Source organism: Thalassospira sp. MBR-102 (genome assembly GCF_040549275.1).
Classification (GTDB): Bacteria; Pseudomonadota; Alphaproteobacteria; order Rhodospirillales; family Thalassospiraceae; genus Thalassospira; species Thalassospira xiamenensis.
On the sequence record NZ_JBEPTC010000003.1, the window covers coordinates 402,188 to 459,858 of the forward strand.

General features: G+C 56.3%; 54 protein-coding genes (2 of these 54 running past the window's edge). 23 read left to right on the plus strand and 31 right to left on the minus strand.

The window, feature by feature from the left end:
- The 4 genes from ABIE64_RS08450 to ABIE64_RS08465 all read left to right on the plus strand — a co-directional run.
- Positions 1-191: the final stretch of an autotransporter domain-containing protein gene (locus ABIE64_RS08450; protein ID WP_354377123.1), read on the plus strand. Its footprint begins 1,678 nt before the window's first position; only the last 191 of its 1,869 coding nucleotides appear in the window; its start codon lies off the left edge, out of view; its stop codon occupies positions 189-191.
- 400 nt (positions 192-591) lie between these two features.
- Positions 592-2,226, plus strand: a complete 1,635-nt coding sequence (locus ABIE64_RS08455) for an autotransporter domain-containing protein (RefSeq protein ID WP_354377124.1) — start codon at positions 592-594, stop codon at positions 2,224-2,226.
- 183 nt (positions 2,227-2,409) lie between these two features.
- Positions 2,410-2,622: a DUF3185 family protein gene (locus tag ABIE64_RS08460; protein ID WP_063093359.1), complete on the plus strand. Its 213-nt coding sequence runs from the start codon at positions 2,410-2,412 to the stop codon at positions 2,620-2,622.
- A gap of 149 nt (positions 2,623-2,771) precedes the next feature.
- Complete coding sequence (locus ABIE64_RS08465) at positions 2,772-3,605, plus strand: DODA-type extradiol aromatic ring-opening family dioxygenase (RefSeq protein ID WP_354377125.1); 834 nt, start codon at positions 2,772-2,774, stop codon at positions 3,603-3,605.
- A 58-nt stretch (positions 3,606-3,663) separates the two neighbouring features.
- Here the strand turns inward: ABIE64_RS08465 and ABIE64_RS08470 are convergent, their stop codons facing one another.
- From ABIE64_RS08470 to ABIE64_RS08485, 4 genes are all read right to left on the minus strand, one after another.
- The gene (locus ABIE64_RS08470) at positions 3,664-4,389 is read right to left on the minus strand and encodes a copper resistance protein B (protein WP_354377126.1); all 726 of its coding nucleotides are present in this window, start codon (positions 4,387-4,389) and stop codon (positions 3,664-3,666) included.
- Between the two features lie 6 nt (positions 4,390-4,395).
- The gene (locus ABIE64_RS08475) at positions 4,396-6,102 is read right to left on the minus strand and encodes a copper resistance system multicopper oxidase (RefSeq protein WP_354377127.1); all 1,707 of its coding nucleotides are present in this window, start codon (positions 6,100-6,102) and stop codon (positions 4,396-4,398) included.
- Positions 6,103-6,191: 89 nt separating this feature from the next.
- On the minus strand, positions 6,192-6,758 hold the full coding sequence (locus ABIE64_RS08480) for a cupredoxin domain-containing protein (protein WP_354377128.1): 567 nt from the start codon (positions 6,756-6,758) through the stop codon (positions 6,192-6,194).
- A gap of 123 nt (positions 6,759-6,881) precedes the next feature.
- The gene (locus ABIE64_RS08485; protein ID WP_037987818.1) at positions 6,882-7,214 is read right to left on the minus strand and encodes a hypothetical protein; all 333 of its coding nucleotides are present in this window, start codon (positions 7,212-7,214) and stop codon (positions 6,882-6,884) included.
- A 177-nt stretch (positions 7,215-7,391) separates the two neighbouring features.
- On the opposite strand from ABIE64_RS08485, the gene ABIE64_RS08490 reads away from it, so the two are divergent.
- A complete protein-coding gene (locus tag ABIE64_RS08490) occupies positions 7,392-7,814 on the plus strand; it encodes a secondary thiamine-phosphate synthase enzyme YjbQ (RefSeq protein WP_354377129.1) in 423 nt (140 codons plus the stop codon).
- A 15-nt stretch (positions 7,815-7,829) separates the two neighbouring features.
- Here ABIE64_RS08490 and ABIE64_RS08495 read toward each other — a convergent pair whose 3' ends face one another.
- From ABIE64_RS08495 to ABIE64_RS08505, 3 genes are all read right to left on the minus strand, one after another.
- Positions 7,830-8,462, minus strand: a complete 633-nt coding sequence (locus tag ABIE64_RS08495; RefSeq protein ID WP_354377130.1) for a TetR/AcrR family transcriptional regulator — start codon at positions 8,460-8,462, stop codon at positions 7,830-7,832.
- A 67-nt stretch (positions 8,463-8,529) separates the two neighbouring features.
- Positions 8,530-10,248 (minus strand): phosphoethanolamine transferase, encoded by a 1,719-nt coding sequence (locus ABIE64_RS08500; RefSeq protein WP_354377131.1) that lies wholly within the window; start codon positions 10,246-10,248, stop codon positions 8,530-8,532.
- 195 nt (positions 10,249-10,443) lie between these two features.
- Positions 10,444-11,349, minus strand: a complete 906-nt coding sequence (locus ABIE64_RS08505) for a DMT family transporter (RefSeq protein ID WP_354377132.1) — start codon at positions 11,347-11,349, stop codon at positions 10,444-10,446.
- 227 nt (positions 11,350-11,576) lie between these two features.
- Here ABIE64_RS08505 and ABIE64_RS08510 point away from each other — a divergent pair, with 227 nt between their 5' ends.
- A complete protein-coding gene (locus ABIE64_RS08510) occupies positions 11,577-12,041 on the plus strand; it encodes a RidA family protein (RefSeq protein WP_341363778.1) in 465 nt (154 codons plus the stop codon).
- 131 nt (positions 12,042-12,172) lie between these two features.
- Positions 12,173-13,132, plus strand: a complete 960-nt coding sequence (locus ABIE64_RS08515; RefSeq protein ID WP_354377133.1) for an NAD-dependent epimerase/dehydratase family protein — start codon at positions 12,173-12,175, stop codon at positions 13,130-13,132.
- A gap of 3 nt (positions 13,133-13,135) precedes the next feature.
- Here ABIE64_RS08515 and ABIE64_RS08520 read toward each other — a convergent pair whose 3' ends face one another.
- From ABIE64_RS08520 to ABIE64_RS08535, 4 genes are all read right to left on the minus strand, one after another.
- Positions 13,136-13,303: a DUF3309 family protein gene (locus ABIE64_RS08520; protein WP_071239857.1), complete on the minus strand. Its 168-nt coding sequence runs from the start codon at positions 13,301-13,303 to the stop codon at positions 13,136-13,138.
- 63 nt (positions 13,304-13,366) lie between these two features.
- On the minus strand, positions 13,367-13,723 hold the full coding sequence (locus tag ABIE64_RS08525; protein WP_037987943.1) for a hypothetical protein: 357 nt from the start codon (positions 13,721-13,723) through the stop codon (positions 13,367-13,369).
- A gap of 68 nt (positions 13,724-13,791) precedes the next feature.
- Positions 13,792-14,229, minus strand: coding sequence for a hypothetical protein (locus ABIE64_RS08530; protein WP_354377134.1), 438 nt, complete (start codon positions 14,227-14,229; stop codon positions 13,792-13,794).
- Positions 14,230-14,399: 170 nt separating this feature from the next.
- The gene (locus ABIE64_RS08535; RefSeq protein WP_354377135.1) at positions 14,400-14,756 is read right to left on the minus strand and encodes a DMT family transporter; all 357 of its coding nucleotides are present in this window, start codon (positions 14,754-14,756) and stop codon (positions 14,400-14,402) included.
- Between the two features lie 161 nt (positions 14,757-14,917).
- Here ABIE64_RS08535 and ABIE64_RS08540 point away from each other — a divergent pair, with 161 nt between their 5' ends.
- Positions 14,918-19,858 carry a G8 domain-containing protein gene (locus ABIE64_RS08540; RefSeq protein WP_354377136.1) on the plus strand — a complete coding sequence of 1,647 codons (4,941 nt, stop codon included), beginning with the start codon at positions 14,918-14,920 and terminating at the stop codon, positions 19,856-19,858.
- Positions 19,859-20,046: 188 nt separating this feature from the next.
- Positions 20,047-21,237, plus strand: coding sequence for an FAD-dependent oxidoreductase (locus ABIE64_RS08545; RefSeq protein ID WP_354377137.1), 1,191 nt, complete (start codon positions 20,047-20,049; stop codon positions 21,235-21,237).
- A gap of 29 nt (positions 21,238-21,266) precedes the next feature.
- Here ABIE64_RS08545 and ABIE64_RS08550 read toward each other — a convergent pair whose 3' ends face one another.
- The 7 genes from ABIE64_RS08550 to ABIE64_RS08580 all read right to left on the minus strand — a co-directional run bounded on the left by ABIE64_RS08550 (position 21,267) and on the right by ABIE64_RS08580 (position 27,292).
- Positions 21,267-22,097: a phosphodiesterase gene (locus ABIE64_RS08550; RefSeq protein ID WP_354377138.1), complete on the minus strand. Its 831-nt coding sequence runs from the start codon at positions 22,095-22,097 to the stop codon at positions 21,267-21,269.
- 24 nt (positions 22,098-22,121) lie between these two features.
- The gene (locus tag ABIE64_RS08555) at positions 22,122-23,198 is read right to left on the minus strand and encodes an ABC transporter ATP-binding protein (protein ID WP_354377139.1); all 1,077 of its coding nucleotides are present in this window, start codon (positions 23,196-23,198) and stop codon (positions 22,122-22,124) included.
- Positions 23,195-24,013 carry an ABC transporter permease gene (locus ABIE64_RS08560; protein WP_354377140.1) on the minus strand — a complete coding sequence of 273 codons (819 nt, stop codon included), beginning with the start codon at positions 24,011-24,013 and terminating at the stop codon, positions 23,195-23,197. The genes ABIE64_RS08555 and ABIE64_RS08560 overlap by 4 nt, the downstream gene beginning before the upstream one ends.
- Before the next feature lie 2 nt (positions 24,014-24,015).
- Positions 24,016-24,936, minus strand: coding sequence for an ABC transporter permease (locus ABIE64_RS08565; RefSeq protein WP_354377141.1), 921 nt, complete (start codon positions 24,934-24,936; stop codon positions 24,016-24,018).
- Complete coding sequence (locus ABIE64_RS08570) at positions 24,937-25,941, minus strand: ABC transporter substrate-binding protein (protein WP_114095266.1); 1,005 nt, start codon at positions 25,939-25,941, stop codon at positions 24,937-24,939. It abuts the gene before it with no gap.
- 11 nt (positions 25,942-25,952) lie between these two features.
- Complete coding sequence (locus tag ABIE64_RS08575) at positions 25,953-26,993, minus strand: LacI family DNA-binding transcriptional regulator (protein ID WP_354377142.1); 1,041 nt, start codon at positions 26,991-26,993, stop codon at positions 25,953-25,955.
- A gap of 113 nt (positions 26,994-27,106) precedes the next feature.
- On the minus strand, positions 27,107-27,292 hold the full coding sequence (locus ABIE64_RS08580) for a hypothetical protein (RefSeq protein ID WP_354377143.1): 186 nt from the start codon (positions 27,290-27,292) through the stop codon (positions 27,107-27,109).
- Between the two features lie 422 nt (positions 27,293-27,714).
- Here ABIE64_RS08580 and ABIE64_RS08585 point away from each other — a divergent pair, with 422 nt between their 5' ends.
- Positions 27,715-28,287, plus strand: coding sequence for a hypothetical protein (locus tag ABIE64_RS08585; protein ID WP_354377144.1), 573 nt, complete (start codon positions 27,715-27,717; stop codon positions 28,285-28,287).
- A 93-nt stretch (positions 28,288-28,380) separates the two neighbouring features.
- Complete coding sequence (locus ABIE64_RS08590; RefSeq protein ID WP_354377145.1) at positions 28,381-29,265, plus strand: DUF3800 domain-containing protein; 885 nt, start codon at positions 28,381-28,383, stop codon at positions 29,263-29,265.
- Between the two features lie 142 nt (positions 29,266-29,407).
- Here ABIE64_RS08590 and ABIE64_RS08595 read toward each other — a convergent pair whose 3' ends face one another.
- Positions 29,408-30,808, minus strand: a complete 1,401-nt coding sequence (locus ABIE64_RS08595) for an ATP-binding protein (RefSeq protein WP_354377146.1) — start codon at positions 30,806-30,808, stop codon at positions 29,408-29,410.
- Between the two features lie 9 nt (positions 30,809-30,817).
- Entirely contained in the window at positions 30,818-31,642 is an 825-nt protein-coding gene (locus ABIE64_RS08600) for a response regulator (protein WP_503012845.1), read from the minus strand.
- A gap of 34 nt (positions 31,643-31,676) precedes the next feature.
- On the opposite strand from ABIE64_RS08600, the gene ABIE64_RS08605 reads away from it, so the two are divergent.
- Both ABIE64_RS08605 and ABIE64_RS08610 read left to right on the plus strand, forming a co-directional pair.
- Positions 31,677-31,982, plus strand: a complete 306-nt coding sequence (locus tag ABIE64_RS08605; protein WP_354377147.1) for a PepSY domain-containing protein — start codon at positions 31,677-31,679, stop codon at positions 31,980-31,982.
- Between the two features lie 127 nt (positions 31,983-32,109).
- Positions 32,110-32,643: a cytochrome b/b6 domain-containing protein gene (locus ABIE64_RS08610; protein WP_037987842.1), complete on the plus strand. Its 534-nt coding sequence runs from the start codon at positions 32,110-32,112 to the stop codon at positions 32,641-32,643.
- A gap of 134 nt (positions 32,644-32,777) precedes the next feature.
- On the opposite strand, the gene ABIE64_RS08615 is transcribed toward ABIE64_RS08610, so the two are convergent.
- The 5 genes from ABIE64_RS08615 to ABIE64_RS08635 form a co-directional block, all read right to left on the minus strand.
- Complete coding sequence (locus ABIE64_RS08615; RefSeq protein WP_354377148.1) at positions 32,778-33,314, minus strand: sugar O-acetyltransferase; 537 nt, start codon at positions 33,312-33,314, stop codon at positions 32,778-32,780.
- 202 nt (positions 33,315-33,516) lie between these two features.
- On the minus strand, positions 33,517-33,987 hold the full coding sequence (locus ABIE64_RS08620) for a hypothetical protein (protein ID WP_354377149.1): 471 nt from the start codon (positions 33,985-33,987) through the stop codon (positions 33,517-33,519).
- Positions 33,988-34,273: 286 nt separating this feature from the next.
- A complete protein-coding gene (locus ABIE64_RS08625; protein ID WP_354377150.1) occupies positions 34,274-35,383 on the minus strand; it encodes a patatin-like phospholipase family protein in 1,110 nt (369 codons plus the stop codon).
- A 375-nt stretch (positions 35,384-35,758) separates the two neighbouring features.
- Positions 35,759-36,709 carry a hypothetical protein gene (locus tag ABIE64_RS08630; RefSeq protein WP_354377151.1) on the minus strand — a complete coding sequence of 317 codons (951 nt, stop codon included), beginning with the start codon at positions 36,707-36,709 and terminating at the stop codon, positions 35,759-35,761.
- 53 nt (positions 36,710-36,762) lie between these two features.
- On the minus strand, positions 36,763-37,965 hold the full coding sequence (locus ABIE64_RS08635) for a LysR family transcriptional regulator (RefSeq protein ID WP_354377152.1): 1,203 nt from the start codon (positions 37,963-37,965) through the stop codon (positions 36,763-36,765).
- 297 nt (positions 37,966-38,262) lie between these two features.
- Between ABIE64_RS08635 and ABIE64_RS08640 the strand changes: the two genes are divergently transcribed.
- A complete protein-coding gene (locus tag ABIE64_RS08640) occupies positions 38,263-39,711 on the plus strand; it encodes a pentapeptide repeat-containing protein (protein WP_354377153.1) in 1,449 nt (482 codons plus the stop codon).
- Positions 39,712-39,919: 208 nt separating this feature from the next.
- Here the strand turns inward: ABIE64_RS08640 and ABIE64_RS08645 are convergent, their stop codons facing one another.
- A complete protein-coding gene (locus ABIE64_RS08645) occupies positions 39,920-40,858 on the minus strand; it encodes a LysR family transcriptional regulator (protein ID WP_085646234.1) in 939 nt (312 codons plus the stop codon).
- Positions 40,859-40,957: 99 nt separating this feature from the next.
- Between ABIE64_RS08645 and speB the strand changes: the two genes are divergently transcribed.
- The 5 genes from speB (at position 40,958) to ABIE64_RS08670 (ending at position 48,749) form a co-directional block, all read left to right on the plus strand.
- On the plus strand, positions 40,958-41,980 hold the full coding sequence (gene speB, locus ABIE64_RS08650; protein WP_354377154.1) for an agmatinase: 1,023 nt from the start codon (positions 40,958-40,960) through the stop codon (positions 41,978-41,980).
- A gap of 83 nt (positions 41,981-42,063) precedes the next feature.
- Positions 42,064-43,044, plus strand: coding sequence for an ABC transporter substrate-binding protein (locus tag ABIE64_RS08655; protein ID WP_354377155.1), 981 nt, complete (start codon positions 42,064-42,066; stop codon positions 43,042-43,044).
- Between the two features lie 58 nt (positions 43,045-43,102).
- Positions 43,103-43,897, plus strand: a complete 795-nt coding sequence (locus tag ABIE64_RS08660; RefSeq protein ID WP_354377156.1) for an ABC transporter permease — start codon at positions 43,103-43,105, stop codon at positions 43,895-43,897.
- Between the two features lie 590 nt (positions 43,898-44,487).
- Complete coding sequence (locus ABIE64_RS08665; protein WP_354377157.1) at positions 44,488-45,282, plus strand: ABC transporter ATP-binding protein; 795 nt, start codon at positions 44,488-44,490, stop codon at positions 45,280-45,282.
- 392 nt (positions 45,283-45,674) lie between these two features.
- Entirely contained in the window at positions 45,675-48,749 is a 3,075-nt protein-coding gene (locus ABIE64_RS08670) for an FAD-binding and (Fe-S)-binding domain-containing protein (RefSeq protein ID WP_354377158.1), read from the plus strand.
- A gap of 22 nt (positions 48,750-48,771) precedes the next feature.
- On the opposite strand, the gene ABIE64_RS08675 is transcribed toward ABIE64_RS08670, so the two are convergent.
- From ABIE64_RS08675 to ABIE64_RS08685, 3 genes are all read right to left on the minus strand, one after another.
- Complete coding sequence (locus ABIE64_RS08675; RefSeq protein WP_071239747.1) at positions 48,772-49,236, minus strand: RES family NAD+ phosphorylase; 465 nt, start codon at positions 49,234-49,236, stop codon at positions 48,772-48,774.
- The gene (locus ABIE64_RS08680) at positions 49,233-49,682 is read right to left on the minus strand and encodes an Xre family toxin-antitoxin system antitoxin (protein WP_354377159.1); all 450 of its coding nucleotides are present in this window, start codon (positions 49,680-49,682) and stop codon (positions 49,233-49,235) included. Before ABIE64_RS08680 ends, ABIE64_RS08675 begins: the two co-directional genes overlap by 4 nt.
- A 95-nt stretch (positions 49,683-49,777) precedes the next feature.
- A complete protein-coding gene (locus ABIE64_RS08685) occupies positions 49,778-50,638 on the minus strand; it encodes a LysR family transcriptional regulator (RefSeq protein ID WP_354377160.1) in 861 nt (286 codons plus the stop codon).
- Positions 50,639-50,762: 124 nt separating this feature from the next.
- Between ABIE64_RS08685 and ABIE64_RS08690 the strand changes: the two genes are divergently transcribed.
- Positions 50,763-52,082: an aspartate aminotransferase family protein gene (locus ABIE64_RS08690; RefSeq protein WP_354377161.1), complete on the plus strand. Its 1,320-nt coding sequence runs from the start codon at positions 50,763-50,765 to the stop codon at positions 52,080-52,082.
- A gap of 87 nt (positions 52,083-52,169) precedes the next feature.
- On the opposite strand, the gene ABIE64_RS08695 is transcribed toward ABIE64_RS08690, so the two are convergent.
- Positions 52,170-53,657, minus strand: coding sequence for a methyl-accepting chemotaxis protein (locus ABIE64_RS08695; RefSeq protein WP_354377162.1), 1,488 nt, complete (start codon positions 53,655-53,657; stop codon positions 52,170-52,172).
- Between the two features lie 266 nt (positions 53,658-53,923).
- Between ABIE64_RS08695 and ABIE64_RS08700 the strand changes: the two genes are divergently transcribed.
- A complete protein-coding gene (locus ABIE64_RS08700; RefSeq protein ID WP_354377163.1) occupies positions 53,924-54,232 on the plus strand; it encodes a Dabb family protein in 309 nt (102 codons plus the stop codon).
- A 35-nt stretch (positions 54,233-54,267) separates the two neighbouring features.
- Here ABIE64_RS08700 and ABIE64_RS08705 read toward each other — a convergent pair whose 3' ends face one another.
- Complete coding sequence (locus ABIE64_RS08705; protein ID WP_341363750.1) at positions 54,268-55,437, minus strand: EAL domain-containing response regulator; 1,170 nt, start codon at positions 55,435-55,437, stop codon at positions 54,268-54,270.
- 248 nt (positions 55,438-55,685) lie between these two features.
- Here ABIE64_RS08705 and ABIE64_RS08710 point away from each other — a divergent pair, with 248 nt between their 5' ends.
- Positions 55,686-56,828 carry an endonuclease/exonuclease/phosphatase family protein gene (locus tag ABIE64_RS08710; RefSeq protein ID WP_071239741.1) on the plus strand — a complete coding sequence of 381 codons (1,143 nt, stop codon included), beginning with the start codon at positions 55,686-55,688 and terminating at the stop codon, positions 56,826-56,828.
- 198 nt (positions 56,829-57,026) lie between these two features.
- Positions 57,027-57,671: the 5' portion of an HlyD family secretion protein gene (locus tag ABIE64_RS08715; protein ID WP_354377164.1), read on the plus strand. It continues 369 nt past the right edge of the window; the window shows 645 of its 1,014 coding nt (coding positions 1-645); it begins with the start codon at positions 57,027-57,029; the stop codon falls past the right edge of the window.

Here is a 57,671-nt window from a genome sequence, read left to right on the forward strand (position 1 = left end):
GGATCGTCAAACCGTTCTTTGCCAGCAACCTCAACGAATATGGCAATCACCGCATCCGCGCCGGATTTGGCTTTGATACCGGTCCGCTTACCAGCGAACTTGCACTCAGCCACATGATGTCGATTGCCAATGACGACGATGACAACACCGATACCAGCAGGCTAGAAATCCAAATATCGATGCCGTTCTGATCTCTGGCGGGCGACGCGGTCAAACCTGACGTTGCCCGCCCATTGCCTTGCTGGCAACTGATTGGACAAAGCCTCACTTACGCCTGTTTTAGCATCGTGTACTTAACGTCTTGCAATTAAGTGAATTTTCTACTTATAAATCAACCCATGCGCGTCATTCTCTGTTTTCTAAAACCAGCGAAAGACGATTCCAAGGGGGCATATTATGGGCAAATGGAAAGTATCTCTTCTAAAGAGACCAGTCGTGCTGGGGATGGCACTGATAGGCGCAGCATCAATTATTTCCACTGAAGCGTATGCAAAAAGTGCAGGCTGTACGGCGTGGACGTTTGATGGCAGCACAAACGGCGTAAGTGGTTCGACTTCGGCGTTCGAAGTAAACGAAACGCCAAAGGTCACAATGACAAACAACAATGGCGTCGGTATACCTTATGTCTTTACCTATACAGACAGCGCCAACGGCAACCAGGTGATCACGCGAAGCGGCACAGTCGCTGCCAGCGATACAGTGACCGAAACGATTACCATCCCACGCGACACGACCGGCGGTCGGTTAAGCGTGCTGATCAATAACGGCGTCGTTCCGTCCCTCTTATTGGACATATCCTGCGCCGAAGCGGTAGCCCCAACTTCCGGATCATCCGAAAAAAGCCAGTCCACAACATCTTCGACCGTCGTATCATCTGTGTCACGTTCCCAGACGACCGTGATCTCACAGAATATTGGTGCCCGGCTCTCCGTTGTTGGCACCCCGGCTGGTGCCGCAACGGGCGGATCGACCTCCGGCGGCGGGATTGGCACCGGAAGCGGTAGCGCCGGAAACAGTAATGACAATGATACAAATGCCAATCTTGTCTATGACCCGGCTTACCACCGCAGCGCCACCAACCTGACCGACGATGATAACGCCCTGCGCCGCATCGCCATGATGGGAAGCTTTGATAGCTCGACCGGTGAAGGCATGCACATGCTGGGCCTTGGCCCGACAGATCAGGGCAATAAAGGCGGTGCCAGTGGTGTTGACGGCCGTTCTGCCTTTGAAACCGCATCCCCCTTCACGATTTGGGGCCACGGATCATACACGTCGGTCGATAACGACTATGTCAATGGCACCACCGACAGCCGCTATGACGGTGATGTCTGGGGCTATAATGTCGGGCTGGATTACCGGTTTGCCGAAAGCCTGACGGCGGGTCTGTCGCTTGGCTATAACGATACCGACCTGACCACATCCTTCAATAACGGCTCCTATCAGGAAAAGGGATGGGTCGTTTCACCCTATGCGATCTACAGCCCCGTCAACGGACTGACCATTTCCGGCCAGGCGGGCTTTGGCATGGGCGACATTGATGTGACGCGCAATAACAATGCGGTTTCCGGCAACACGGAATCTGACATCTGGTACGCCCAGCTCAATACTTCCTACATGATCCGCCCGCACGAAACCGTGCCACTCTCTCTGACACCGTCCGTGGCCTTTATTGCCGCACGCAAAACGGTTGATGGTTACACCGAAAGCAACAACACCGCCGTTGCCGGCACGACCTCGAACACCCGGCAGATCAGACCAGCCATCGAAGCCGCTTACGATCTTGCGCCAACCCCGACCCTGACCGTGACGCCTTTCATCGAAACCGGTCTGGTTCATGACTTCACCAATGAAATCAACAATGACAAAACCGCGTTTGAAATTGGTGGTGGTGTCCGACTGTCTGACTCTGTTACCGGTCTGAGTGCCGCCCTTGAAGGCAACTATCTTGCCGGTCGTTCGGACTATAACGAATACACCATCGGCGGCACGCTCATTTATGGCTTTGAACTTGTTGGCGATGATGGCCGCTCCATCGGGATCGTCAAACCGTTCTTTGCCAGCAACCTCAACGAATATGGCAATCAGCGCATCCGCACCGGATTGGGCTTTGATACCGGCAGGCTTAGTAGCGAACTTGCATTCAGCCACATGATGTCGATTGCCAATGATGATGACGATACCGACACCAGCAGGCTCGAAATCCAGATATCGATGCCTTTCTGATCGCAGGCACGCAACCAGAAGCCCCCGGCCACAGGCCGGGGGTTTTGCGTTTCACCATACATCCAGCCAGATCAATTATTTACCCGCGGGAACAACTGCGCAAAAGCCGCGTTGTGATCTCTGTTACACAAATCCCGATTTCGGGACACGCGCAAACGCAAACAAAAATAACAGGAGCCCCCAATGCCCATCAGTCGTATTGCCGGCATCGTCATCTGCGTCATCGGCATTGCTCTTTTGATCGTTGGTCTCAACGCATCCGATAGTGCCGCCGATCAGCTTTCCGAAACCTTCCTTGGCAGCTACACCGATGAAACGCTCTGGTATCTCATCGCCGGTGGTGCCGCCGCAGTCGGGGGCTTCATCATGATGATGTTTGGTGCCAAGGCCCGCTGATCCTTCCCGATCCGGCTGTTGTCATTGTTTCCCCAAACCGCCCTTTCGCGGGTGATGGCAACACACTGTTGACGAACGGTGACTGGTCAGGTGGACCAAACAGGCACATATTCGCAATCAATGTTTTGTGAATGTCGAGGTGCCCCACCATGACCAGTCCCGTTGCCCCCTCTGCTTCTGCCGCCCCGCAGGACAATCTCGCGCCGATCTTCATCTCGCACGGATCGCCGATGCTGGTCGCGCGTCAAAGCACCCCGGCATTCGATTTCTTTGCCCGCGATCTTGGCAATCAGTTTGATGGCGCGCGCGCCCTCCTGATCATATCGGCCCATTGGCAGACCGCGACACCGACCATCTCGACCGCAGCCCGCCCGGAAACCATCCACGATTTTTACGGCTTTCCCAAACCGCTTTATGACCTGCATTATGATGTTGCGGGCGATCCCGCACTGGCATCCGAAATCGCCGGTCTGATCGGGGCCGCCACCGATGCCGCGCGCGGTCTTGATCACGGTGCATGGATGCCATTGATCATCGCCCGCCCCGGTGGCGATATCCCGGTATTTCAGCTCTCCATGCTGGCCCATGGCAGCCCGGCAGATCATTTTGAACTGGGTAAAAAACTGCGCGGCTTGCGCGATCTGGGTGTTCTGGTGATCGGCAGCGGGGCAATGACCCACAATCTACGCGCCCTTGATCGCAACGAAGGCCCGATTGATCCGTGGGCGCAGGAATTTACCAACTGGATGCTGGCCAAACTGGCCACCCGTGATATCAATGCCCTGCTTGATTACCGCGCACAGGCCCCGCACGCCGCCCTGGCTCATCCCGAAGACGATCACCTGATGCCGTTTTATGTGGCACTCGGTGCGGCGGACGAGGGTTTCATGCCTGAAACCCTGCATGACAGTTTTGAATTCGGCAACCTTGCCATGACGGCCCTGCGCTTTGACGATCCCCAAAACATTCATCAAACGGCCTGAACGAACATATTCAGACCAAAACAAGAAGGCCGGGAGACGTCATCTCCCGGCCTTTTGTCTAGAACATCAGGCGAATGCCCGTGACGATATAGGTTGCCTCATAATCCTCGCCATCATGTTTGGCAAAATCGGCGGTATCCCCGAACTTTCGTTCATAGGCCACACCGACATAGGGCACGATGGCGCGATCAATCAGGTCATAGCTCAGCCGCAAGCCAAACTCGGCACTGGAAATCCCCTTGCCGATCTCGATCTCGCGGTCTTCCGAGAAGGCCGCATTGATCTCGAACGATGGTGTGAGGATCAAACGGTTGGTCAGAAGCCCTTCATATTCGACATCAAGCCTTGCTGAACCATCGCCCGTCTCGCTGACAAAAAGATCGGCATCGACTTCAAACCATTGCGGCGCAAGTCCGACAATGCCGACCGTGCCATACCAGCGATCAGCCCCCTCGGGGGTATCAACACGCACGCCCCCCTTGGCATCGAAAAAGTCGCTGATCGGGGTTTGCAGGACAAACCGGTTTTCAAGTTTCTCGTAACTCTCGGCATCAAGGTCACGTTCGCCCTCACCCTGCCAGCGCAGTTTAAGTTCGTCCGTGCCCACAAAGGCATCCGCATCCCAGACAAGGCGCTTTTCGCTTTCGTCACCGACACGATATTCAAACTGTTCGGCCTGAAAGCCGTAATAAATACTGGCATCCATCGCCATACCGGCACGCGCGAACGGGCCGAGTGCCAATGCGACACCCCCGCCGATCATCATCAGATCAAGTTTTTTCATGATGGATCAATTCCCGCTCTCAAGCTGTGTGACTGCCGGGCCGCCTTCAACCACGACCTTGCGGAACATGCCGGTTGCCATGTGATAGCTCAGATGACAGTGGAATGCCCATTCGCCCGGTTCATCAACCTCGGTTTCGGAATAAACCGTGGTGCCCGGATTGATGCTGAGCGTGTGTTTGACCGGGTTCCATTTACCCTGCCCCGTATCAAGGATCGACCACATGCCATGCAGATGCATCGGATGGGTCATCATGGTTTCATTGACGAATTTGAACCGGACACGTTCCCCGTATTTCAGGCGGATCGGCTCGGCATCTTCGTATTTCACGCCATTGATCGACCAGCTATAGCGTTCCATGTTTCCGGTCAGGCGAAGCTCGATCTCGCGGGTGGCAGGGCGTTCTGCATAAAGCGGTTTCTGCGCTTTCAGATCGCTATAGGACAGGAACTTGCCGCCATTGGCCGCCTCCGGAACAAGGCCACTGCCCGCCGCATAGAACGGATCGGCCTTCTCGTCCATATCCATGTTGGAATGATCCATTCCGGCCATATTCGAATGGTCCATTCCGGGCATCGATCCTTGCGATCCGCTGTCGGTGGCAGCAGCACCATGATTCATGCCCGCCATATCGCCATGGCCCATATCCCCATGCGCCATGCCCATATCGGCCATGGTCAGCATCGGTGATTCCGTGCGCAATTCCGGCATCTCGGCCCGCATTCCTTCGCGCGGGGCCAGGGTGGCAAAGGCATGGCCCGACCGCCCCATGGATTCCGCCAAAATCGGATAGGCCTTGTCGTCCTTTGGCTGGACAATCACGTCATAGGTTTCGGCAACCGCAATGCGGAACTCGTCAACCTTGACCGGCTGCACATTATTGCCATCTGCCTGCACCACGGTCATTTCAAGCCCCGGCATCCGGACATCGAAATAGGTCATCGCCGACGCATTGATGAAACGAAGCCGCACCCGTTCTTCGGGCTTGAACAATCCGGTCCAATTCTGATCGGGTGACATGCCATTGATCAGGCCGACAAACCCCTGCACATCCTCGATGTCGGTCCGCATCATCCGCATGGAACCCCAGTCGCCGCGTTCTGACAACGTCGCACCCAGACCGTTCTTCGATACATCATCAATGAAGTCGCCAAGGGTCCGCTGTTTGCGGTTGTAATAGTCCGGCATCATTTTCAGATTGCGCAGAATGCGATCACCCGAATGAGGATGCTTGTCTTTCAGGACCACCACATATTCGCGGTCAAATTTGAACGGCTCGCGTTTTTCCGGCTCGATGATGATCGAACCATAGGCTCCGTCCGGCTCCTGAAAACCGGAATGGCTGTGGAACCAGTATGTGCCGCTCTGTTTGACCGGAATGCGATAGGTGAATGTTTCACCCGGTTCGATACCGGGGAAACTGATGCCCGGCACACCATCCATCTGATAGGGCAGGATAAGACCATGCCAATGGATCGAGGTGGCCTCTTTCAGATTGTTGGTGACATTGATCACCGCCTCTTCGCCTTCCTTGAAACGAAGTGTCGGTCCGGGGGATGCCCCGTTATAGCCGATACCCTTTGTCTTGGTATCTCCGGTATCGATGGTGACATAATCGACTGTCAGGTCATAGGTCGCCGCCTGACTTCCCGTCGACAGGGCAACCATCGCCAGCGCCCCGGCAAGGACGCCTTTGACATAGTTGATTTTCATTTCATGGATTCCCAAAAACTTGCGGAAACGCCAGAGGCCTCAGGGACGGCAAGGTACCGCCCCGCCTCTCGCACCTCGAACCGACCGGCTTATGACTTCAGATGGACTCTGCCCATCATGCCGCTTTCATAGTGGCCCGGTACGTTGCAGGCGAATTCAAGCTCCGCATCCGCTGGGAACGTCCAGATGATCTCGGCGGTCTGGCCGGGTTCAAGAAGGACGCTGTTGGGGTCGTCATGTTCCATGGTCATACCGTTCCCCATATCCATTTTCATCATGTCCATATGGATCTTGTCCACATCCAGCGCGCCATGCTCCATCATCATCATCATTTCTTTCTGGTGGCTGGCATGCATGGCGGCCGTGCCGATATTGAACTCGTGAACAAACTCACCCTTGTTTTCAATCTGGAAAAGGATGGTTTCACCGGCACGGACTTCGATGGTTTCCGCATCAAAGAAATTGTCTTCCATAACAACCTTGATGGTGCGGGTAACATCGGCGGCATTTCCCGGCGCACCGATTTCCGGGGCGACCGAACCATGTCCCTGACCATGCCCCGGGCTTGCAAAGGCAAGCGGTGCGCTCAGCAGGACACCTGCAATCGCGGTTGAAACGGCAATACGGGTAAGAAAATTCGATTTGACGTTGGGCATATCATGCTCCTGAAAATAGTCGTCAGAATGATTGCCGTTGCTGCACAAACATCTGCGCAAGCTGCACTGATCCCCGAAACGGACGACCAGATGACGGCATTTAAGACAAAGACGGGATTATTTTCAGGCGCGCGGCGGCTTGTAGCTGCCATCTGCCTCAATCGAAACGAACGAACGCTCCGTGATCCAGAATGCAGCTTGTGAAACCACAAGCGTGACCGATACCAGATCGACCAGTTCCTCGACAAACGGCCCGCAGACCGTCATGCCGCAAATATCGGCATGGGATGAAAACGGATCGTGGGAAAACGGCTTGGACATGTCATCCATATCGCTGACCATGCCATGATGGCTGTTACCGTCATGGCCGGAATGCGCCCGCACGTTCCCGCTGACCGACAGCAAAACTGTCAGGCTCATCAGGATCACAAGTGTGCAGGAAATGAAACGCAACATGGCTTCCGATCAAATGTAAACGCCCAAATCGTTATGCCCGGCAACGGGCAACGTCAAGTGGCAATATTGCGGCACGCCGCATATCCTTATATTTCAAAAGATTAGGTGCCCTTGTTATTGTTCACCCCGGCGATTACGATCATTTTCAGACATCAACCTCGCAAGACGGAATGCCCCATGCTGTCGCAAGACCAGACCACGCTTGAAATCAGCACTACCGGACAGGGCCTGCTTGAAATCACCGATCAGGTCCAGTCATGGATCATTCAAACCGGCATCAAAACCGGTCAGGTCACAATCTATTGCCGCCATACATCCGCCAGCCTGACGATACAGGAAAACGCCGATCCCGATGTCGTGCTTGATCTTGAAACCTTCTTTGCAAGACTTGTCGAAGAAAACCCCGGCCTCTATCGCCACACCGCCGAGGGCCCCGACGATATGCCGGCCCACATCCGGGCTGCGCTGACCGATGTGTCACTGACCATCCCGGTCACAAACGGTCGTGCGGTTCTGGGTACGTGGCAGGGGATTTACCTGTTTGAACATCGCCACGCCCCGCATCACCGCCAGATCACCCTGCATCTGATCGGGGAATAAGCCCGGCTTGCCGCCTTACGCCGCCATTTCCGGCCGACGCAGCCAGATACCCCTGATCTGGGTGTCAAGCAGGCCGCGCAAGGTCGCGCACATGTCTTCGCAATCGTAATTCTCCGCCCCGACATGTTCGTGGATGGTGAATAAAAACAGGGCGATAACGGTCTTGTGGATCGCCTCCGGTTCAATTGCCGGGTTCAGCTCCCCGTCAAGCTGCCCATCCTCGATCAGGCGCATCACCGCATCAATCAGGCCGCTACCGCGCATCAGTTCCTTGACCGCCCCCTTGCGCGGTGAAAACACCAACTGCTGCAAAATCACCTGCCAAAGTCCCGGTTGCAGCGCGATCTGCGCAAAGCGATAGGATGCGATATGCATCAGCTTGTCGACAAAGCACCATTCGGGCTCCATCGTATGCAGCCCCTGCTTGATCGCATCGGCAAGATGGTCACCCACACTGGAAATCAGTAATTCTTCCTTGGTCGGGAAATGGCTGAAAATCGTGCCTTCGGCAACCCCGGCTTCCCTGGCGATTTCGCGCGTGGATGCCCCGTCATAACCCTGCGCGTCAAAGCATTTTCGCGCCGCGATCAGGATGTTTTCACGCGTCTGTTCACGTTTGGTCGCACGGCGGTTCACACCGGTCTGCATAAGACATCCCCTGCTTAATTGAGCACACTCAATGAGCATACTCAATTAAACCTGATGCCTGCCGCTGTCAATTGCCTGTCATTTCGGGATGTGTTTCAAGCTCGGCCTGATAGGTGGCGTTTTCGCAAGGAGCAAAGATATCCTGCCCCTTGCGATAGACCGATGTTTCAACCCCCATCACGCCCAGCACGGTTGAAAACACATTGTCATGCGAAAAGCTGCCGGTTCTGGCCTGATCGCTAAGACAGACGCGATTGATCCCGTGATCGGCGACAAACCCGTCCGACGCCCAGACAAACATCGGCACCCGCGTCTGTTCGTCCGGGGCAAACATGTATGGCGCCCCATGAAGATACATGCCGCTTTCGCCAAGCGATTCCCCATGATCGGACACATACAGCAGCACGGTATTGTAACGATCCTGATAGGACTGCAACCGTTCCACCAGCCTTGAAATCACAAAATCGGTATAGCGGATGGTATTGTCATAGGTATTGATCAGCTCCTGCTGCGTGCAGTTTTCAATATCGCTGCGCGGGCAGTCGGGGGTGAAAAACCGGTGTTCATCGGGATAACGTTTATAATAGGTCGGCCCGTGGCTGCCCATCAGATGCAGGGTCACCAGCCGGTCGCCCGCCATCGCGGCAATCTGTTCGTCAAGACCGTCCAGCATCACCTCGTCATGGCAGGTGCCATTGCCGCAATATTGCGGGAAATCTTCGGGTTTGATGTCAACATTGGGGATGCGGTCACACGCCCCTTTGCAGCCCTCGTCATTTTCCTTCCAGAACACCGAAACACCGGCCTTCGCCACCACATCCATCAGGCTTTCGCTATGGCTGGCGACCTCGCCATTATAATTGGCATGATCCATGACCGAAAAAATGCACGGCACCGAAACCGCCGTTGCCGTCCCGCAGGACCGCACATCCTGAAACGCCAGCATCCCCGGAATTTTTTGGGTAAATTCCGATGTCGGGCGGGCATAGCCATTGGCCTGCACACTTTGCGCCCGTGCGGTTTCCCCGATCACGAGGAACATCAAAGTCGGCTTGCCGTTGCCCGCGACCTTCACCACCTGATGGGCGTCATTGCCGACCGTCTGGAATGGCATCGATGACGATACATAGCGCCGTTTGACATACTGAATACTGCCCGTCACGTAATTGACCGGCGAAACTTCCTTGCCCAGCACCTTGTGATTGCGCCCGACCGATGCGTAATCCTTGAAATAAAGCCCGGCAATCCCGCCAAAAAGCACCAGCGGCACCGCCATCATCGCCACCCGTTGCACAAACCCGCGCAAAACACTGCGCGGATAGCGCACCGGCAGCAGGAACAGCAAAATCACCGGCACGATCCCGGTCCCGATAAACCAGATCGCCGATTGCATATTCAGATACGAAAACGCTTCGGCGGAATTGGTTTCGACCACATTTTCAATCATGCCGCGGTCAAACACGATGCCGTATTTGACCATCGCATAATTCGCAAGCGCGCCGGTCAAAATCAGCAGGACAAAAAACGGCTTCAAAAGGTATCTGAACGAAAACGGCGTGAATAAAACGATAGACCCCAGCAGCAAAACAAACGGCGCACTGGCCGCAAAGCCAAGGTCATAGGCCTCAAGCTGCCCGAGGATTTGATAAAAATGCCCCAGAACCTTCCAGTTCAGGACAAGCGCGAAATAAACCGCCAGCCCGACAATGACAAAACGATAATCAATCGGCGAAAAACGCGATCGCATCCGGTTAAAAAAGCGAACAGGAAGGCTGAAACGGGACATCGGCACTCGCACAAAAGGGGGGCAAATGCCCCACGTCTGCGCTGCAATATGTGTCCGCGTTTGGCAACCGGACCAACAATGCCGGGATCAACCCGATCACGTGGGGCAACCGGTCAAACCAACCGGCCCCCGATTGCTATCAATCGAAACTGACAGCAACCTGAACGGTGCTTTCCTGCCTTTGCAAAACGGGGTTCAGGCGGCTTTGGCGGCCCGCTTGCGCATTCTGCTTTGCCGAAGTCCAAGGTAACTGTGCGTCGCCAGTGTGACGATCACGATTGACCCGCAAATAAGCGTCGTGCGGCTGGGCACCTCGTCAATCACCAGCCACACCAGAAGCGATCCGAAAATCGCCTCGTTCAGCATGATCAGGCCTGCCTCGGCCGCCGGGATTTTCTTGGCACCGGCAGTAATGAACAGAAACGACAGCGGCAACACCACACAGCCCAGCAGGATCAGCCAAATCGGATCAAGCGGCTCTAGCGCCATCGGGCTGGCATTGGGTACCATCACAAATGTCGCCAGAAACGCGCCCACCATCATCGCACGCACCGCATCGATATGAATGCGCGTACCGACCACATTGAAATAACACGCCATGCAGATCGCCGTGCCAAGCGCAAGAATATCGCCAAGCGTATTGGCCCCGCCAAACCCCGCCCCGACAATCGCCGCAAGCGAGACAAACACCACGACGGATGCAATCCATGTCCGCACGGCCAGAACGCGCTTGAACACAAATACCGCAATCAGGGCCGATAATAACGGGGTCGCGGCAATGATCACCAATGTATTGGCCGCATCGGTGTTGCGGATCGACAGGATGAAACAGGCACTTGTCCCGCCATAAAACAGCCCCGCCAGCATTTCATCGCGGGTCGGCATCATCGCATGGCGCAATGACTGACGGCGACGCATCCCGCGCCAGAACGCGATCAGGGCAAGTGTGGATCCAAGGATCAGCAACCGCCAGAACGCGGTCGTCATGTCATCGGCCTTGACCAGCCTGACCAGAAGCGCATCGGGACTGATGATCAGAACCCCGATCAGCACAAGCCACGCACCGTGCAAATCGGCAATTTTAAACCGTCCTGATCCCATTTCGTCCGCGTCCCCTGATTGTTTTATGCCATCCGTTTACGGCTTGGCTTTCTTGTGCGACGGATTGCGGCCTGTGACAAATCCAAATTTCTCATCAATCGATCAGCATTGCTGATGCAAGCCTCCCACCACCGCACCATTTCACACAAAAGAAATGGTTTTGTTTGCGCGCCAACGCCGATAAGTTGGAACCGTTTTCGCCACACCCAATCACGAGGATCAAATCCATGGCCGGAAAAATCGACGCCCGCCTTGCCGAACTCGGCATCACCCTGCCCCAGGCAAACGCCCCGGTTGCCAATTACGTGCCCTATGTCCGTTCCGGCAATCTTGTGCATGTCTCCGGTCAGATCACCATGGAAAACGGCGAACTGAAATTCATCGGCAAACTTGGCCGCGACTATCAGGTCGAAGACGGCCAGAAAGCCGCCCGCCTTTGTGCACTCAACCTGATTGCACAGGTCCGGGCTGCCATCGGTGATCTTGATAACGTCAAACGCGTCGTCAAACTGAATGCGTTCGTCAATTCCGACCCCGCCTTCACCGATCAGCCCAAGGTCGTCAATGGCGCCTCCGACACCATGGTCGAAATCTTTGGCGAGGTCGGCAAACATGCGCGTTCTGCGGTTGGCGTCGCGTCCCTGCCGCTCGGCGTTGCAGTCGAAATCGACGGCATCTTCGAAGTCGCGTAAATACGCCCTTCGCAAACATCCAAAAGCCGGGCACATGCCCGGCTTTGTATTTTTCGGTAAAATTTCCCCCTTGACCTTACCCTTACTTGAGGTTCTATGAACAAACGCATCACGAATTCAGGAGAATGGCGATGCGTGTTTTTATTCTGGGCGGAAGCGGCCTGATCGGGGCGGCCATCGTGCGCAATCTGGTTTCGGCCGGGCATCATGTTTTTGCCCTGGCACGCAACGAAAACAGTGCCGCCAATCTTGCCGTCATGGGCGCATGGCCGATCCGCGGCGATATCCACAATCCCGGCCCGTGGTGCGATAAATTGCCCGTTGTCGATGCCGTCATCCATGCCGCATGTGATTTTTCCGCCGATATGGGCGCGGTTGATGCCGGGATGCTGATCGAATTGCTGCACGTTCTGCATCGCCAATCCGGGCCCAAGGCCCCCACCCTGCCACGCTTCATCTATACCGGCGGAAGCTGGCTTTACCCCGCCACCACATCCGATGACGCCATCCATGATGAAAAAACGCCCTTTGCCCCGGTTGCGGGTTTTGAATGGATGGTTGCGGGCCTGACCAAAATCCTGTCCGATCCGGCCCTGCATGGCATGGTGATCCATCCCGCCACCGTCTATCGGACCGATCCGCCGTCTCGCACCCGCCCGACCTTACCGGGCGGTGCCCTGCATGACATGGCCCGCAGGGCGCGCGATGAAAACCGCGTTCGGATTGTTGGCGATGGGCCGGTGGATGAAGTCGTCTGGCCGCTGATCCATGCCGATGATCTGGCCGATCTTTATCGGCTGGTGCTTGAAAATGGCGAACGCGGTCAGAGCTATATCGGCGTCGGGATCGAAGGCATCGCGACCGGCGATCTTGCCCGCCAGATCGCGCAAACCTTTGGCCGGGCCGATTGCGAGATCGAGCATATCAGCCCCGATGACATCGCGCGCGAATACGGGCAATGGGCGCGGGGTCTTGCGCACAGCCACCGCATGACCAGCCAGAAGGCGATCCGCGAACTCGGCTGGCAACCGCGCCATACCGATATCACGCGTGACCTGCAAAGCTGCTGCGGGGTTTCCGCAGCAGCCTAATCCTCAAATCCGGCCAAGCAATACCAGCGCGACCACGATAATCAGCACGACGCCCAGCAAACCGATGCTGGTGTGACCAAAACCATAGCCATACCCGCCAAAGCGGCCGCTAAACCCGCCCAGCAGGAAAATCACGAGTAATACGACAAGAATGGTACCGACTAACGACATTTGGTCGTCTCCTGCTATGTTGAAAATAATCTGAAAGGCAAATCAGCCCCATCGCGACCGCCTTTAATCATGCGGGCCGGACGGCGTTTGCTGATGCGACAACCGCAGCCACACACCGTCATCGTTCAGATAGGTCGAGGTACAAAGTGCTTCGTAAATCGGGTCTTCGGCCCGTTCCGCCGAGACGCAATAGGCCAGAACCGCAACATCGCCCTTGCGCGTGATCGCAAGATCGCTGAATGCCACCGTCCGCCATCTTTGGGCGACCGCGTTGTTGCGCCAGATCGCCTCATCCACCAGAATACCCGCCGGATAGGGCAAAACCGCAATCGCCCCCTTGGCCGTCAGGTGATGAACACCATCCGCCCCTTCGGTCCAGAACTTCTTTTCAAGCACCCATAGATCGTCTTTGTCTGTCATCAATTGGCCTTTGCGCACAATTTGGGAATAAATCCGGGATACAAAGATCGGTCTGGCGGCTGGGGTTTCTATTTGCCGAACCAGAAAACGGCGACCTGAATCACCAGAAACGCAATCGCGACCATCAGATAAAGCCGGTTGCCAAGGATATCGGGCAGTATTGTGCCTATGCCTGCGCCTGTGCCTCTGCCTGTGCTTGCCTGACGCGTGCGATCCGCCAGCTCCCCGCCGGGCAGGGATGCGATCATTCGGCTTACCGCGTCGGCACGTTCGGCAATCACCGATGGCACATCGGTAAAGCGCGCAACAAGCCCGTCAAGCCGTTCCCACGCGGATTTTTTCGGCAGCGCCGCAAGGTCGGATGCCTCCTGCCACGGATCAACACCAAGCCGTGCCAGCATCGACAGAACCGTAACACTGGTCCCTTTGCTGTCATCACCAACCGGCATTTGCAGGAACTGGTCGTATTTTGTGTCAAGACCGATAGACGAGGAATAATGCGCCACAACAAGCCCCTTGACCAGCACGGTTCGGATCGGCCAGACAGACCATCCCGAAGTGTTCCCCCGAAATACTCTGGGGCTGGAAAAGAAACACCTGTCGGATATTGTAGTCGCCAATTGTATTTTCAGGACTGATGCAGGTTAGGGTTGTTGTTGAAAATCGTGCTGAAATCCTAATGCTTGCCGCTGATCGCGTTAAGCCCGACCACACCGCCGATGATCATCAACAGGAAAACCGCCTTTAATACGCTCATCGGTTCCTTGAAAAACATCATCCCGATCACCGCCACCGCCGCCGTGCCAAGCCCCGACCACACCGCATAGGCCGTGCTGACCGGGATCGTGCGCAACGTCAATGACAGTACCCAGAAACTGACCCCGTAAAGCGACAGGGTCAGAACCGCAAAGCGCCAATCGGTAAAACCGTTGGAAAATTTAAGCGACACCGTCCCGACCACTTCAAGGCAGATCGCCCCCAACAGATAAACCCATGCCAGCATTACCAACCCCTTCACGGTCAAAGATTTCATGCACGGCCCAACATGGCCAAAACCACATAAACCGGCAAGCATTCACACGCAGAAAAGCCCACAGGCGGCTCATAATTAGAAATATCTAAAAAACAAATTGCCATTAAACGGCGATAGACGGCAGTATAATGCGCGTAGAAGAATATATTCAGGGGGAACTCATGCTCGCACAACGATCAGCCCGCTACCTTTTCTGGCTCAAAAAGCCCATCAACTTCAAAGCTATTTTGACCATAATCGCCATCACGGTGCCCCTTCCGGCCCATGCCGCGAGCATGTCCCTCTCAGAGGCCCTTAACAACACTCAGTGTCAGGGCGTAATTCCAAACGGCAATACCTTGCAAATCGGCGGCACATCGCCCTGCATAGATGTCGTCATCAGCGCCACCGACGCCAGCACCAACAGCAGCATCACCGCGCCACTGCGCCCCGTCGTAATCGGCTCTGGCGGCACGCTCTCCTTCAAAGACGAAACCACGACCCTCTATGCCAACTCATTCCTCGTAAAGGATGGTGGTCAAATGCTTGCCGGGTCACGTGGAGCACCGATACAAAACAAAATCACAATCATCATGGCCGGTACGTTGTCAGCATCCCCTGCCCCGATGGCCATGGGATCGTCACCGATCGTAACCGCAACAAATGCTGCCCCGAATTCACGTGATATTACCGTCATGGATGGCGGCAAGATTGCTTTGTTTGGCGGACATGGGCTGTCGGCATGGCCCGATGGTATCAATAACGATCCCAAAGCCAGTCCCGCCTTCATTAATACCCATCAAGGCACCAATAGCTGGACCTACCTGGCCACACCAGCAGGACCGGCAAGCTATAATGACGGCGCAAATGTCAGCGCCCCCGTGCCATCAACCAATCCCGATACAACCCTGACATTGGCAGGTGAAGTTGACTGGGCTCAGGGTGACTGGATTTCAGTCGCAACCACCAGCTTCTCATCTCATCAGACCGAAATTGTCCAAATCGATACCATAACCACTGTCACCGATCCCAATCAAAGCGCCATGACAATAACCGGCGCAACCAATGCAGCGCCCATTATTGTCACCGCATCAAGCGCGCCTGAAACTGGCGAAACGGTCACAATAACAGGTGTCAAAGGAAACACCGGCGCCAACGGTAAATGGATCGTCACCAAACAAAGCGACACAACATTTGCGCTTAACACCGCAATCGGTAACGGAACCTATACAAGCGGTGGCACCGCGCAGGTCCAGGTCAGCCAGATCACACTCAGTCAACCGCTCAAGCACTACCATTTCGGCGGCAAGGCCCCTACGTCCGGCTTTTTCCCGGCCAATACAACCCAATCCGTTATTTCGGACGGCAACCCGATTGATGTCAGTTTTCAATCCAAAAGCTTCTATGACGGTTCAGATCAGAATTACGGCATTGATGAACGCGCCGAAGTTGCCCTGCTGTCACGCAATATCAAACTGACGTCGGTGGCAGGCGAAGCTGGCGATGCAAATTCCTTTATCGGCGGGCATCTGGTCGCCATGGTCAGTGCCCATGGCAAACCCGCCCCGACCCTTAATCTGGTGGGGGTCGAAATCGAAAAATTCGGCCAACCCTTCGTCGGGCGCTATCCGCTCCATCTGCATCACCTGCCACAAATGACGATTTCCGCTGCGTCCAAAGGCAGCCCCATTGTCGTGACTTCATCTATGGCCCCCTCGGCCGGCTCTGTGGTTAGAATTTCCGGTGCACAGGGCTACAACGCTCCCAACGGCATCTGGATGGTGGAAAATCCCACCGCGACAACCTTTGCCTTGACCGGTTCAACCGGTAACAACGACACCCTGATCGGCACCCCTGTCTGGACAATGGATAATATCCTTGTTCAGGATGTCAGCGTTCATCATGCCTACAACAAATGCTTTGTCGTCCATCACACGGCAAATGCACAGTTCTATAACAATGTCTGTGTTCGAACCGTGGGTCAGGGTGTCTATCTTGAAGACGGCACAGACATCACCGGCAACCAGTTCATGCGCAACCACATTGCCGGCACGATGGCCGCCCAAAGCACCTATTCCTACCCGCGCGCAAATAACAGCCAGTACTGGGATGGCGACAACCTTCAGGCCGCCAACACTAATACCAACTGGTATACGATCAACGGCATTCCTGATACGTCTTTGTCCGGCGCAAACAGTGGCACCCCACCCGGCCCGGACACCTATCATCCCGGCGGTTTCTGGATCACCAATCCCGGCAATGTCTTTGTCAATAATTCCGTCGCCGGATGTCAGGCACAGGGACGCGGCTATTGGATCATCACCCAGGACCCGTCACAGGAAAGCGCCTATCCCGAATTTACCGGCAACCGTACACATGGTTGCTATAACGGGATAGACACCGCGCCGGATGCAATCAATGCCGTTAACCCGGCACCTTTGGTCCCGCCATCTACCGGCAACACCTATCCGCCAGTATTGTTGATCAATGGCAACACCTCCACCCGGTCACGTAATCGCGGCCTCTGGAGCCGCTCGATCTTTGTGGCCCTGCATAATAACAGGTTCGCCACCAATCCCTACGGCGTGTCACTTGCCGGTGGCGGCGGCCCCGAAGGCAATCTGCCAGGCTATTGGGATTTGGCACATGCCAATGTCTTTGCCGGGATGAGCCGCAACAACGTTGATCGCTATCCGGCATGCAGCAATACCGGCACGGCATGGCAAACAGAATGCACTGATGTCGTGCTGGCCTCTGTTGCAAGCTGGGGCAACTATCCCGATGCCAAGATGAACATTCAGGGTTACAGCTATTATGATGGCCCGGCCCGGATTGAAAACAACCGTTTTGTCAATTTCCGCGCCGATCCGACCGGCATTCACAGCAACGATCCCGCCGCCCGTCTGCTGACATCAACCGACATTGCCAAAATTGTTTCTGATGGCATCGTCGGGCAACTCGAAGGCATTGTAAATTCCGCTCCGGCCAACTCGGCACCATCGGTTAACTACCAAGGTTACGCCGGTGATCCGGCCACCGGCTGGATTCAGTCAAATGCCCAATCCGTTCCACCGACTCAATACATCAAGGGCAGCATCTGGGACAATGTGGATTTCAAACATCAGGTCTATGATGAATCGGTCAATATGGGCGTCTTTGAAGATGGTGATAAAACCACCGTCATCCTTGATATGGATGGCCGCCTCGCAGGGATGAAAGTCGCCTGTACATCAAACGATGCCAATTGCACCCCGCCCCCGGCGGTATCGCTCAACAACCTCGACTATTACGCCACTGATTTTACAGTGGACGAACCGCACTCTCGCGGTCCCAACAATTTCCTTGCCACTTCGCTTATGAGCCCGCATCGCTATGCGACGCTCAATATTGAATCCGTGCCAAGTCCATCGAGCGCTCCGCCATTACGGGTGGAGATCACCCGCGATATGCCAGCCTACGGGGACACAACCTATCCCAACCTGTTTCTGAACGGACGCGGCCAAAATCCCATTTATGAACCCTTTGTTATGGACCGCATGGGTTACACGGTGCATGCAAAGAATGGCACAGAAAATCAACCTTCCAGCCAAAGCCTGCAAGCATTCGAACCAAAACTTCTGTTCAGCTATACCGACCCATCGGTGAAAAAGGCGGGCCAGTTCTTTGTTAACCGGATCGGCGTGTTTGCACCGCTTGCCGCCCCGTCCAGCATCAAAATCTATCGTATGCGGCGCCAATGGGGGGATAAATATATGGGGGCCGATTGGCCGCCCGCCCCTTATGTCCCGCCGGTCGCCGCCCCGTCCTGTGACGGTACCTTCTTCACACTCACCACAACGCAACAGGAAACCGGTTGGCAGGATTGCGTTAACCGGGGCACCAATAGCGGCAATTATACCGGCGGGACAACACTCACCCAGGCGACCAGTTGGAACGATTTTGAACAAAGCTATACGGACCTTCTGGCCGGGACGACAACTGTCGCCACCTTCATCGCCAACCAGACCTATTATTACGACACCACCAGCCAGACGCTGTATTTCTATATGATCGAAGACAAACCGGTCTGGCAGAACTATGCGCCGCTCGGCACCTGTGACGCGACAAATTATACAACCGGCGAAAACTATCTTGGCCGTATTCAGGCGATCAAGACTTTCAGCAATCCCGGCAGCGTCAAGGCAGCCCTCGATGCCGCCTGTCTGGTCAGCAACAGCACCCCGCAAAAGAATGATCTTTATTCCTGTCATGAAACAGGGTGTGCGGCCTATGCTCTTGACCTCAGCTCTGCCGGGCTTTCAACCGGCACCCTCCAGACGATCACAAATGCCACCACTGCCACCGCTACCAGCCCGATCACAATAACAACCGGCACCGCCCCGCCAACCGGGTCAAAGGTAACAATCAACGGCATTGAGGGAAACACTGCCGCCAACGGCACTTGGACAGTCACAAATACAGGTACAACAACTTTCACCTTAAACGGATCAACCGGCAAAAGCAGTGGCACCTACACATCCGGTGGCACATGGATATGCGATAATTGTGCCCCACCGCATCCGATTACGCGCACGGCCTATAACGGGTGGAATCAGTACAAGCTGGTCTATGCAACACCGACCCAACAGGCCAACGGCCTTCCCGTGGCAGGCAACTCCGCCATCGGGAATACGCCGCCCCCGGCTGACGGGGCCGATCTGTCCGACCTGCAAATACCGCTTTTCGATGCCGTGCCACCACTCGGCAATCAGGTTACCTATAATTTCCTGCCGCTTTCGGGCCCCCCCTTCCCGGTAACCGAAAACTTCCCCTATCGCTGCACCCAAACGCCGCCCTGGTCGCCGGTCAATGCACGGGGAACCTATTCATCGCCGACCTATCCAGTTCATCATTCCATATGCTCCGCATTCGACATCACTGGTGCAACCAACGCCAGCCCGATTGTCATCACCTCAACCTTCGCACCGCCGACGGGGACAAAGATGACAATCACGGGCATTACGGGAAATACGGCGGCCAATGGCACATGGACCGTCACCAATATCACCCCGACAACCTTCTCTCTTGACGGAACAACCGGTAACGCCGCTTATGAAAATGGTGGCTCATGGCAAATTGATTGAAGGCAGAACAGTAAGGGCACCATCGAATAAACAAGCAAACGGCGGATCGTTTTTTTTCGATCCGCCGTTTGCTTTGCCCCATATCAATCCCACCCCAAAGCCATTGCGTATAGAAGATGACCAAGGCACATTGCGGCCCGAACACCAAAATGCGACACTGCATCCAGATTTGAAGCAGGGATAAAAACATGATCGAAACCGATATTCTGATTGCAGGCGGCGGTATCGCCGGCATGAGTGCGGCGGCCCGCTTTGCCGCCGACGGCCACAGGATCATGATTGTCGATCCCGCCCCCGCCGACATTGGCGAGGGCACCGACCTTCGCACCACCGCCTTCCTGCAACCCGGTATCGAAACCCTGAAAAAGGCCGGTGTCTGGGACGCGATCAAACCGACCGGTGCCGAACTTCGCGTCATGCGCATCGTCGATGCCGGGGGCACTGAAATGACCCCGCGCGAAACCGCCGATTTTGATGGCGCGGAAACCACGCAGGGCTTCTTTGGCTGGAATGTCTCGAACAAGGCCGCGCGTGTTTCGCTGATGGCAAAACTTGAAACGCTCCCCAATGTCGATTTCCGCTTTTCCACGACCGTCACCGGCTTCACCGGCACCGCGCGCTATGGCGAGGCAACCCTGTCTGGCGGCGAAACCGTCCGCGCCAAGCTGGTCGTCGCCGCCGATGGCCGCAATTCATCCTTGCGCGACTTTGCCGGGATCAAACATCGCCGCTGGGCCTATGATCAAAGTGCGCTGGTCTTTGTCGTCACCCACGACAAACCGCATGACAATATCTCGACCGAAATCCACCGCACCGGCGGTCCGCTGACCTTGGTTCCCATGCCCGATCTTGATGGCAAGCCCTGCTCGTCCGTGGTCTGGATGACACCGGCCGACCGCGCCCAGCAGCTTTACAATATGGATGACGCCACCCTTTCGGCTGAAATCACCCGTGACACCATGTCGATGTTTGGCCCGCTTACGGTCGCAAGCCCGCGCGCGGTCTGGCCAATGATATCACAGGTCCCGTCACGCCTGATTTCGGCAAGGCTTGCATTGGTGGCCGAAGCCGCCCACGTCGTCCCGCCGATTGGCGCACAGGGACTTAATATGAGCCTCCATGACATCGAAACCCTGGCCGACCTGATGGCAAAGGCCAAGCTCAAGGGCGAAGATATCGGCGCGACCACGTTGCTCAAATCCTACGAACGCAAACAGCTTCCCAAAACGCTGGCGCGCGTTGGCGGCATTGATCTGCTCAATCGCGCCTCCATGTTCGAACCCAGAACACTGCGCGATCTGCGCTATGCGGGTCTCACCGCCATCAACCGCATCGGCCCGCTGCGTAAACTCGCGATCAAGGTCGGGGTGGGGAAATAACTTAGCCCCACCCGGTTCCGCCAAAACAGTCAAACAATCAGCTTCCCATCCGGCCCGAAAAACGGATGTGGTCCGTCATATCGGTCAAGATAGGCCAGATGCGTCATCAAATTATGCTGCCCGGCATCCCACACATGCAGATGCATCGCGGGCGGCTCCATGACAAAGGCCGATGGTCCATCGGCGCGTAAATCAAACGCCACCTGATGGGCGACCGACGGGCCGATCATCAACGGCACCCCGGCCCAGATCGTATGGATCGGGCGATGCACATGGCCACAGAAAATCGCCTTGATCCGGTCGCGATGGACCGAAACAATCGCCGCGAGTTCTTCTGCCCCCGCGCCCAGATTTTGCGCATCCATATGGGCAATCCCGGTCACAATCGGCGGATGATGCATGAAAATCGCGCAATCGCGACCATCCCCGTCCAGAAGCACATCGCGCAGCCAGTCAAGCTGTGTCTTCCCCAGAACGCCGCCCGGTTTGCCTTCATCAAGCGTATCCAGCGCAATCAGGCGCAGCGGAAAATCATCGACCACATAATTCACAAATCCGGTATCGGCCCGGACCGGCGTGGCATCGGGAAAAGCTGCCCGCAGCGGTTGGCGGCGGTCATGATTGCCCGGCACCATGAAATAGGGGATCGTCAGTTTGGTCAGGATTTCCGCTACCAGCGCATATTCTTGCTGGTCGCCAAGGTCGCCAATATCGCCGGTAAACAGCACCACATCCGGGCGCGGTACCATCGCCATCACATGGGCAACCGCCTTTTCAAGCGCGCCTGCGGTATCCACCTTGCGATAGGCAAGCCTGCGGCCCGCCCCGATATGCAGGTCGGTCAATTGTGCAATCAGCATTTTCTTTGATTTCTTTCTTTTGTTTTATGACTGGGCCGCAACAGCGGGAAAAACCGTCAGCCGGTCGGCATTGACCCGGCAATGCACATCGGCCCCGGCTTCAATGACGTCATCGGCATGGGTATCGATTGTCACCGCCTGCGGGCCAATCCCCGACACGGTCAGGCGCAGCCGTTCACCCAGGTAGGATACCGCCTCGACCCGGCCGGTAAAATGCGCCTCGCTCAGGTCACAGGGCGAAAGCCCGTCCGCCCGGAAATAAAGCTCCACCGGGCCCTGATCGATAATCGCCCCGTGGCGCGGGTCAAACGCATCGACCGCATCAAAAACATGGGTCCCGATATGCAACCGCCCGTCGCGCATCTGCCCTGTCATCCGGTTGGCCGCCCCGACGAAATCGGCAACAAACGGGTTTTGCGGCTTGCGGTAAATCTCGCGCGGGGTGCCGATCTGCGCGATCTCGCCCTTTTGCATCACCACAATCCGATCCCCCAGCGCCATGGCTTCTTCCTGATCATGGGTCACATAAACCGCCGTAATGCCAAGCTTGCGCAGAAGCGCATTGATCTCGGTCCGCAACCGCACGCGCAGTTTCGCATCCAGCGCGGTCAGGGGCTCGTCGAGCAACAATACACGCGGCTGCACCGCAATCGCGCGCGCCAGTGCCACACGCTGGCGCTGCCCGCCCGAAAGCTGGTCAATCCGCCGGTCCGCCAGCATGTCGATATGCATCATTTCCAGCATCGCATCGACGCGGGCATCACGCTCCGCGCTGGGCACCCCATGCACCTTAAGCCCATAGGCCACATTCTGCGCCACCGTCATATTGGGAAACAGCGCATAGGACTGAAACACCATGCCGACCCGTCGTTTTTCAATCGACTGGCGGGTGACATCATCCCCGTCAAAGCTGATCACACCGCCCGCGTCGGGGAATTCAAGCCCGGCAATCATGCGCAAAATCGTTGTCTTGCCGCATCCCGACGGGCCCAGCAAAACAATCGTTTCCCCGCCCTCGATCGTCAGGTCAAAGGGGGCCAGGGCGCGCGTCCCATCGGCAAAGGTTTTCGCACAATTGCGAAGTCTGATCTGCGTACTCATAACGTATCCTCCGCCGTATCGATGCGTCTGGATGCGCGCTTGCCCCGGTCGGCAAGTGCCTGCATCGCAATCAGCAACGGCATGATCAAAACAAAGAAAATCAGGGTATAGGCACTGCCGATTTCAAGGCGCATCGATGCATAGGCATCGGCAAGTCCGACCGGCAATGTCTTGGTCAACGGCGTATGCAGCATCCAGGTCAGGTTGAATTCCCCGATGGATAACGTCACCACCATAAGCGCACCGGCCAGAATACCCGGCTTCGCATTGGGCACGATGACGCCAAAGAACCGCCGCCAGAAACCCGCCCCAAGGCTTGCCGCCCCCTCCTCCAGCATCTTCATATCCATCGCCGCCATCACGGCCGCGACGGAGCGCACCATGAATGGCAGGGTAAACAGAACATGCCCGGTCAGGATGAAAAGCCAGCTTGATCTGTATCCACTGACCCCGCCATAGGTAATCAGCAACGCCAGCGCCAATGCCAGCCCCGGAATGGCCACGGGCAGCGTCAGCAATTCCTCAAACAGCCGCATCATCCGGCTGGGTCGTCGCACCAGCACATAGGCCAGCGGCACACCGGCCACCAATGTCACCACAAGACACGCCATCGCAATGCCAAGTGATAACAGGATGCTTTGCGCATAAAGGTCCCAGACCTCGAACACCCAGCGCAACGTCAATCCCGACGATAGCCCCTTGAACACATTGACCGTCACCCCGGCAAGCGCCGACATCACCACCGGCACCACGATAAACAGGCACAGCATAATCGTCAGGCCAAGCTGGCTGTAAAATTTCCAGTCACGCCGCATGATCACGCTCCCCCACCGGTGCCCGATGTCGCACCATTGCCAACGAAAACACGCACCGCGGCCAGAACCGCCCATGTCATCGCACCCAACGCAATGCTGAGCGCCGCTGCCACCGCGATATTGGCGTTTCGGGTAAATTCGGTATAGATCACCATCGGCAGCACATCGATATCGGTTGCCAGCGTAAAGGCCGTGCCAAACGCCCCCATCGCGGTCGCAAAACAGATCGCACCCGACGACACAAGACCGGGCATAAGCCCCGGCAGGATCACATCCCGGACCACCCGCCATGTCGGAGCACCCAGCGACCGGGCGGCTTCTTCAAGCTGCGGATCAAGCTTCTCGGCCGATGCCATCACGGCCAAAATCACCCGCGGGATCGAAAAATAAAGATAGCCGACAAACAACCCGGTGATCTCATAGGCAAAAACAATCTTCTCGCCCCAAAGCGCATCCGTGACCGACCCGATCACGCCCTGCCGCCCGGCCAGCATGATCACCATGAACCCAACCACCGTGCCCGGAAACGAGAGCGGCAATGTCAAAAGGGCCGTGATCACATTGCGCCCGGCAAACCGGTTACGCACCAGAAACAGCCCGCAAACCCCGCACAGCACAAGGGCCGTCACCGTAACGCCCGCCGACATCACAAGCGTCTGGATCAGGCTTGCCAGATACCGATCATTAGTCAGGATCACGAAATAGGTCGCAAGCCCGTCGGGGCCATCGGCCACCCGCATCGCCACCAGCGCCATCGGAATGATGAAAAACGCCGCCACAATGATCAGGCCGGGCAACATCAACAGCGCCAGAATGGCCGGGCTTCCCGCCCCCGGCGTTGCCCGCCCGAACAAAGAGGATGGGAAAGCCCATGGGAAAGAAGGGCGCGAACGCCCCTCTTTGATATGTTCAACCGACGACACTTACCGCACCTCGGACAGATAACGCTCGCCAAAACCGGCCTGAACTTCGGCCATCTTGGCGTAATCCACCGGCTGGGAACGCTCATATTCCGCGGCCGGAAGGAACTTTTCGGATGCTTCCGGCGACATCGCCGATGCAATCACCGGGCGCAGGAACGCATTGGCCCAATGGGCTTGCCCCGCGTCCGACATCACATAATCCAGAACCTTCTTGCCATTCTCCGCATGCGGCCCGTTCTTCACCAGGCTCATGACATAGGGAACGGCAACCGTGCCCTCGGTCGGGATGACAAAGGCAACACTCGCCTCGTCCTTGTATTTCGCACGATAGGCATTGAAATCATAATCGATCAGGATCGGAATTTCGCCCGACAGAACCCGCGCATAGGCGGTCTGTTTCGGCACAATCGGATCGTTTGCTTTCAATTTTTTGAAAAACTCGATCCCCGGCGTGAAATCGTCAAGCGATCCACCCATCGCCCGGTTGATCGCAACCGCCCCGGCATAACCGACAAACGCGCTTGACGGGTCAAGATAGCCGACCATGCCCTTGTATTCCGGCTTCAGAAGGTCCGACCAGCTTTGCGGAACCGGTGCCCCGCCAAGGGCCTCGGTATTGACAAAAAGCCCGATGGTGCCCGAATGAATGGCAAACCACGCACCGTTTTCATCTTTCAGGCCCGCCGGGATCTTGTCGAAATTGGCCGGTTTGTAATCGGCAACAACGCCTTCCTCTTTGGCCTTGATGCCAAACGAAACCCCGTAATAGGCCACATCGGCAACCGGATTATCCTTTTCCGCCAGAAGCTGCGACAATGTCTGACCGGAATTCTTGTTGTCCTGCGGCACATCGATCTTAAGGTCGCGCGCAATGTTTTTAAGCTGCCCGCCCCAATCGGCCCATTCTGGCGGACAGTTATAGCAAATCGCAACATCTTCGGCGAAGGCGGGCTGCGCAGCCACAACAGCAAACGCCGCACCCATGACAAGTTGTTTGAAACGCACTTTTGATCTTCCTATACTCGGGTTGATGAACGGCGTCGGGAATCCCCTCGGAATGCTCCAATGGAGTCCCCGTCGCTTAGATGATGAGGCAGCAACAAACTCTGCGGGTTTGTCTGCCCCTTGATCAGGCCGCGCAGGAATGCAAGCGCCTGCCGGCCCATCTCCTGGGTGGGTTGAACTGCCGAACACAGCTTTGGCGTGATCAGCCCACCCACCGAAATTCCGTCAATACCGCCAACCGAAACATCACCGGGCACCGATAACCCATGCGCCCGGCACGCGCTGATCGCGGCAATCGCCAGCATGTCGGTCGAACAGACAATCCCCGTGACCGCATCCGGCCCCAACAGCAGATCGCGCAGCGGTTCCACCAGATCGGTTTCGCCAAACCGCACCTGCACCAGATGCTTTTTCTCAATCCCGGCCTGATCCAGCGCCCGGCAAAACCCGTCATAACGCTGGCGCGACCGGTCCGAACTTTCAAACTGCCCTGCCACCATCACAAGCGACCGGTGCCCCTTGGCAATCATCGCGTTGGTGATGTCAAAGGCCGACTGCGCGTTATCAACACTGATCGCGGCAATGTCGGCACGTTCGGGCTGGTTAAACAGCAACACGAACGGGATTTTCTCGGCCAGCAGCAAATCCACCACCGGATTGTTGTCCGCATTGGCAAGGGTCAGGATCAACCCATCGACGCGATTGTTCAAAAGGGCTGAAACCGCCCCCATTTCGCGTTCGGGATCATAATTTGACGATGTCAGAAGGACGGTAAGCCCCTCGATATTGGCTTCCTGCTCGATCCCCTGCACCGATGTCGCAAATACCGGGTTGGCAAGGGTCGGCACCAGAACGCCCACCGTGCGGGTCTGGCTCATCTTCAACCGGCGGCCATTGATGTTGGGCCGGTAATTCAGATACCGCATCGCCGTATTGACGATTTCGGCGGTTTCCGCCGGAACCTCGCCGGGGAAATTGATCACGCGCGATACCGTCGCAATCGAAAGACCGGACTTGCGCGCCACATCGCGCATGGTGGGTTTTGACGACATACCAGAACTCCTGTAACGCCCCCACCATAGGCAAGTTACAAGTCAGTCTGATAACGCATTTGTTGCCGTTTTATGAACATTTGAAACGTTTACATCGGCAGAAAACCGCGATTTCACAAAACCGCGACCTGCCCCAAAACCCGACATCCCAAGCCCCGGCATGGCCCCGCCCCCTTGTTTTTCCCCGCCAGCCCGGCCCCGAATGTCCCGCCCGTCGGCACATACCCGACCTTCGCTCCGCCCAGACGCGCACGCCCAAAAATCGTCACCCCCGCGCCATATGCGCGGCTTTCGCGCATATACACTTGACCCGTGCCGCCCATCACCAAAATATAATCAATGACCAAAAAAGGTGGAGGCATCCGCAATGACCCCGAAGCCCCCGAAATCCGCTTTCCCGCGTCGAAAGGCTCCGGCAGCAGGAAATTCTCATGACCTCCCACCAACCGATCAGCTATGGGACAGCTTCTTTGACACGCAAAGCGTCTCGGATGATTTCATGAAAACCCGCAACCAGCCTGAGATAGAAAAATGGAAAAGCGGCAGGGCTCCAAAGCACTCTCGAAAATAAAACAACATCGTCGCGCACGATGACCTGACGGTGCAAGCCCCGCCTGTAGTCAGTGACTAACTCTGGTCAAGAACTATCTGCAGGAGTTTGAGCGGGTGGGTGGTTTGAAGATTAGGTTTGAGCAGATTCTAGCAATAAGGAAGAAAGAAGGTGTCTTTAGAACTGCATAACGAAGTTTATGACGATATTTGCTTACTCATATGGGAGCTAAATGTCGGTCAAGGAGGTGGTTGGCGTACGACATATAAAGGCGTCAGACGTTGCGCCCTGTTTCTAATTCATGAACTGGAACGACGGGATTATTTGGAAAGTAAAGGAGAACGAGCCCTAGAACGACGCGGACTGGTGATGTCTAGGAGTTTAATGTCGGCTTGGACCTATAATTTTCTCGAAGACTGCCATTCAGCAAGAATTCCCCCACCTTGGGAGTTGGTTTGCATCGTGTACGCCTTGCTCGGTTGCTCTCACATCGACGAACCGCGACGAGGTAAACCGGATGCAAAGAGCCGTTACCAATCACTTTCTTATCAAAATCCCAAAAAATCGATGCGTCAAATAGCTCGTGAACTCGGCGTCAATGTTACCACAGTTCGAAAATGGAAAGAGACGAACCAAACCAGCTCTGCAGGATACTCTGAACTGCGTAAAAAGCTGAGTACCCTTACTAATGAAGTGAATTTCTATCCCCCCAAACTTCGTCAAAAACCTTTCGATGTTGCCTGACTAAAAATTTGCACAACACACCCCGTATGTGATCCAATCCGGCGTGCATTTCAAAGGGATATACAACGCCCCATTGCAGGAAAGGGTCGCGTCTTGAGCTGGTTGCTCTTCATGGACGAAAGTGGTCATGACCATCGCAACATGCCGATGGAGGTTCGCGGCGGCGTCGCCATTCATGCAAGTCGCATCTGGGATTTTGTCCGTGATTTCCATCAGGCCGAACTGGACTGTTTCGGGGTGCGTCTTGCGGAATACAGCAAAGAAATCAAAGGCAGCAAATTACTTGATCTCAAACGGGTCAAATGGGCGGAGGCCTCCGCCACGCTTGATGCCAATATCCGCCACAACGGGGTAAGGCGCTTTCTCACAAAGGGACTGCAAAAAGAAAGTCCCGCAGCACGTGATTTTGCGGCCTACGGCCAAGCCAGCATCCTTATGGCACATGCGATCTTTGATCTTTTGCACAAACATAATGCAAAGATTTTTGCCAGCCTGATCCCGTGCGGGGCCAAGCCGCCGAAGGATTATCAATATCCCCATTTCCTGCGCAAAGATCATATCTTTTTGCAGGAACGCTTCTTCTACTTTCTGGAAATGGAACAGCAACACGGCCTGTTCGTCATGGACCAGACCGAGAAGGCAAATGACAGGCGGTTTGTCCGAAAGCTCCAGGATTATTACCTGAAAACCGCAGCGGGCCGACACAGAACAAGCTGGATCGTTCCCGCCCCGCTATTTGTTGATTCGGAAATGTCGCCCGGCGTTCAGGCAGCAGACCTTTGTTTGTATTGCATCAATTGGGGATTTCGCCTGCCCGAATGGTCTTTTAACGGACCGCAACGCGACGACATCGCAACCGGCTTCGCCCCGCGCTGTCACGCTCTGCAATTTTCAGGGGACGGATATCGCGACGGCAAGACCTTCAAAACCTACGGAATTTTTTACGTTCCCGATCCGTACACTGCCCGCGACAAATAAAAAAGGAGGTAAAGCCCCGAATAATCATCCCTCAAGGCTATCGCCAAGCGGACCATCTTCGGGCCGAACCTCCAGCATCAAAATGGCACCGGCCCTGCCATTTGTCAATATGAACCGGCTTGCACAGCAGCCCTCTCCCCCCTCAACTCTGACGCAACCGCAACTCCGCCATAAAACCATCCGGCTTGCCGGGGCGCGGGGAATGGAGCATTAATTCCCCATTGATATTGCCAACGATGGTTTTGACAATCGAAAGGCCAAGCCCCGCCCCGCTGGCCTTGGTATTGGATCGTTTGAACCGCGATGTCAGGTCATCAAGGTCTTCGGGCCGCACCGCATCGCCCGCGTTCGAAACCCTGACCGTGTCGCTGCCAATCACCTCGACCATCACCTTTTCCTGATCGCTGCCATGTTTAAGCGCGTTTTCAATCAGGTTGCGCATGCAGATCGCAAAGGCATCGTGATCGATATTGGCCGAAAGCGCAGTTGCCGATCTGGCGTCAAAGGCGATGCGCCCCGCCCCATCGGCCACCCGTTCCAGATCATCAATCACAAGCCCCAGTGTCGCGCCCAGTTTCTGGTTTTCGCCGGTCGGGCTGGTGCCGACCCCGGCCTCGGCCCGGGCCAGTTGCAAAAGCTTTTCTGATAGCCGCGACAACCGTTTAAGGCTTTCCTCGGTCTGCCGGGCGCGGATGCGCCCCGGATGGTCTTCGGGCAGTTCGAGCACAAGCCTTTGCGTCTGCGCCAATGCGGCGGCAATCGGGGTGCGCAATTCATGCGCGCTATGCGCGGTAAAGGTCCGCTCGGCACTCAATGCGGCATCAAGCTTTTCCATCAGCCGGTTGACGGCGGTGACGATGGTGCTGATTTCTTCGGGCGCATCGTCGAGTTCAAGGGGTTGCAGATTGCCCTCGCCGCGTTCCTCGATTGCATCGCGAACGCGCAACACCGGGCTTAACCCCCGCCGGAGTGCTACGATCACCCCGATAATCACCGCCGGGATCAGCAGCACAATCGGCAGGAACTGCGCCATCACGCTTTCAAAAAGCGCCTCGCGCCGGTGTTCAAGCGGCTCTGCCACCTGAATGATCCGCGTGCCCCCCAGAAGGACGGCGGTATAAATGCGGAAATCCTGCTCGTTATAAAATCCTTCGATCAGGGGCGCTTCAAACGGATTTTCCTGCGCGTTATAGGACCGCAGCAAAAGCCCGCCCCCGCCCTCGCGCACCTCATACATCAGGTAATCCTCGCCAAGTTCCTCGTCCCCGTCGCCATCCCCGTGATCCTCGGTGCGGATTTCGCCCTTGGCCGGGCTTGGCAGCACTTCCTGCGCACTGCCGCCATCATGGCGTTGCAGATAATCATCAATCAGCGGCGCATAGCGATAGGCCGTGGTGACAAGGCTGTTATCGAACGCTTCCTGCATTTCGTGATACATGCTGTAACCGGCCAGAACCGACCCCGCCAGCCAGAAAACACTGACCGTCACCGTCAATCGCCGGGCCAGCATGAATTGCAGGCTGTTTTTGGCCATCTTGCTCATAAGCTCGGATCATCCTTCAATGCGATAACCAACGCCGCGCACGGTATGGATCACCGCCTTGCCCAGCTTGCGCCGCAGGCGGCTGACATAAACCTCGACCGTGTTGCTTTCGATTTCCGCGCCAAATTCATAAAGCGCTTCTTCAAGCTGTGCCTTGGATAATGTCGCGCCCGGACGGCGCAGCAATTGATCAAGCAACGCCCATTCCCGCGATGTCAGATCGGTCTGCTGCCCGTCGATCACAACCGACCGGCTGGCAAGATCAACCTCGATCGCACCGCCGTTATCCCCCGAAAGCCGGATCAACGGGTTCGGGTTGCCCGAATAACGCCGGGCGACTGCAAGCAACCGTGCCGAAAGCTCATGCAAATCAAACGGCTTGACCAGATAATCATCCGCCCCGGCATTCAGCCCCGCAATCCGGTCTGAAATCTGGTCCTGCGCGGTCAGGATGATGCACGGCGTCACACTGCCCGCACGGCGCAGGGCGCGCAAAAGATCAATCCCCTTGCCATCGGGCAGGTTCAGGTCAAGCAGCAGCACATCATAAGGTGTGCCGCGCAACATGATCTCGGCCTCGACCACACTTTCGGTCATGTCAACCGCATCCCCCGACGCCAGCAAATGGTCGCGCACCGCCTCGGCCAGATAACGTTCATCTTCCACCAGCAAAATCCGCATCGCGCCCCGCGTCCCCGTTTCCCGTTCGAATACGATCCCAAACCGGCAGATATGCCGTGCAAAGCTGACAACAACCTGAAGGCCGGACCAAACCCCGTTCAGCTTCCTGTCAGCAAACCGCGTCAGGATCACCCCATTCGATACGCCAGCCATGACCGTTTCAACGTGATCTTAAAGGACCCCGACAATGAAAAGAACGCTTTTCCCGACTGCCTCCGCAACCGCACTGACTTTCGCCCTTCTGGCGGGTGCCGCCTTGACCCTGCAATCCGCCCCGGCCCGCGCCAGCGATGATCTGTGCAACGTGCCCAAAGCCGAATGGCAGCCGATGGAAAACCTTGAGGCCAAGCTGACGGCCGATGGCTGGACCGTCAAGAAAATCAAAACCGAAGACGGCTGCTACGAAGTTTACGCCCAAACCCCGGATGGCAAGCGGGTCGAGGCCTATTTCAACCCGAAAACCTTCGAAGCCGTCAAAACCAAAGAAGACTGATCCCACCCTTTCCAATCCGATCTTCTCGAACCGCACCCCGTTGCCCCCGCTCCGGTGATCATGATGCTCCCCACCCCGAAGATCACCGGGGCACCCCGGGGCACCCCGCCAAAAAGGAACCCGATCAATGCAGGTTAAAGTCTGGGACCCGCTGGTCCGTATTTTTCACTGGGGCCTGGCGGCAAGTTTCGCCCTCGCCTGGATCACGGCTGATGAATGGGATGCCCTGCATCACTGGGCCGGTTATGCCGCCGGCGGCCTGATTGCCTTTCGCCTGATCTGGGGTCTGATCGGCTCGCGCTATGCCCGTTTCTCGCAATTCATCCGCCGCCCGTCGGTCGTGATGGCCTATCTTGGCGATGTCATCACCGGCCGCGAAAACCGCTATATCGGCCACAACCCGGCCGGGGCGGCGATGATTGTCGCCCTGATCATCGGCATGATCGGCTGTGCGCTCACCGGCTGGATGTACACCACCGACGCCTTCTGGGGTGTGGACTGGGTAGAAGAAACCCACGAATTCCTTGCCAATGCGCTGCTTGCCCTTGTGCTGGTCCATATTGGCGGGGTGCTGCTGGCAAGCCTGCGCCACCACGAAAACCTTGTCCGCGCCATGATCAATGGTCGCAAACGGGTTGCCGGGTCTGACGATATTTCCTGATCGACGAACGCGATCTCCCGAACGGCCTGAAAAATCCTTTGAAATTTTCCCTCGAATTTCTTGCCGGATACGAAGCCGAACCTTGCGGGCGGGTTTATCCCCGCCCGTTTTTTTGTGTGCGGACCCTGGGCGCGTTACGCCCTATCGCCCATCACGCGCGCCGGATTGCCGACCACCGTGACACCCGGCGCAACATTTTTTGTCACCACCGAACCGGCCCCGACAATCGCATCATCGCCGATGCAAACCCCGGGCAGGATGATCGCCCCGCCGCCGATCCAGACATTCCTGCCAATCGTCACCGGCAGCGCGATTTCAAGATGCTGCTTTCGAAGCTCCGGGTCCTTGTGATGCTGCGCGCAATAAATCTGCACATTCGGGCCCAGCATTGAATGATCACCAAGGGTCACGGGCGCGGTATCAATGATCGTGCAGCCGACATTGATGAACACATCACGCCCAAGGTGAATATTGACCCCGTAGGCACAATGAAACCGCGTTTCGATCCGAACGTCTTCGGCACATTGCGCAAACAGCGCACGCAGCTTTGGCGCGATATTGCCGCGATCAGATGGCGGCAGGATGCTGTGTTCATGCACCGCCTCATGGGCACGTACGCGCATGGCATCAAGTTCCGGGTCAAGGCAGCTATACCACTGCCCTGCCTTCATTTTTTCAAACTCGCTTTGGGGCATATCGATCCGGGACGTTGTTAAGGATGGCGGGGCCCAGATTACGCCCCGCCCGCACCTCACGCAAATAAAAGAAACCCGCATATGTGGGGGCATATGCGGGTTTTACGGCAGGTCAGATCAGGGGGGAGACGTCTTCAAACCTGCCAGTCGGGTCTTCAGGGAGGCGGCAGAAAAACGCTTACTTCACGACAAGCCTGTAATTCGGCGTGGTATTAAGCGGGCAGCTATAAAGATACTCACCGGGCTCAAGCGTCACCGCGTAATCCTTGGTCTTGCCCTTAAGCAACCCGCCGCCCGATACCGAAATCTTCTGGCTCAGGATCTTGTCGGTCCAGTCATAATCCTTGTCACGCAGCCAGAAACCGACCTCATAGGGCACACCCTCATTCGCGACCCGGAAAATATAATCACCGGGGGCCAGCGTCATTTCACCGGCCTTTGCCACCCGCGCATCACCGCTTTCGTTATTGATCGCAACGCAATCGGCTTTCTTGGTGCTGGTGTAATGATGGTTGGTGCCCTCTGGCTCCAGAAACTGGCAGGGCACCTGCGTGATTTCGATAACCTGTGGGGCGGCCTGCGACGGGGCAGCAAACCCTGCCAGCATCACCATCGCAATCCCGCCACCCATAACAACCGATTTCAACATCTGCTTATCTCCGGATTGATCTTTCCATCCGGTGTACCCGCCTTTGCCCGAAACCGGAAATCAAGCCCCGATCACAGCTTGGAGAGCCGTGCGAGAGCAGCCCTTCGTGCCGCAACCTCAAAACCCGCCACCGAGCCCGCAAGCCCCATGGACTCCCGCCTTCGCGGGAGTGACGAACGGATGGAAAAGCAACACCCCCAAAAACCGTCATTCCCGCGCACGCGGGAATCCAGCCCTTCGTGCCGCAGCCTCAAACCCCGCCACCAAACCCGCAAGCCCTCACGCGTCAATCCGGCGCAAACAGATCAAGGTCCAGGGTCGGCCGCTCGCCAATATCGCCGCGATGTTTGCGCAAAAACTTCGCTGCCGCCTCGCGCCCCTTGTCGCGCAGCATGGTCATGAAATCCCACTCGGCATTGAGTTTCGAGGATTGATCAAGCTCCAGCATCACATCGCTTGCGATGCAATGCATCCGCATCGCCCCCCATTTGCTGGCCTCACACGCATGGGTCGGCGCATCATGGCGCAGGATCGCAATCATCCGCAATTCCTTCATCAGGCTGCTATTGAACGATACCTCGTTTAAGCGATTGGCGATATCGCGTGATGTTTTCGGCACACCGGGCCGTTTGACCGGGTTGATCTGCACGAGGATCGTATCATCCGATCCGCATTCGCGCACCAGCGGCCCAAGGCTTGGATTGCCGGAATATCCGCCGTCCCAATACGGCACCCCGTCAATCTCGATCGCCTTGTAAATCGTCGGCAGACAGGCCGACGCCAGCAGCACATCGACCGTGATATCCGGGTTGCGAAACACCCGCCCCTGCCCGGTTTCAACATTGGTCGCGGTGACAAAAAGCTTGGCCGGGCTTTCATTGAGCGCCCTGAAATCGACAACCTCGTTCAAAATCGCGGCCAGCGGATTATCCCCCGCCGGGTTGAGGTCATAGGGCGAAAACATCTTCGCACTCATATCAAGCCACATATAAGCCAACGAGTTTTCAAGCGACCAGTTGCCAAACAGAATATCAATCGGGCTGCGCTGAAGCGGGCTGAACCGGGCCGCTTCCGATACCGCGCGCCAGAAAGTCTCAAGATCGATCCGGGCACCCTCATAACCACCCTTGGCAAAGCCCGACGTCACCACCGCGGCATTCATCGCCCCCGCAGAGGTCCCCGAAATCGCCTCAACCGTGATTTCCTCATCCTCCAGCAACCGGTCAAGCACACCCCACGTAAACGCCCCATGCGACCCGCCGCCCTGCAACGCCAGACTGATATGCTTGCGCGGCTTTTTGGCTTTGCCGTTGCCATTGGTCTTGCCGCCGGTTTTGCCGTTCCCGTTGCCGTTGGTCTTACTCTTCGCCGTCGACTTCTTCGCACTCTCGCTCATGCCAACTCCTGCGTCATCTCACACGCGGGCCACGCCCACCCTCATGATATGTTGCACATGCGAAGAATTGCCAGTTTGGAAGGGTTAAAAGGTGCGAAGAAGGCTTGTGCTATTCGCGGTCTATCGCCCAAAACACCCTACCTTACCTACCCTACCTGTCTTATCCCCACACAAATGAGGCCTAACGCTCCGAATGCCCATTTCGATAATACATAAACGGTATCGGAGCAGTCACACTTGAACAAAGGCTTCAACACTCACCTAACAATAGAGTAAATGGAAAGATTGTCTTTGGAAGCTCGGGTTTGAAACCAGACATTCAATCAAAAAATTAAAGCTGCTCCCATCTTCTGAATACTCAAACGGAGAAGATGTTCAACTATCAGCTACGTACACAAGGCCAGCTACAGCCCAATCTCTGACACATGGATCAAAATCATTTTGCCACGGAAAGACGATTTCACGATCTCTCTGCCACAAGCTTTCAAAGATTTCTTTTCTGATTCTAGGATCGCTAGTTTTCTTTAAATCTTCTTTTGCCTTATCAATTTTTTTCTGATCTTCGGGAAGTTTGTACCAAGCACAGTCGACACCATCACGTGTTTGCCGTGCAAGCGGAATGAATGTTGCCTCTTTGTCTCGACTTGGACTCGAAATAAACCAGTTGGGAACAAATTTCTTCTGAATTCTTTTGTACTCCGCATCAACTATTTCTCCTAAGACCTTTGCCAAATCATCTAACGTGCAAAACTGAAGGCCCTCCGTAAAATCAGATAGCTTGATGCTTTCTTTACCTGCCGTACGATTGTCCAGTTCCCGGCCACTGAGAATATAAAACTCGACTTTATCAAAATTTATAAAATCGCAGCCTCGCTCTGCAGGCGATTTATCCAACTTAGCAACAATATAATATTGGGCCTGAAATCCTTTGCTCTTTAGGTTTTTGTCTGTCCATATACTCCAGTCGGATGTTTTATGAAGCCGCCATTTTTCTTCATCACTGGTCGATTTTATCTCAACTGTTACTCCCCAATGAAGTTGGACATCAAACACATCACCATGTGGTTGAAATTTGTAATAGCGGGACAAACTGTCTTTGAGGCACTTTGCAGTCGGCTCTGGCGCTCCGGTCAAAGAGGTAATCCGTTTGCTTACAATTTTATCAGCATCCTCAATGAGGCGCTGGATCAAAAGATACTCCAGAACCACGCCACGCAGTACCGGCGTGTCTATGCGATGATAAAACCAATCAATAAAATCCGAGAAGCTCCGCTCACACTCCTGTCCGTTAATTCTCAGCTTCGCTTGCGAAATTTTTGAAGTCATTTCTCTAATCCAGCAGTCTAAACGTTTGCGGAATCTAAAAATCAGTAACTAACCTACCCCCACTCAATCGCCGCAGGCAAATCCATTTTGGGCGCCTGTTCGATCACCATCGCAAGGAAGATCCGCGCAATCGGTGACAGGCTTCTGCTTTGCCGCGTGATGATGCCAATCGGGCGTTTGCGGACGGGTTCGCACAGCGGCACGAAGGCCAGTTTTCCCGGTGCTGCAAGGTCGGCGACGCGGGCGGCCAGTTCCGGCAGCACCGTGATCCCCACCCCTTCGGCCACCATCGCGGCCAGTGTCAGCGTATTGGATGTTTCGACAATCGGGCGCAATTGCGCGACCGGGTCGATCATCGTACTGCCCGGCCCGTCCTTGGCCCCGCCGCCGTTGCCGTTCTGACCCCCATCCGATTGGCGGGGTTTCGCCATTTTCGCCACCCGCTCAATCGCCCGTTCGCTGGCATTCGCCCGGCGCAGGGCCATTTGCGCCTCGGGCAGGCCAAGGGCGGCGGCGCGCTTCAGCACGTCGGAGGCCGCGACCTCCGCCGGGTCCACCGGCACCTCTCCCGCGCCACCCCCACCAGTACCACCGGCACCACCAGCACCACCGGCCCAGCTTCCCGGTGCCGCCATCATCGCGCGCGTGCCCGATTCCGGGCCCAGCCCGACAAAGGCCTGATCGGCCAGTTCCGACCACGCAATCGCGCTGCGTCTGGCAAAGGCATGGGTCGGGCGACACAGCACCCCGAACCGGTCGGAAAATAACGGGCTGAACGCAATATCAGGCAGGGCATGCCATTCCCCGGCAATGCCGAAATCCGCCTCGTTGCGGGCCACCGCCTCATGCACCTCGCCCGCGTTCAGCTCATCCAGGCGAAGCCGTGCATCGGGATGTTCATCGACAAACCGGCTGATCACGCCGGGCAGAATGCGCGTCAGGACCGAGGGGGCAGCCGCAATGCGGATCGTCCCGCCAATCCCCTTGGACAGCGCATCAAGATCGCCAAGCGCCTCTTCAAACTCGCTGATCAACCGACGCGCCGTGGGTAAAAACCGCGCGCCCGTGGCGCTTAACGTCACCTGTCGCGTCGTGCGATCAAAAAGCGGCGTTCCCGCCACATCCTCGAACTGCCGGATCGTCGCCGTCAGCCCCGACGGCGTCAGCCCCAAAACCTCCGCCGCGGCGGTAAAAGTGCCATGATCGGCGACTGCCACAAAAACCCGCATATGGCGCAAACTGATGGAAGACAGCATGTTTCATCCGCTAACTGATTGACCGGACTGCAACACTAACGGGTAACGCGCCGATTGTGCAGCTATTCCTGCATGCGCCCGCTCATCCCGCGACAAACCGCCTCAAAAGCCCACCCCACGCGCCCCCGGCCCCACCGGGAACACCACGACCCCGCCGCATCAAACCACCCACACCCTGTCATTCCCGCGCCCGCGGGAATCCAGTCCTTGGTGCCGCATCCACTTCATCCGGTCATTTCAAAAACCGTGCCCGTGGCGAGATGGATTCCGGGTCTTCGCCCGGAATGACGGACAGGGATGAGCTTGCCCACCATAAACCTCTCCCGCCACTCCCGTTTTTATATCGCCAAGCGCTACTTTAAAGGGCATTCTGACGCGCAATCACACCCGCACAAAACAGAGAATGAATTCAGGGATATGATGGAAGAAGCCAAGCCGAAAAGACCAACGCTGGAAGGCGAAGAAGCTCTCAAAAAATGGCGCGAGGGGCGAGAGGCTTGGTTGATGTGGGACCACCTCAATCTAGGCAATATAAGTTTTGCAGGTGTCGATTTCTCACACGAGCGAGACTCCAAAGGAGATCTATCCTTCTCTGACTTTGGTTTAAGGAATAGTACCTTGAACTTCTCTGGAACTACTTTCGGCAACGGCTCCGTAGACTTCTCTAAAGCCACTTTTGATGGCGGCTCCTTAGACTTCTCGAATGCCATTTTTGGCGGGGGTGAGGTGAACTTCTCATACATCACTCTCGACAAGGGTAACTTAGACTTCTTGAATACGACTTTTGGCGATGTAGAATTAAGTTTCCGCCAAGCTAAGATCAAAAACCTCAGCTTTAACCCAAAAAATATAGGAACCAGCCACATTGAGGCAGAAGGATTATCCATCAAAGGCCGGGCTGTTTTCGATCTTCCCCCCTCTGCAACTAACTTGAAATCCTTCAATCTGCACAGCGCATCTTTTGAGGGCCCTCTGACTCTTCGCTGCGACCTGTCGATCATCCCGGATCTTCGCGCCACCCGCTATACGCATCAGGTTGACCTCAGCGCGCTAACCGTCAAGCTAAGGCGTGGTTGGCAAAAACCCGGTCGTCGATCTGATCAATTGCGAGTGAAGGCTGTTTCGGAAATAGGCACCATTTCGCGACTTGCATACAAGTTTGCCCGAAAAAAATGGATAAACCTGAGACACTTCAACAAATTGCGTCGCCTTTGGAAACGCCACTGCTGGCCCATAAAACTCTCGCAAGTCGCAGAAGACCCACAAGACGGCGCACGCCTACGCCGCCTCAAGGAAATCGCCGAAACCAACAAGGACCATCAGGCCGCCCTGCGCTTTTCCGCCGACGAAAACCGGGCGAAACGCTGGATCGAAACCTCGTGGTTTGGCTCGGTTCTCGACATGGCGTTTAGCTTTTTCAGCAATTACGGCCAGAGCATATTGCGACCTTCTTTCTGGCTTGGCGTCATCTTTGCCCTAAGCATGTATGCCTACAAAGCCAAGCAGCTACCAAAGCTCGCAACCGATGGCTGGGCGGATTGGGCGCAAGCTGCCCTGCTCTCGGCCAGCAACAGCCTGCCCTTCCTGCCGCAATCGCGCGAATTACGTACAGGTGCCCTAAAAGCCCTATACGACACGACCGATCCTAGCTCATGCATCGACGCCCTCATGATCACCCAAGGGGCGCTCAGTTTCATCTTCCTGTTCCTGATCGGCCTTGGCCTGCGCAACCGGTTCCGCCTGTAAAGCGCGGCACGGTCAATCCCACCACCCCGGTCATTCCCGCGCAGGCGGGAATCCAGTCCTTTGTGCCGCATCGACCAAAATCGCCACCGAGCCCGCAGCCCGATGGACTCCCGCCTGCGCGGGAGGGGCGGAAATGGGGGGGGTATCGCCCGTGCTCATGGTGGGCGGGAGTAACGAAAAGAGGCAGCAAAACCGAAGAAACCGCCACCTACCCCGCCCGCTTCTTCGCCCCGCCATAAACCGGATGCACCGCCCTCAGGCAATCGCAAAACTCGCGTGCCATGCGCGACAGCACGGTATTGGGGAAATGCGCCATGCACATGCCGATCTTGAAGCTGAGGAAATCGGGGCGAAGCGCCTTCATCTCCCCGCGTTCTTCCCACCGGGCGGCGAAATGGGTCGGAAGGAAGCTGACGAACCGGCCGCTTAAAATAAGGTGCGCCAGCCCCTCCATATCATAGGCCGTCGCACTCGGCGGATGTTTGAAAAGCGATTGAAACGCCGTTGCCACCGAATAGCCGCGCCTGGCAAAGGTAAGCTCCGCCACGTCTTCCATCGGCATTTTCGCGGTATCGCGCTCAAAAAGCGGGTGGCGCATGCCGCAATAAAGCCGCTGTTCCTCGTAAAACAGTTGCTGCATCTGCACCGCACTGTTCATCGGCTGGTTGGGCACAATCGCCACTTCCATCTGCCGGCTAAGCAACGCATTTTCAATCTGGTTGGGCGACACGATCAGAAGGGTGACATGCACATCGGGTGCGCGTTCATTAAACGCCGCCAGTGCCAGATCAAGCGCGCAATTGGGGTTTTCCACCACCGCATCAACAACACCAACCCGCAATTCCCCGACAAGGCTGCCACGGATCGCGCCGACCTCGGCCCTGAAACTATCCTCGGCGGCAAAAAGCTTGATCGCCTCGTTATAAATCTTCTGCCCATGTTCGGTTAAGGCAAAGCCGGACCGTCCGCGCCGACACAGCGAAACGCCCAGCCGCGTTTCAAGGGCCGACATCTGCGCACTGATGGTCGACCGCGACAGGCCAAGCTGTTCCTGCGCGGCACTAAAGCCGTTGCTTTCGACAATGGCGCGAAAAATCCGCAATTGCCGCAGATCAACATCGCTTAACGGCGGAACAGTGGCTGCCATGATAGGTTGGAAACTTCCGACGTTTACTCTTGAAGTTCGATATTATTGGACACGTTACGCTGTGGCAACGTGAATGCAATCGCGTCACGGAGAAAAAACATGCCAAGCGACACCATCCCCACCGCAAAGCCCCATATCGGTCCAGTGGTCAAAACGTTCGAGCCACCCTCGGCCATGGAAATCCCGCGTTTTGCCGGTGTGCCGACCTTCATGCGCCTGCCGCTGCTGGGGCTTTCCGACACCGCCCTTGAACAGGTCGATATCGCCATTCTGGGCGTGCCATGGGATGGCGGCACCACCAACCGCCCCGGTCCGCGTCACGGCCCGCGCCAGTTGCGCGACCTGTCGACCATGATCCGCCCGCGCCATCCGGTAACGGGGTTAAATCCCTTTGCCGTGCGCAATGTCGCCGATCTGGGCGATAGCCCGGTCAACCCGGCCGATATCATGGATACGCTCGATAAGGTCTGCGCGTTCATCGGCGCGCTTAAGGCCAAAAACATCGCCCCGCTTTCGGCGGGCGGTGATCATCTGGTGTCCTATCCGATCTTAAAGGCTCTGGGGGCGGATCAGCCGCTTGGCATGGTGCATTTCGATGCCCATACCGACCTGTTTGACAGCTATTTCAACGGCTACCGCTATACCCACGGAACGCCCTTCCGCCGGGCGATTGAGGACGGCTATCTTGATCCCAAACGCGTCGTTCAGATCGGCATTCGCGGCACCATGTATGATGGCGAGGATGTCGAATGGGGCCTTGCCCAAGGGGTGCGCATCATCCGCATGGAAGAAGTCGAGGATCGCGGCATTGATGCCGTGATGGCCGAAGCCCGCGAGATCGTCGGCAACAAGCCCACCTATGTCAGCTTTGACATCGACAGCATCGATCCCGCCTTTGCGCCGGGCACCGGCACCCCCGAAATCGGCGGCTTCACCAGCCGGGAGGCACAGCGCATGGTGCGTGCGCTGGATGGCCTTAACCTGATCGGGGCCGATCTGGTGGAGGTTTCCCCGCCCTTTGATCCGTCGGGCGGTACCGCATGGCTTGGCATTTCGATCATGTTTGAACTGCTTTGTGTTCTGGCCACGTCACCAGCTACACGCAACCCCAACAATAAATGACGCCCATAAATGACGTCCATAAAGGGGGCCAAAGCCCCCATCCATAAAAACATCATCAGTGAACTTCACAGCGGAGACTTGAAATGAAACATCTGTTCAAAGGACTGTGCCTGTCGGCCATCGCCCTTGGTACGGTTTTGGGCCTGTCGGCCCCGGCATCGGCCAATCAGGAACTTACCATCGCCCATTCCACATGGGTCGGCTACGGCCCGCTTTACATCGCACGTGACAAGGGTTTCTTTGAAGAAGAAGGCCTTGATGTCGATCTGGTCGTGATGGAAGACGTCAAAACCCGCATGCCGGCCCTGGCCGCCGGCCGGATTGACGTTGCCGTCACCACCATTGATACGGTGCTGGCCTTCTACAGCCCCGAACACCCGTTATCCTATCTGTTCGCGCTTGATGATTCACGCGGCGGCGACGGCATTGTCGCGGGCAAGGACATCAAAACCATTGCCGACCTCAAGGGCAAATCCATCGCCTTTACCGAGGGCTCGGTCTCGCAGTTTTTCCTGAGCGTCCTTCTGAAAGACGCCGGGATGAAGCTTTCGGATGTTAACGCGCTTAACATGTCGGCCGGTGATGCCGGTGCGGCCTTTGTCGCGCAGAAGGTCGATGCCGCCGTGACGTGGGAACCGTGGCTGACGCGCGGCAAGGATACCGATCATGGGCATGTTCTGGTCGACAGCACCAAGACCCCGGGCCTGATCACCGACATCATGGTCACCACCAATGACATGCTTGAAAAGAACTGCCCGGCAATGGAAGGCCTGTATCGGGCATGGTCCAAGGCGATTGCATGGCAGAAGGACAATGTCGAAGAAGCCGATGAAATCATGGCCAAGGGTGTTGGCGGCTGGCTTGAAGACCCGGCGGTGTTTGCCGAAACCCGTGCCGGTATCGTTTTCTATGACGATGCGATGAACAAGACCTTCATGGACCCGACCAACGAAGGCGGCATTCTCGGCACGATCAAAAATGCCAAGACCCTTGGCGAAGAAGGCGGCCTGTTTACCATTGATGCCGAACCGGCAAGCCTGATTGCCGCTGACATCGTGAAATAAGCCGCCCTTCCTTTCCGTCACATCGCCACCTTACGACGACCATAAAAGAGCAAGCACCATGTGGACCAGATCGCTGTTTTCGCCCAAGACCGAAATACCGAAATCCGCCTTTATCGGATTGTCGCTCTGTTCGGTTACCCTCGTTCTCGGTCTATGGTGTTTGCTCACCTATGGCGGCATCACGCCAAAAGACTTCCTTGCCGCCCCGCATGAAGTGATCGAAGCCGCGATCAAGCGCATTGGCAACCTCTCGCTGTTTCATCATATCGGGGCCAGCCTTTCGGTCATTCTCTCGGGCTTTATCCTCGCCTCCATCTTCGCCGTTCCGATCGGCATCCTGATGGGAAGCTTCCGGGCCGTGCAGGCGCTGGTCGAACCGCTGACCGGCTTCATGCGCTATATCCCGGTATCGGCCCTGATCCCGCTTCTGATCCTCTGGGTCGGGATCGGCATCGAACAGAAAATCATGGTGATTTTCCTCGGTACCTTCTTTCAGCAGCTCATCCTGATTTCCGATGTCTCGGCCCGTGTGTCCAAGGACCTGATTGACTGCGCCTATACGCTCGGTGCCAACCGCAAACAGGTGGCCCTTCGCATTCTGGTGCCGGCCTGCATGCCCGGCGTGATGGATAACCTGCGCGTTACCATGGGCTGGGCCTGGACCTATCTGGTGGTCGCCGAACTCGTCGCCGCCGATACCGGCCTTGGCTATATGATCCTGAACGCCATGCGCGGCCTGTTTACCGACGTCATCCTGCTGGGTGTCTTCACCATCGGCATATTGGGCCTGATCACCGATTTCATCTTCAAGGTCCTGCGCAAAAAGCTCCTGCCCTGGTCTGCGGATTTCTAAGGCCATGCAAGACGGATACGCTCACATGCACCGTGACATGCCCCATCAGAAGCACAAGCAGCAACGCGCACAGCAGATGCCCCCAAAACGGCATATGCAACCACCCGCAGCACGGCAACGCCCAAGCCTTGACCAAGAGCTATACGCTGCCTCCTGCAAGGCCCGCACAACAAACCCGGCCCGGATCTATGCTGCTGATTGCAGGGCGAAGGCAGCACTCCCACCCCGGCGACCGAACCCGCAACGCCCAAACCTCGGCCGCCCGTTCTACGCTGCCTCCCGCAAGGCCCGCACAACGAATCCGCTCTGGATATACGCTGCCCCACACACCGCTCCAACGCCCCACGCGGTGACGGCACGGGCAGGAACGACAACGCCAGCAATCCCTCAAGGTCCAAACCTTGGCCGCCAGCTCTACGCTGCCGCTTGCATGGCTGGCGCGACGACCTCCGCCCGGCGACCCAGTCCGCAAACCCCAAACCTCCGTCGGCATCCATACGCTGCCTCCTGCAAGGTCGACGCGATAGCCCCCCTTTACCCTGACCCGTGCAACCGGGTGCCCGCTTCCCGAACATATCAAGGATAACATCATGAGCATGCTCACCCTTTCCGATATCACGGTCCGTTTCGAGCCCAAGGGAAAGCCGCCGGTTCTGGCCCTTGATGATGTGTCACTTTCGGTTGCCCATGATACGTTTTCGGTGATTGTCGGCCCGTCGGGATGTGGCAAATCAACGCTGTTGCGACTGGTGGCGGGGCTGGAGGTCCCGACGTCGGGCACGATGGCGCTTGATGGCCAGCCGATTGCCGGGCCGTCGGCCGACCGGGGTATGGTGTTTCAAAGCTACACCCTGTTTCCGTGGCTGACCGTGCGCGAAAACATCATGTTCGGGCCGCAGCTTAAAAAACTGCCGAAATCCGAATGCGAAGACATTGCCGATGATCTGATCCGGGCGGTTCACCTGACCGGGTTCGAGGGATCATACCCCAAGGAACTTTCGGGCGGGATGCGCCAGCGTGTGGCACTGGCCCGTGCGCTTGCCAATGATCCGCGCATTCTTCTGATGGATGAACCCTTTGGCGCGCTCGATAGCCAGACCCGCCAGCTGATGCAGGAACTGCTGCTTGATGTCTGGCAAAGCCGCCGCAAAACCGTGCTGTTCATCACCCATGACATTGACGAGGCGATCTTCCTTGGCGACGAGGTCCATGTCATGACCGCGCGTCCCGGCAAAATCAAACAGTCGCTTGTCATCGACATTCCCCGCCCGCGCAGCATCGATGCCCTGACTTCGTCCGAATTCATGCATTACAAAAAGACCATCCTGTCGCTGATGCATGATGAATCGGTGCGGGCCGATACGCCGGAACCGGCGGTGGCGTGACCCAGGCGAATACCGGGGCGGAAATGAGGCTCAAACAGCATCAACAAAAATCATATGATAAGACTTTTATAATTTCCCGCACCGGCGGTGCCTCAAAGCCATGAATACCGCCGTTTTCCTGATGGATCGGGACCATTTGCGCGCCAAAGAGATAGTATAATTTATACAAAATTCATTATAATCATATAATACGACTTTAACAAAACCGACGCCGGAGCCCTTTTTTGCCCCCTCGGCACGTTCGGCATAGGGCCACCGACCGGGTTGAAAAATCGGATTATTCACTAAAAATGAATAATCGTTCGGAATTTTAAATTTGTCTATTTAATCGGCCTCCTGTCAAATGGGGAAAATAACGCCGCCCGCGCCGCAAAAAAGCCCAGAGAGACATCATGACCGCGCCCGCCCCGACCGCCAAATCAACACCTGCCCGCCGCAGCTTTTCCCGGCTCAACCGCCTGCCGGTCCTGACCCCGGACCGCTCGCTTGACAGTCTGACACTTGGTTTCCTCAAAACCCTTGAAAAAGAAGGCAAATTTGCCGGTGAAATCCATGCCGATTTCCCGTCCCGCCTGATCAACGCCACGGATAACAGCGTCTATCAGGTGATGCCAACTGCCGTCCTGCAGCCCAGAAACCGCAATGATATCAATGTGGTGATGGAACTGGCCGGGCGCGAGGAATTCAGCGAGGTCAAAATCACCCCGCGGGGTGGTGGCACCGGCACCAATGGCCAGTCGCTCAACAACACCATCACCTTTGATACATCCAAGTATCTCAATAACATACTGGGTTTTGATGCCGAGAAGGGGCTGGTTCATGTCGAGCCCGGCGTGGTGCTTGATCAGCTCAATGCCTGGCTCAAACCGCATGGTTTCTTCTTCCCGCCCGCCGTATCCACTGCCAGCCGGGCGACCACCGGTGGCATGATCGGGTCCGATAGCTCCGGCAAGGGATCGCGGATTTACGGCAAAACAAGCCATTATATCAATGACATGACCACGGTCCTGATCGACGGCACCGATTTCCGCACCCACGCAATGAGTGCCGCGGACGCCCGCGAGATCATGGCGCGTGACGACCGCACCGGTCGGCTTTACCGCAAAATCCATGATGAAATCATGCCGCGTCGGGATCAGATCAACGCGATTTTCCCGGAAATGAACCGCGGTCTTACGGGCTATAACCTCAAGGAAGCCGTTTCGGATCAAGGGGATATGAATTTAAGTTTCCTGATCGCCGGGGCCGAGGGCAGCCTTGGCATGGTCAAGGAAATCACGCTGCGCGTCATTCCGCTGCCAAAGCACAAGGCGGTCACGGTGGTGCGCTATGACAGCTTTGACAGTGCGCTGCGCCATGTCGGCACCCTTGTGCAGTTTGATCCGGTCGCCATCGAAAGCATCGATGACAAGGTCATGGAACTGGCAAAGCAGGATGAAAGCTGGCACCTGCTGGGTAAACTGCTCGGGACCGAGGATAGCACCGTGCCCACACGCGGCTTCAATGTCGTTGAATTTGTTGGCGAAACCCCCGAAGACGTCGCGGCCAAACAGGCGGAACTTCGCACCCATCTTGATGCCAATCCGGATGCCGATCACGCCCCCATCGGCTTTGTGCAGGCCACCGATCCGACGCAGATCGCCGCCATCTGGTCAATCCGGGCGAAATCCGTTGGATTGCTTGGCAATCTTGAAGGCAAACGCCGCGCGACCCCCTTTGTCGAGGATACCGCCGTTCCGCCGGAAAACCTTGCCGATTTTATCGCGGAATTCAGGGCTTTACTGGATGCGGAGGGGCTTGATTACGGCATGTTTGGCCATGTCGATGTCGGCTGTCTGCATGTCCGCCCGCTGCTTGACATGTGTGACGAGCAGGACGAAGCGCGCCTGCGCCGTGTGTCGGACAGGGTCGTTGACCTGACCAAAAAATATAACGGCCTGATCTGGGGCGAACATGGCAAGGGTTTCCGCGGCGAATATTCCCCAACCTATTTCGGGCCGGAGCTTTATGATGTGCTCAAGCGCATCAAGGAAGCCTTTGATCCGGAAGGACAATTAAACCCCGGCAAGATCGCATCCCCCTATTCGAAAAACACCGCGATCACCGCGATTGACGCGGCCCCGATGCGTGGTCAGCTTGACCGCCAGATCGAAGACAGGCTGCGCGATGAATACCTCAATGCGACGCGGTGTAACGGCAACGGGGCCTGCTTTAACTGGGACCTGATGGATGCGATGTGCCCGTCCTACAAGGTCACGCGCGACCGCGTTCATTCGCCCAAGGGCCGGGCGGGACTGGTCCGTGAATGGATCCGGCAGCTTTCGGTCGGTACCGACCCGCGCAATCAGGATCTTGCCGTGATCAATGCGCGCGATTTCTCGCACGATGTTTACGATGCCATGGCCGGTTGCCTGTCGTGCAAGGCCTGTGCGGGGCAATGCCCGGTCAAGGTCGATATCCCGGAAATGAAATCACGGTTCCTTGAGGCCTATCACACCCGCTACAAACGGCCGGTGAAGGACTATGTGATTGCGCAGCTTGAAAGCATCGCGCCGCTGATGGCAAAGGCCCCGTTGCTTTTCAATAGCTTGCAATCCATCCCGCCGATGCCATGGATTTTCAAAAGCCTGATCGGCCTGACCGATTTGCCGAAACTCAGCCGCCAAAGCGTGCGTTCGGCCCTGCGCAAACGCGGCATCGGCCCGTTCAAACTGGCTGAGCTTGAGGCCCTTTCCGATGCGGATCGCGCCAAATCCGTGGTGCTTTTGCAGGATTGCTTCACCAGCCACTATGACATCGATGTTTTCACCGCCCATATCGACCTTCTGCAGAAGCTCGGCTACCGCGTTTTCGTGCCGCCCTATCGCCCGAATGGCAAGGCCTTGCATGTGAAGGGCTTCCTCAAACGCTTTGATTATCAGGCGCGGCAAAACGATATCGTCTATGGCCGACTGGCGAAAACCGGCGTCCCCCTGATCGGGATAGAGGCCAGCGTGACGCTCACCTATCGGCAGGAATACGCCCAGCGCCTTGGCTCAGACCGCCCGGATTACCGCGTGCATCTATTCCATGAATGGCTGGCCGCCGAGATCATGGAAAGCCGCCTTACCCTGCCCGCAAGCATTGGGAATGCAGGGGTTGCGGCCCCGGCAACGCTCTTCCCGCATTGCACGGAAAAAACTTCGATCCCCGATGTGGGCGTCAAATGGCAAAAGATTTTCGAGGCCTTTGGCATCAAACTCGCGACCGAGAAAACCGGATGTTGCGGCATGGCCGGCGTTTATGGCCACGAAACCCGCCATCAGGAAACATCCCGCGCGCTTTATGACCAAAGCTGGAAAAAGAAAGTCGATGCGACGGGCCTGGATAACATGCTCGTCACTGGCTATTCCTGCCGCTGTCAGGTTGCGCGCTTTGAAGGGGCGAAGCCGAAGCACCCGGTGGAGTATTTGGCGGAGTTGGTCTGAGAAACCGTACTCGCCCAGTTTGCTATAGTCGCGGATCTGGCGTGAAATCAAGTTCGGTCGCGTTTTTGACCATGCTGGAAAATAACGGGTGTTTCGGGTTCAGCAGATAATTCCGCTCCCCCGGAATCACAACGCTGGGCACGGCAAGCGCCAGACCGGCCCCCTCATCAAGCCACGCATCGCCGATTTCGGCGGTCGATGGCGGGGCCGGTTCGGCGCGCCAGTCGGGCGGGATGCGATCTTGTGGCAAGTCGGCAATTTCGGCGGCAGGAATGCGCAGTTCAAACATCGCATAGCTTGAAAGCAGCCGGTAATCGTTCAGATGGACCATGATTTCAAGCATCGCAAGCGACTGCGATCCGGCCAGATAAATCGCCGATTTTCCCCGGCTGTTCCAGCGCCCGCCATAAAGCCGCGCCCCTTCGCCATCAAAGGCAGATGATTTCCATTTCTGCTTGACCAGACGATAGGCCGCAATGCCACTCATGCAAAGACACCATGTTCCAGCCGCCCGATCAGATCAAGCACAGCATCGGTCCCCGCCGATGTCGCAATCATTTCCGCCGGACGCGCCCCGCCAAGCCCATGAACAGGGCTCAAAAGCCAGTCGCGCGCCTGATCCCGGTCACCTTCAAACAAATCGGTGGCCGCACTCAGCACTTCGGCAAAGCGATACAGCTTGTCGCTTTCATCAACCTTGAACCGGCCAAGTTTCGCCCGGCGTTGCAGGGTCGCCATCGGAATAACGACATATTTTGCCAGTTCCTTGCGATCCAACCCGGCAGCAGACGCCAGCTTGCCATAGGTCGCGTAAGGAATACCCTGCTGCAACGCTTCATGCAGCTCCGGCCCACGTGCGGGAATACCGACCGCCTTCCAGAAGGTCGCACCGCTATCATTGGTGGCCTTGATATCCGCAACAGCAGAAGGCATCGGACCCTCCATAAAAATCAAATGAGACACCATCTATATATCATTTGATTATCTTAAGACAAGGACGATACCGATAAGCATGCCAACAGGGTCTCTCACAAAAATGGCAACAAGTTCCGGATATGATCTCCAAACGCACTAATTGCAGGGCTACGCGCAGTGCTTGACGTCACGACCTGCAAACCCAATTGCGGCAAGGCGGGCATCGGGGATTTGAGGATGTAAAGGTCCGCCGGGACGGCTTTTTGCATCATGACACTGATCGCAAGGCCAGACCGTGCCACCGCGATCAGGCCGGTCAGGCTGTTGCTGGCATAGGATATTTTATAGCGTAGCCCCGCCTCATCCATCGCATCACAGGCCGCCTTATGATCCATGGCGTTTGAGGCTGGCATCGCAAGCGGAATGGCGCCATCGGGGAAATCGTGAAGCTCCAGCGTCGGTTTGCTTCCGACCCAGGCAAGCTGTTCGGTACGCACGATCTTTTGCCGGTCATGGATTTCCGGGGTCGAGGTAATGGCCATATCGATCTGGCTGGCATGCAGCAGGCGGGTCAATTCCGGGCTTGGGGCCGATACCACCTTGATCTCGACATCCGGGTGGATGGTGCCAAAGCTTTTGAGCAAAGCCGGGAAAAACGTGATCAGGTAATCCTCGGGACAGCCAAACACCATCGAGCCATGCAAACCCTTGTCGGAAAAGGCCGAAACCGCCTCGTCATGCAGGCGCAAGATCCGTTCGGCATAGCCCAGAAACCGTTCCCCCGCCCCGGTCAGGCTGACGCCGCTGCCGCTTCGGTGAAACAGGCTTTGGCCCAGCGTTTCTTCAAGCCGCTGGATCTGCATTGTCACGGTTGACTGGGTTCGGCCCACCTGAATGGCCGTGGCACTGAGCGTGCCGGAATGCGCGGCGCGCACGAATGTCGCAAGCAGTTTGAGATCAAGCAGGGTCTGCATCGTCGCACTAGCACTATATCAATTTTTCCAATACCAGAATGCCATAACTATCAATTTTACGGGTGGCGCGCCAGCAGATACGATGAGGATCAGCCAAAAGACACACGCTTTCAGGGAGCCCATCATGTCGCACAACGCCGATCCGAAATTCTGGGATGCCGCCAAAAAACACCTGATCCGCTATGGCAGCACGTTTGAACCCGCCATCATCGAACGCGCCAAAGGATCGTTCGTTTATGACGCCGATGACCGCCCCATACTGGATTTCACATCCGGTCAGATGAGCGCCCTTCTGGGTCACGGCCATCCGAAGATCGTCGAAACCGTGCAAAGCCAGGTCGAAAAAGTCGCCCATCTGTTTAGCGGCATGCTGTCCCGCCCGGTGGTGACATTGGCCGAACGTCTGGCGGAACTGGCACCGGGGCTGGATCGGGTTTTGTTGCTCTCCACCGGGGCAGAGTCCAACGAGGCCGCGATCCGCATGGCAAAGCTTGTCACCGGCAAGCATGAAATCGTCGCCTTTTCCAAAAGCTGGCACGGGATGACCGGCGTTGCCGCATCGGCAACCTATAGTGCCGGGCGCAAGGGATATGGCCCGGCGGCCGCCGGATCATTCGCCATTCCCGCGCCCAATGCCTTTCGCCCGCGTTTCAAACATGCCGACGGGTCGCTTGATTGGCAGACAGAGCTTGATGACGCCTTCAATCTGGTCGACAGCCAGTCGACCGGCAATCTTGCCGCCTTTATTGCCGAGCCGATCCTGTCATCGGGTGGCATGTTGCCGTTGCCCAAGGGATATCTGGCCGCCCTTAAGCAGAAATGCGTTGAACGCGGCATGTTGCTTATTCTGGACGAGGCCCAGACGGGCGTGGGCCGCACCGGCGATATGTTCGCCTTTGAACGCGATGGCGTGACACCCGATATCATGACCCTGTCCAAAACCATCGGTGCTGGCCTGCCACTGGCGGCTGTCATGACCACGGCTGAAATCGAGGATGCCGCCCATGAAAAGGGTTTCCTGTTTTACACCACCCATGTGTCCGATCCCCTGCCCGCTGCGGTCGGTGTGACGGTGCTTGACGTGGTGCGCGACGAGAAACTGGTCGACCGCGCCCGGACATCGGGTCAGAAGCTGTTTGATGGATTATCAAGGCTCAAAGACCGGTATGATTGCGTCGGCGATGTGCGCGGGCGGGGGCTTATGCTGGGTGTGGAGATCGTCAAACGTGGCGCGGACGGCCAGTTCCGGGAACCCGATCATGATCTGGGGGCCGCGATTGCGACCGAGGCGTTCAAAAACGGGCTTAGCATGAATATCGTCAAGCTGCCCGGCATGGGCGGTGTATTCCGCATCGCCCCGCCGCTGACGATCAGCGACGCGGAGCTCGACCTTGGCCTGTCGATCATCGCCAAATCGATTGAGGGGGCATTGTCGGGCCGCTAACCGCCCCTTCTTCGCCCCGCCAAAAAAGACAAAAGCCCGGCTGATCTCTTACCAACCGGGCTTTTATCGTATCGGATATCGTCGGACCTAGCGCGTCAGAACTTCGGCAGCTTCGCGGGTACGTTTGACCGATCCGCCAACCCCGCTTGAAATCGTGCGGATTTCGTCAAGCCGCCGGACAAGCTCATCGACCGATACGGCCATTGTCTGCATGTTTTGCGACACGCTTTCGGTCACTGCACTCTGTTCCTCGACCGAGGACGAAATATTGGTCACGCTATCGCGCGCGGTTTCGATGGAACCACGAATGGTTTCAAGCGAGTTGACAACCTCGTTTGAAATTTCCTGCACACCGCTGATTTCGGCCGAAATCTGATCGGTGGCCTTGGCAGCCTGATTGGCGAGATTTTTGACCTCGTTGGCGACGACGGCAAAGCCTTTGCCAGCCTCGCCCGCGCGCGCCGATTCAATCGTCGCGTTCAATGCCAGCAGGTTGATCTGCCCGGCAATGCCCTGAATGACTTCAACAATACCGGTCATCGCAGCAACCACATCGGCCATTTTCTGGGTCGACTGGTTGGCGTTGACGGTTTGCGAGAACGCACGTTCGGTTTCATCGCGGCTTTGCGCCATGCTGCGCGAGATTTCCGCGATCGAGGCGGAAAGTTCCTCTGCACTGGCGGCAACGGTCTGGACCGAGTTGGAGCTTTGCGCCGCGGCGGATGTGCCGCTCAGGGCGGCCTCGTCAAGACTTGCGATATTGCTGTCAATTTCGGTGAAATTGTTGTCAATCATCGCTTTCAGGTCGATCAGAAGCTGCACCTGCTCGGTAATATCGGTAGCGAGCTTGATCACCCGTTCAGGTTTGCCATTCTGATCAAAAATCGGGTTATAGGTCGCCTCAAGCCAGACTTCCCTGCCGCCTTTTGCAATCCGCTTGAACTGTGCGGCCTGCACATCACCCCGGCGCAAGCTGGCCCAGAAATCCTTATACTCGGTTGATTGGGCATAGCCCGGGGCGACAAACATGCTGTGATGCTTGCCGACAACCTCCCCTTCGGAATAGCCCATGGTTTTCAGGAAGTTCGCATTGGCCTTAAGGATTTTGCCCGTCAGATCAAATTCGATCATCGCCTGGGATCGGTCAATCGCGGTCAGAACGCCGTCGTTAAGCGCCCGTTCCTTGCGACGTGCGGTGATATCGGTCGCAAACTTGATGACCTTTACCGGCTTTCCTGCCGCATTCAGGATCGGGTTATAGGTGGCTTCAAGCCAGACTATATCCCCGTCCTTGCGCACACGTTGAAATGCATCGGCTACGAATTTTCCATCCGAAAGGGTTTTCCAGAACTGCTTGTATTCCGGGCTTTTTGCGTAATCGGCAGTGACGAAAATCGCATGGTGCTTGCCGACGATATCGCCAAGCTCATAACCCATCGTCGAAAGGAAATTGGCATTGGCCGTCAGGATTTTGCCATCCAGCGAAAATTCGATCACCGCCATCGATCTGCCAAGGGCTTCATAGATCTGCTGTCCTTGTGAAGATCCATTGTTCCCGAAAATACTGAAAGCCATATCACCTATCCCCTTTTCACCCGATTACGACTGCGCAAGGGAAAAACACCTAATACCACGCAACCAAACCTATCCTAAAGTATGTATTTGATACTATATTTCAAGAGGAAAAATTTACGGAAGTGCGGTATGTCACATTATTTCAACCAAAACTTTTGGATAAGCCATTATGCCATTACGCATAATAGCCTGATCCCCTCTATTGACACCCAACGCGATATACCGGTTCAATCAAGCGTCCCCGTCGCCAAGTGAAAGGCCCCGCCATGATCCGTCATATCGTCCTGATCAAATTCAAACCCGGTATTGACGAGGCGGCGATCACCAGCCTGTTTGATGCACTGGCAGAACTTGGCAACCAGATCGCAGGGATGCGCGGATTTGATGGCGGCGTATCGGTCAGCCCGGAAAAACTCGAACAGGGTTTCACGCACGGTTTCTGCATCGATTTTGACGATGCCAGGGCGCGCGATGCCTATCTTGCGCATCCGACACATCAGGCGCTGGGTGCCGAACTGGTCAAAGCCGCCGATGGCGAGATTTCCGGGCTGATTGTATTTGATCTGGAGATGTAAGAATCAGGCTTAGCCGTTCAAAGGTAAAACAGCTTTCAGCAAAGGGCAAAAGCACCGGTCGGTATTTTATCAAGCGCTGCCGGCCTTGCGAAAAAGAAGCCCTGCATTTCTTCAACCCCAAGCGCCTGCATCCTTTGCGCAACATTGGCGTCTTCGACACCTTCGGCAACAACGCGCAGGCCCAGATCATGCGAAGCTTTCACAACCCACGCCGCAAATGATGATTTGAGACAATCCCCGTTTGCTGTTGCGATGAATTCGCGATCAATCTTGACCCCGGCGAAAACACCGGTTTCCAGAAGCTCCACCGAATTGCTGCCCGAGCCGAAGTCATCAATGTAAATCGCAACACCCCGGTTTTTAAGCATTTTGGCATTGGCAAGAAATGCCGGGTCTTTGACGATGTCGCTATGTTCGGTGATTTCGACTTCGATCCTGATATCGCGAAGCAGCATATCGCTTCGGAAATGAAGGATTTCTTCGAGAAAGCAATTATTGCGAATGGAATAGGGCGAACAGTTGATCGAGACGGTCGGCGAAAAATCGAACCGGGACCGGATATCCTTGGCCTGCCTGCGCACTTCATTCATCACCGCTGTGGTCAGCAGGTTGATGGCCGGATGCCCTTCGCAGGCCAGAATGATTTCCTCAAGAAGGAAACGTTTCTGAAGGTTCGGAAAACGGATCAGGACTTCAAACCCGCAGGCCAGGCCGGTCTTTGTCTCGATGCGCGGCTGAAAGACAATCGAATAACCGTTATTTTTGATCGCCCGCATGACCAGCCCCGGTGTAATCAGGGTCCCGGCCAGATCAATCGCCCGCGAACTCAGCGCCTGTTCGATGGATTTGCGGATCAGTTCAATCGATGCGGGCTTGGATAATATGCACGATACAAAAGCCGTGTTGATGGCCTTGTTCATTGCAGAATTATCAAGATGCCCCGATAGCAGAACACGCGGGATATTCGGCGCAATACTGACCATTTCGCGTAACAACCGCATGCCGGAAAAGCCCGGCATGGCCAGATCCGAAACAATCACGTCAACTTTTCGATGATTATCGCGCAGCCATGAAAGAGCCTCGACCGGATCGGAGAAGGAAACCACGTTGTAACGCTGCCCCAGGGCCCGCGCAACGCCACGCAGCAGATTTTCGTCATCATCGACAAAAACGACGGTCGGTTTGAAGGGGTTAACGTTGTTCATATTTGCAAAGCCTTCCCGATGAAGCAGGACGCGATCCCGCAGTGCTTCACACAACCGATCGCCCGTTACATGCCGGACCCTATGGCGGGTCGGGATTTCAAAACATCCCCATATGGGGACTAAATCGCCCGTCCTTCCCGATATCGTCACAAACATGACACTTCATATTTGACACCATGCCCGCATAATACCTGTGGTAGAATTTCATCCTTCACCACGCCACGGCGACATGAGCATCGGGGCACGTCATGCGGATTGCTGCGTTTAACGTCGAAAACCTGTTTGACCGGGCAAAAGTCTTTAACGATGAAAACCCCGAAGCCCATCGCGATGTGCTGGATGCCCATGCAGAACTGAACAAGCTGTTTGAAAAGCTGGTTTACAGCGATGCCGACAAGGCACAGATGTTAACGTTGATAACAAAACTGGGCATGTTGCGCGGCGACGAAGGCCCCTTTACCCGCATTCGCAAAATCCGTGGCCAGCTGATTTCACGCCCGCGCCCGCCAAAACAGCCCTATATCAAGGCCGATGGCCGCGATGATTGGGTTGGCTGGTGTGAACTTCGCATGGGGTCGGTAGACGAAGCGGCAATGTTAAACACCGCACGCATGATCGGCGATATCGGGGCGGATGTTCTGGCACTGGTCGAGATCGAAAGCCGCCCGGTATTGTTGGCGTTTCAGGATTTCATGCGCGAAAAGGGCGTTTTGCCGGTGCCCTATCGCCATATGATGATCATTGATGGCAATGACGGGCGCGGCATTGATGTCGGCCTTGCTACCCACGAAGGTTACCCGATTGGCGAAATGCGCAGCCACGTCGATGACCTGAAACCCGACGGAGCCCCGATTTTCAGCCGCGATTGCCCGGAATATGAAATCATCACACCATCGGGCGCGCAGATCATGGTCCTGCCCAACCATTTCAAAAGCAAATATGGCGGCAATGACCCGGCAAGCCGCGCCAAGCGACTGGCGCAATCATTGGCGGTTGCCGCCTATTACAATCGTCTGATCGCCGAGGGGTTCGAAAATATCGTGGTTCTGGGCGATCTTAACGATACCCCCGACAGTCCCGAACTTGATCCGTTGCTGCATGGTACGGCCCTTCGGGATGTGTCGGCCCACCCGAGCTTTACCGAGTTCGAATTCAATGCCGGGAATGGCGACCGCGGGACCGGCACGCATGGCCTTGGCAATGATGATGATAAAATCGATTATCTTTTGTTATCGCCTGCCCTGTTTGACCGCGTCACCAAGGGCGGCATTTACCGCAAGGGCATCTGGCCAGGATCACGCCCGCCGCGTTGGGAAACCTATCCCGACCTGATCAGGAAACATCAGGCAGCATCGGATCATCACCTGATCTGGGCTGATATTGATATCTAAGCGCGTTGGATCACAATACCTTTCGCGACCTTCCTGATACTTTTCTAAATTGCGTAAGATCAAAGATTTACCTTGCCGTTCAGGTCAGGATCATTCCAGACTTTATCGCGTTAAAGCTATAACCTGCTTGCGATAACCCCTATATGCCGATGGCACATCCGTGGCCACAAACCCGGCAATCCTGTCTTGGAGGGCGGAATGAGCAAACTGCGCGTGCCTTTGGCGATCCTTGTCGTGATCGTCGCGATTGCCGGGGGCGGTTACTATTACTGGCAGCAAAATCAGGAAACCCTTCCCGAATTCATCGCCAGCGGCAATGGCCGGATCGAGGCCGAAGAAGTCCGGGTGGCAACCAAATATGCCGGCCGGGTCGACGAGGTTCTGGTCGATGAGGGCGACGTGGTGCAAGCCGGTCAGGTTCTGGCGCGGATGGATACGGCCGAACTTCAGGCCAGCCTTGCCAAGGCCCGCGCCGAAGTTGCGAGTGCGCAACAAGGCATTTTCGAAGCCAGGGCCGATATCGCTCAGAAAGAAAGCCAGCTTTCCCTCGCGCAGCGACAGCTTGAACGCGCCAACGAGCTTGTCAAAAACAACAATATCGCGCGTGAACAGGTCGATCAGCGCAAATCGGAACGCGACGTGGCCGAGGCCGCCCTTGCGGCGGCAAAATCGCGCCTGACAAGCAGCGAACGTAATGTCGAAGCCGCCCAGGCCGAACTTGACCGCATTCAGGTGCAGATCAATGATTCCGTGCTTAAGGCACCGCGCGGCGGGCGGGTGCAATATCGCCTTGCCGAACCCGGCGAAGTTCTTGCGGGTGGCGACCCGGTGGTAACGGTTCTG

Coding starts and splice junctions, on each gene's coding strand:
- ABIE64_RS08695 (WP_354377162.1), bottom strand. CDS start 53,657: ATGGCTTTCAGTATTTTCGGGAACAATGGATCTTCACAAGGACAGCAG.
- ABIE64_RS08470 (WP_354377126.1), bottom strand. CDS start 4,389: ATGAAAAAACTTGATCTGATGATGATCGGCGGGGGTGTCGCATTGGCA.
- ABIE64_RS08525 (WP_037987943.1), bottom strand. CDS start 13,723: ATGACAGACAAAGACGATCTATGGGTGCTTGAAAAGAAGTTCTGGACC.
- ABIE64_RS08575 (WP_354377142.1), bottom strand. CDS start 26,993: ATGTCGTCAAAACCCACCATGCGCGATGTGGCGCGCAAGTCCGGTCTT.
- ABIE64_RS08685 (WP_354377160.1), bottom strand. CDS start 50,638: ATGCAGACCCTGCTTGATCTCAAACTGCTTGCGACATTCGTGCGCGCC.
- ABIE64_RS08515 (WP_354377133.1), top strand. CDS start 12,173: ATGCGTGTTTTTATTCTGGGCGGAAGCGGCCTGATCGGGGCGGCCATC.
- ABIE64_RS08705 (WP_341363750.1), bottom strand. CDS start 55,437: ATGAACAACGTTAACCCCTTCAAACCGACCGTCGTTTTTGTCGATGAT.
- ABIE64_RS08675 (WP_071239747.1), bottom strand. CDS start 49,236: ATGAGTGGCATTGCGGCCTATCGTCTGGTCAAGCAGAAATGGAAATCA.
- ABIE64_RS08560 (WP_354377140.1), bottom strand. CDS start 24,013: ATGCGGCGTGACTGGAAATTTTACAGCCAGCTTGGCCTGACGATTATG.
- ABIE64_RS08580 (WP_354377143.1), bottom strand. CDS start 27,292: ATGCGCGAAAGCCGCGCATATGGCGCGGGGGTGACGATTTTTGGGCGT.
- ABIE64_RS08635 (WP_354377152.1), bottom strand. CDS start 37,965: ATGCTGTCTTCCATCAGTTTGCGCCATATGCGGGTTTTTGTGGCAGTC.
- ABIE64_RS08535 (WP_354377135.1), bottom strand. CDS start 14,756: ATGAAATCTTTGACCGTGAAGGGGTTGGTAATGCTGGCATGGGTTTAT.
- ABIE64_RS08520 (WP_071239857.1), bottom strand. CDS start 13,303: ATGTCGTTAGTCGGTACCATTCTTGTCGTATTACTCGTGATTTTCCTG.
- ABIE64_RS08680 (WP_354377159.1), bottom strand. CDS start 49,682: ATGCCTTCTGCTGTTGCGGATATCAAGGCCACCAATGATAGCGGTGCG.
- ABIE64_RS08460 (WP_063093359.1), top strand. CDS start 2,410: ATGCCCATCAGTCGTATTGCCGGCATCGTCATCTGCGTCATCGGCATT.
- ABIE64_RS08555 (WP_354377139.1), bottom strand. CDS start 23,198: ATGAGTACGCAGATCAGACTTCGCAATTGTGCGAAAACCTTTGCCGAT.
- ABIE64_RS08510 (WP_341363778.1), top strand. CDS start 11,577: ATGGCCGGAAAAATCGACGCCCGCCTTGCCGAACTCGGCATCACCCTG.
- ABIE64_RS08550 (WP_354377138.1), bottom strand. CDS start 22,097: ATGCTGATTGCACAATTGACCGACCTGCATATCGGGGCGGGCCGCAGG.
- ABIE64_RS08605 (WP_354377147.1), top strand. CDS start 31,677: ATGAAAAGAACGCTTTTCCCGACTGCCTCCGCAACCGCACTGACTTTC.
- ABIE64_RS08665 (WP_354377157.1), top strand. CDS start 44,488: ATGAGCATGCTCACCCTTTCCGATATCACGGTCCGTTTCGAGCCCAAG.
- ABIE64_RS08645 (WP_085646234.1), bottom strand. CDS start 40,858: ATGGCAGCCACTGTTCCGCCGTTAAGCGATGTTGATCTGCGGCAATTG.
- ABIE64_RS08500 (WP_354377131.1), bottom strand. CDS start 10,248: ATGTCCCGTTTCAGCCTTCCTGTTCGCTTTTTTAACCGGATGCGATCG.
- ABIE64_RS08690 (WP_354377161.1), top strand. CDS start 50,763: ATGTCGCACAACGCCGATCCGAAATTCTGGGATGCCGCCAAAAAACAC.
- ABIE64_RS08655 (WP_354377155.1), top strand. CDS start 42,064: ATGAAACATCTGTTCAAAGGACTGTGCCTGTCGGCCATCGCCCTTGGT.
- ABIE64_RS08700 (WP_354377163.1), top strand. CDS start 53,924: ATGATCCGTCATATCGTCCTGATCAAATTCAAACCCGGTATTGACGAG.
- ABIE64_RS08620 (WP_354377149.1), bottom strand. CDS start 33,987: ATGTTGAAATCGGTTGTTATGGGTGGCGGGATTGCGATGGTGATGCTG.
- ABIE64_RS08455 (WP_354377124.1), top strand. CDS start 592: ATGACAAACAACAATGGCGTCGGTATACCTTATGTCTTTACCTATACA.
- ABIE64_RS08490 (WP_354377129.1), top strand. CDS start 7,392: ATGCTGTCGCAAGACCAGACCACGCTTGAAATCAGCACTACCGGACAG.
- ABIE64_RS08545 (WP_354377137.1), top strand. CDS start 20,047: ATGATCGAAACCGATATTCTGATTGCAGGCGGCGGTATCGCCGGCATG.
- ABIE64_RS08625 (WP_354377150.1), bottom strand. CDS start 35,383: ATGAGCGAGAGTGCGAAGAAGTCGACGGCGAAGAGTAAGACCAACGGC.
- ABIE64_RS08600 (WP_503012845.1), bottom strand. CDS start 31,642: ATGGCTGGCGTATCGAATGGGGTGATCCTGACGCGGTTTGCTGACAGG.
- ABIE64_RS08495 (WP_354377130.1), bottom strand. CDS start 8,462: ATGCAGACCGGTGTGAACCGCCGTGCGACCAAACGTGAACAGACGCGT.
- ABIE64_RS08505 (WP_354377132.1), bottom strand. CDS start 11,349: ATGGGATCAGGACGGTTTAAAATTGCCGATTTGCACGGTGCGTGGCTT.
- speB (WP_354377154.1), top strand. CDS start 40,958: ATGCCAAGCGACACCATCCCCACCGCAAAGCCCCATATCGGTCCAGTG.
- ABIE64_RS08670 (WP_354377158.1), top strand. CDS start 45,675: ATGACCGCGCCCGCCCCGACCGCCAAATCAACACCTGCCCGCCGCAGC.
- ABIE64_RS08480 (WP_354377128.1), bottom strand. CDS start 6,758: ATGCCCAACGTCAAATCGAATTTTCTTACCCGTATTGCCGTTTCAACC.
- ABIE64_RS08660 (WP_354377156.1), top strand. CDS start 43,103: ATGTGGACCAGATCGCTGTTTTCGCCCAAGACCGAAATACCGAAATCC.
- ABIE64_RS08475 (WP_354377127.1), bottom strand. CDS start 6,102: ATGAAAATCAACTATGTCAAAGGCGTCCTTGCCGGGGCGCTGGCGATG.
- ABIE64_RS08630 (WP_354377151.1), bottom strand. CDS start 36,709: ATGACTTCAAAAATTTCGCAAGCGAAGCTGAGAATTAACGGACAGGAG.
- ABIE64_RS08485 (WP_037987818.1), bottom strand. CDS start 7,214: ATGTTGCGTTTCATTTCCTGCACACTTGTGATCCTGATGAGCCTGACA.
- ABIE64_RS08710 (WP_071239741.1), top strand. CDS start 55,686: ATGCGGATTGCTGCGTTTAACGTCGAAAACCTGTTTGACCGGGCAAAA.
- ABIE64_RS08610 (WP_037987842.1), top strand. CDS start 32,110: ATGCAGGTTAAAGTCTGGGACCCGCTGGTCCGTATTTTTCACTGGGGC.
- ABIE64_RS08615 (WP_354377148.1), bottom strand. CDS start 33,314: ATGAAGGCAGGGCAGTGGTATAGCTGCCTTGACCCGGAACTTGATGCC.
- ABIE64_RS08640 (WP_354377153.1), top strand. CDS start 38,263: ATGAGCTTGCCCACCATAAACCTCTCCCGCCACTCCCGTTTTTATATC.
- ABIE64_RS08595 (WP_354377146.1), bottom strand. CDS start 30,808: ATGAGCAAGATGGCCAAAAACAGCCTGCAATTCATGCTGGCCCGGCGA.
- ABIE64_RS08465 (WP_354377125.1), top strand. CDS start 2,772: ATGACCAGTCCCGTTGCCCCCTCTGCTTCTGCCGCCCCGCAGGACAAT.
- ABIE64_RS08540 (WP_354377136.1), top strand. CDS start 14,918: ATGCTCGCACAACGATCAGCCCGCTACCTTTTCTGGCTCAAAAAGCCC.